This is a genomic window from Micromonospora sp. NPDC092111 (assembly GCF_044755745.1).
Taxonomy (GTDB): Bacteria; Actinomycetota; Actinomycetes; order Mycobacteriales; family Micromonosporaceae; genus Micromonospora.
Window position 1 is genome coordinate 369,511 of sequence record NZ_JBIVRQ010000001.1, and the last position, 57,671, is coordinate 427,181.

The 57,671-nt window shown below is 74.4% G+C and carries 39 protein-coding genes (1 of these 39 running past the window's edge); 26 read left to right on the top strand and 13 right to left on the bottom strand.

The genetic code is table 11. The features are described from left to right. Window positions 1–203: 203 nt before the first annotated feature. Together ACIQG9_RS01620 and efeU are read left to right on the top strand one after the other, a co-directional pair. Complete coding sequence (locus tag ACIQG9_RS01620; RefSeq protein ID WP_400397243.1) at window positions 204–908, top strand: polysaccharide deacetylase family protein; 705 nt, start codon at window positions 204–206, stop codon at window positions 906–908. A gap of 241 nt (window positions 909–1,149) precedes the next feature. After that, window positions 1,150–2,022, top strand: coding sequence for an iron uptake transporter permease EfeU (gene efeU / locus ACIQG9_RS01625; RefSeq protein WP_400397246.1), 873 nt, complete (start codon window positions 1,150–1,152; stop codon window positions 2,020–2,022). Window positions 2,023–2,155: 133 nt separating this feature from the next. Here efeU and ACIQG9_RS01630 read toward each other — a convergent pair whose 3' ends face one another. After that, window positions 2,156–2,875, bottom strand: coding sequence for a phosphatase PAP2 family protein (locus tag ACIQG9_RS01630; protein ID WP_400397249.1), 720 nt, complete (start codon window positions 2,873–2,875; stop codon window positions 2,156–2,158). 145 nt (window positions 2,876–3,020) lie between these two features. Here ACIQG9_RS01630 and ACIQG9_RS01635 point away from each other — a divergent pair, with 145 nt between their 5' ends. The 5 genes from ACIQG9_RS01635 to ACIQG9_RS01655 all read left to right on the top strand — a co-directional run bounded on the left by ACIQG9_RS01635 (window position 3,021) and on the right by ACIQG9_RS01655 (window position 6,388). Further along, window positions 3,021–3,401 (top strand): BlaI/MecI/CopY family transcriptional regulator, encoded by a 381-nt coding sequence (locus tag ACIQG9_RS01635; RefSeq protein WP_400397252.1) that lies wholly within the window; start codon window positions 3,021–3,023, stop codon window positions 3,399–3,401. Further along, entirely contained in the window at window positions 3,398–4,279 is an 882-nt protein-coding gene (locus tag ACIQG9_RS01640; RefSeq protein WP_400397255.1) for a M48 family metalloprotease, read from the top strand. The genes ACIQG9_RS01635 and ACIQG9_RS01640 overlap by 4 nt, the downstream gene beginning before the upstream one ends. A gap of 117 nt (window positions 4,280–4,396) precedes the next feature. Then, the gene (locus ACIQG9_RS01645) at window positions 4,397–5,089 is read left to right on the top strand and encodes an ArsR/SmtB family transcription factor (RefSeq protein ID WP_400397258.1); all 693 of its coding nucleotides are present in this window, start codon (window positions 4,397–4,399) and stop codon (window positions 5,087–5,089) included. 1 nt (window position 5,090) lies between these two features. Continuing rightward, on the top strand, window positions 5,091–5,831 hold the full coding sequence (locus ACIQG9_RS01650) for an SRPBCC domain-containing protein (RefSeq protein ID WP_400397261.1): 741 nt from the start codon (window positions 5,091–5,093) through the stop codon (window positions 5,829–5,831). 20 nt (window positions 5,832–5,851) lie between these two features. After that, a complete protein-coding gene (locus ACIQG9_RS01655; protein ID WP_400397264.1) occupies window positions 5,852–6,388 on the top strand; it encodes a dihydrofolate reductase family protein in 537 nt (178 codons plus the stop codon). 173 nt (window positions 6,389–6,561) lie between these two features. Here ACIQG9_RS01655 and ACIQG9_RS01660 read toward each other — a convergent pair whose 3' ends face one another. The 8 genes from ACIQG9_RS01660 to ACIQG9_RS01695 all read right to left on the bottom strand — a co-directional run bounded on the left by ACIQG9_RS01660 (window position 6,562) and on the right by ACIQG9_RS01695 (window position 22,860). Then, window positions 6,562–7,695 (bottom strand): ABC transporter ATP-binding protein, encoded by a 1,134-nt coding sequence (locus tag ACIQG9_RS01660; RefSeq protein WP_400397267.1) that lies wholly within the window; start codon window positions 7,693–7,695, stop codon window positions 6,562–6,564. Continuing rightward, a complete protein-coding gene (gene modB / locus ACIQG9_RS01665; RefSeq protein ID WP_400397270.1) occupies window positions 7,692–8,537 on the bottom strand; it encodes a molybdate ABC transporter permease subunit in 846 nt (281 codons plus the stop codon). Before modB ends, ACIQG9_RS01660 begins: the two co-directional genes overlap by 4 nt. Window positions 8,538–8,552: 15 nt before the next feature. Continuing rightward, the gene (gene modA, locus ACIQG9_RS01670; protein WP_400398757.1) at window positions 8,553–9,329 is read right to left on the bottom strand and encodes a molybdate ABC transporter substrate-binding protein; all 777 of its coding nucleotides are present in this window, start codon (window positions 9,327–9,329) and stop codon (window positions 8,553–8,555) included. An 11-nt stretch (window positions 9,330–9,340) separates the two neighbouring features. Continuing rightward, a complete protein-coding gene (locus ACIQG9_RS01675; protein ID WP_400397273.1) occupies window positions 9,341–9,763 on the bottom strand; it encodes a molybdopterin-binding protein in 423 nt (140 codons plus the stop codon). Between the two features lie 206 nt (window positions 9,764–9,969). After that, on the bottom strand, window positions 9,970–11,457 hold the full coding sequence (locus ACIQG9_RS01680) for a hypothetical protein (protein WP_400397276.1): 1,488 nt from the start codon (window positions 11,455–11,457) through the stop codon (window positions 9,970–9,972). A gap of 4 nt (window positions 11,458–11,461) precedes the next feature. Further along, window positions 11,462–11,905, bottom strand: a complete 444-nt coding sequence (locus tag ACIQG9_RS01685; protein ID WP_400397279.1) for a hypothetical protein — start codon at window positions 11,903–11,905, stop codon at window positions 11,462–11,464. A gap of 58 nt (window positions 11,906–11,963) precedes the next feature. Continuing rightward, entirely contained in the window at window positions 11,964–21,701 is a 9,738-nt protein-coding gene (locus tag ACIQG9_RS01690; protein ID WP_400397282.1) for a pre-peptidase C-terminal domain-containing protein, read from the bottom strand. 262 nt (window positions 21,702–21,963) lie between these two features. Further along, window positions 21,964–22,860, bottom strand: coding sequence for a LysR family transcriptional regulator (locus ACIQG9_RS01695; protein ID WP_400397284.1), 897 nt, complete (start codon window positions 22,858–22,860; stop codon window positions 21,964–21,966). 88 nt (window positions 22,861–22,948) lie between these two features. Here ACIQG9_RS01695 and ACIQG9_RS01700 point away from each other — a divergent pair, with 88 nt between their 5' ends. Both ACIQG9_RS01700 and ACIQG9_RS01705 read left to right on the top strand, forming a co-directional pair. Continuing rightward, window positions 22,949–23,800 carry an NAD(P)-dependent oxidoreductase gene (locus tag ACIQG9_RS01700; protein WP_400397287.1) on the top strand — a complete coding sequence of 284 codons (852 nt, stop codon included), beginning with the start codon at window positions 22,949–22,951 and terminating at the stop codon, window positions 23,798–23,800. Continuing rightward, entirely contained in the window at window positions 23,797–24,204 is a 408-nt protein-coding gene (locus tag ACIQG9_RS01705) for a RidA family protein (protein ID WP_400397290.1), read from the top strand. The genes ACIQG9_RS01700 and ACIQG9_RS01705 overlap by 4 nt, the downstream gene beginning before the upstream one ends. A 92-nt stretch (window positions 24,205–24,296) precedes the next feature. On the opposite strand, the gene ACIQG9_RS01710 is transcribed toward ACIQG9_RS01705, so the two are convergent. Beyond that, on the bottom strand, window positions 24,297–24,566 hold the full coding sequence (locus ACIQG9_RS01710; protein WP_400398758.1) for a GlsB/YeaQ/YmgE family stress response membrane protein: 270 nt from the start codon (window positions 24,564–24,566) through the stop codon (window positions 24,297–24,299). A gap of 287 nt (window positions 24,567–24,853) precedes the next feature. After that, window positions 24,854–25,420, bottom strand: coding sequence for a snapalysin family zinc-dependent metalloprotease (locus ACIQG9_RS01715; RefSeq protein WP_400397292.1), 567 nt, complete (start codon window positions 25,418–25,420; stop codon window positions 24,854–24,856). Between the two features lie 216 nt (window positions 25,421–25,636). Between ACIQG9_RS01715 and ACIQG9_RS01720 the strand changes: the two genes are divergently transcribed. The 3 genes from ACIQG9_RS01720 to ACIQG9_RS01730 all read left to right on the top strand — a co-directional run bounded on the left by ACIQG9_RS01720 (window position 25,637) and on the right by ACIQG9_RS01730 (window position 31,265). Then, window positions 25,637–26,533 carry a calcium-binding protein gene (locus ACIQG9_RS01720; RefSeq protein ID WP_400397295.1) on the top strand — a complete coding sequence of 299 codons (897 nt, stop codon included), beginning with the start codon at window positions 25,637–25,639 and terminating at the stop codon, window positions 26,531–26,533. Between the two features lie 93 nt (window positions 26,534–26,626). Further along, window positions 26,627–29,710 carry an AfsR/SARP family transcriptional regulator gene (locus ACIQG9_RS01725; protein WP_400397298.1) on the top strand — a complete coding sequence of 1,028 codons (3,084 nt, stop codon included), beginning with the start codon at window positions 26,627–26,629 and terminating at the stop codon, window positions 29,708–29,710. 160 nt (window positions 29,711–29,870) lie between these two features. Next, on the top strand, window positions 29,871–31,265 hold the full coding sequence (locus ACIQG9_RS01730) for a PLP-dependent aminotransferase family protein (protein WP_400397300.1): 1,395 nt from the start codon (window positions 29,871–29,873) through the stop codon (window positions 31,263–31,265). A gap of 61 nt (window positions 31,266–31,326) precedes the next feature. On the opposite strand, the gene ACIQG9_RS01735 is transcribed toward ACIQG9_RS01730, so the two are convergent. Continuing rightward, entirely contained in the window at window positions 31,327–32,508 is a 1,182-nt protein-coding gene (locus ACIQG9_RS01735) for a DUF3103 family protein (RefSeq protein WP_400397303.1), read from the bottom strand. A gap of 788 nt (window positions 32,509–33,296) precedes the next feature. Here ACIQG9_RS01735 and ACIQG9_RS01740 point away from each other — a divergent pair. The 10 genes from ACIQG9_RS01740 to ACIQG9_RS01785 all read left to right on the top strand — a co-directional run bounded on the left by ACIQG9_RS01740 (window position 33,297) and on the right by ACIQG9_RS01785 (window position 44,433). Continuing rightward, window positions 33,297–34,295 carry a glycosyltransferase family 2 protein gene (locus ACIQG9_RS01740; RefSeq protein WP_400397305.1) on the top strand — a complete coding sequence of 333 codons (999 nt, stop codon included), beginning with the start codon at window positions 33,297–33,299 and terminating at the stop codon, window positions 34,293–34,295. Continuing rightward, complete coding sequence (locus ACIQG9_RS01745; RefSeq protein ID WP_400397308.1) at window positions 34,292–35,548, top strand: glycosyltransferase 87 family protein; 1,257 nt, start codon at window positions 34,292–34,294, stop codon at window positions 35,546–35,548. Before ACIQG9_RS01740 ends, ACIQG9_RS01745 begins: the two co-directional genes overlap by 4 nt. Beyond that, a complete protein-coding gene (locus ACIQG9_RS01750; protein ID WP_400397310.1) occupies window positions 35,548–36,552 on the top strand; it encodes a glycosyltransferase family 2 protein in 1,005 nt (334 codons plus the stop codon). The genes ACIQG9_RS01745 and ACIQG9_RS01750 overlap by 1 nt, the downstream gene beginning before the upstream one ends. Further along, window positions 36,549–37,625 carry a glycosyltransferase family 2 protein gene (locus tag ACIQG9_RS01755; protein WP_400397313.1) on the top strand — a complete coding sequence of 359 codons (1,077 nt, stop codon included), beginning with the start codon at window positions 36,549–36,551 and terminating at the stop codon, window positions 37,623–37,625. The genes ACIQG9_RS01750 and ACIQG9_RS01755 overlap by 4 nt, the downstream gene beginning before the upstream one ends. After that, the gene (locus ACIQG9_RS01760; protein WP_400397316.1) at window positions 37,622–38,656 is read left to right on the top strand and encodes a lysylphosphatidylglycerol synthase domain-containing protein; all 1,035 of its coding nucleotides are present in this window, start codon (window positions 37,622–37,624) and stop codon (window positions 38,654–38,656) included. The genes ACIQG9_RS01755 and ACIQG9_RS01760 overlap by 4 nt, the downstream gene beginning before the upstream one ends. Before the next feature lie 76 nt (window positions 38,657–38,732). Further along, window positions 38,733–40,055 (top strand): aspartate aminotransferase family protein, encoded by a 1,323-nt coding sequence (locus ACIQG9_RS01765; protein ID WP_400398759.1) that lies wholly within the window; start codon window positions 38,733–38,735, stop codon window positions 40,053–40,055. Further along, a complete protein-coding gene (locus tag ACIQG9_RS01770; RefSeq protein WP_400397319.1) occupies window positions 40,049–41,092 on the top strand; it encodes an NAD-dependent epimerase/dehydratase family protein in 1,044 nt (347 codons plus the stop codon). Before ACIQG9_RS01765 ends, ACIQG9_RS01770 begins: the two co-directional genes overlap by 7 nt. Beyond that, a complete protein-coding gene (locus tag ACIQG9_RS01775) occupies window positions 41,092–42,042 on the top strand; it encodes a UbiA prenyltransferase family protein (protein WP_400397322.1) in 951 nt (316 codons plus the stop codon). The genes ACIQG9_RS01770 and ACIQG9_RS01775 overlap by 1 nt, the downstream gene beginning before the upstream one ends. Further along, window positions 42,039–43,262, top strand: a complete 1,224-nt coding sequence (locus ACIQG9_RS01780; RefSeq protein ID WP_400397324.1) for an endonuclease/exonuclease/phosphatase family protein — start codon at window positions 42,039–42,041, stop codon at window positions 43,260–43,262. The genes ACIQG9_RS01775 and ACIQG9_RS01780 overlap by 4 nt, the downstream gene beginning before the upstream one ends. 22 nt (window positions 43,263–43,284) lie before the next feature. After that, window positions 43,285–44,433, top strand: coding sequence for a glycosyltransferase family 4 protein (locus ACIQG9_RS01785; RefSeq protein ID WP_400397327.1), 1,149 nt, complete (start codon window positions 43,285–43,287; stop codon window positions 44,431–44,433). Here the strand turns inward: ACIQG9_RS01785 and ACIQG9_RS01790 are convergent. Next, window positions 44,393–47,287 carry a condensation domain-containing protein gene (locus ACIQG9_RS01790; RefSeq protein ID WP_400397330.1) on the bottom strand — a complete coding sequence of 965 codons (2,895 nt, stop codon included), beginning with the start codon at window positions 47,285–47,287 and terminating at the stop codon, window positions 44,393–44,395. The two genes, ACIQG9_RS01785 and ACIQG9_RS01790, sit on opposite strands and share 41 nt — an antisense overlap. Before the next feature lie 139 nt (window positions 47,288–47,426). Here ACIQG9_RS01790 and ACIQG9_RS01795 point away from each other — a divergent pair, with 139 nt between their 5' ends. The 4 genes in view from ACIQG9_RS01795 to ACIQG9_RS01810 are tightly spaced (at most 23 nt apart) and all read left to right on the top strand, a layout consistent with a single transcriptional unit that may run on beyond the window. Next, on the top strand, window positions 47,427–52,952 hold the full coding sequence (locus ACIQG9_RS01795; RefSeq protein WP_400397333.1) for an amino acid adenylation domain-containing protein: 5,526 nt from the start codon (window positions 47,427–47,429) through the stop codon (window positions 52,950–52,952). A 1-nt stretch (window position 52,953) separates the two neighbouring features. Further along, complete coding sequence (locus ACIQG9_RS01800; RefSeq protein ID WP_400397336.1) at window positions 52,954–54,465, top strand: AMP-binding protein; 1,512 nt, start codon at window positions 52,954–52,956, stop codon at window positions 54,463–54,465. A gap of 23 nt (window positions 54,466–54,488) precedes the next feature. Next, the gene (locus tag ACIQG9_RS01805; RefSeq protein WP_400397339.1) at window positions 54,489–57,605 is read left to right on the top strand and encodes an amino acid adenylation domain-containing protein; all 3,117 of its coding nucleotides are present in this window, start codon (window positions 54,489–54,491) and stop codon (window positions 57,603–57,605) included. Continuing rightward, a protein-coding gene (locus ACIQG9_RS01810) for an acyl carrier protein (RefSeq protein WP_400397342.1) crosses the window boundary here: on the top strand, window positions 57,605–57,671 show its 5' end (the start). 215 nt of this gene lie beyond the right edge of the window; 67 of the gene's 282 nt are visible here — the first part of the coding sequence; the start codon lies at window positions 57,605–57,607; its stop codon lies beyond the right edge, outside the window. Before ACIQG9_RS01805 ends, ACIQG9_RS01810 begins: the two co-directional genes overlap by 1 nt.

Genomic DNA, 57,671 nt, shown 5'->3' on the forward strand with positions numbered 1-57,671 from the left:
CGCGCGGGGGGGGGGGGGGGGGGGGGGGGGGGGGGGGGGGGCGGCGCCGCGGGGCGCGGGGGGGGGGGGGGGGCGGCGGGCCCCCCCCCCCCCCCCCACGGCCCCGGGTGCCGGGCCACGTCGGTATTCGGCCCACCAGACCGTTCGTCCCGCCTGGTCGCGGCCGGCCCGCCCGGTCCGTCCCGCACAGACAAGGACCTCCGATGGCACCTCCCCGCGTCACCCGCCGGATGCCGCAGCTGGCGGTCGCACTCGGCCTGGCGCTGACGGCCACGAGCCCGGCGGCGGCCCACCCCGGGGTGAGCGCCGACATCGTCGACACGGCCCGGGGCGGTGGCCGCGCGGCCAGCCTCACCTTCGACGACGGGCCGAACCCCACCGACACGCTGCGGCTGCTCGCCGTCCTGCGCCGGCACCGGATCGCCGCCGTCTTCTGCCTGTGGGGCGAGCACGTGGCGGCGCACCCCGAGGTGGTACGCCGGATCGTGGCCGACGGTCACAGCCTGGGCAACCACGGCATGCGGCACGACGACATGAGTTCCTGGCCGCCCGAGCGGATCGCGGCGGACCTGCGGGAGACCAACGAGACCATCCGTCGCGCCGTACCGCAGGCCCGGATCCGGTACTTCCGCGCGCCGTACGGCGCGTGGGGAGCCACCCCCGCCGTGGCCGCCTCGCTGGGCATGCAGCCGCTCGGTTGGCGGCTGGCGGTCGGCGACTGGGAACCACCGGGCACCGACGAACTCGTCCGCCGCCTGCTCGACGGCGTCACGCCCGGTGCGGTGGTGCTGATGCACGACGGCGGCGGGGACCGCAGCCAGACCGTCGACGCGGTCGATCGGGTCGCGCCCATCCTGAAGGCGGAGCGCTGGCGGTTCACCCTGCCCCGCAAGTACGCCCGACAGTGAGGCCGCCCGGCGGATCCCGCGCCTGGCCAGCTCCAGCCGACGGCGAGCCACCCAGAGCATCGAAAGTTTCGGATCCGTCGACAAGCCGAGAACCGCACATAGCTGCTGGTGGCACACGCCGGGAGGCGGCTGTCCCGTAGTTGACCATGGGGTTCGTCCGGTCGCCGAGCGGGTTTGACTTCCCCGACAAGATGTAGGAGGTTATGGAGGTTAGGTAAGGCTACGCATGCCGAGGGGTCCCATGAGTTCTGTCTTCTTCGCCAGCTACCTGATCGGGCTGCGCGACGGCCTTGAGGCGGCGCTGGTGGTCACCATCCTGCTGACCGTGCTGGCCCGCTCACAGCGCCGCGACGGACTCGCCCCACTCTGGGCCGGCGTCGGGCTGGCCGTCGTGGTCGCCGCCACCCTCGGGGCAGTCCTGACGTACGTGGCCACCGCCCTGCTCAGCGGCGTACGCCTTGAGTTCTTCGAAGCCGTCACGTCGCTGCTCGCCGTCGCCATGGTCACCTGGATGATCTTCTGGATGCGGCACAGCGCCCGCACCCTCAGGGCGGAGCTGACCGGCAGGCTCACCAACGCGCTCGGGATGGGCCCGGTCGCCATCGGCGCGTTGGCCTTCGTCGCCGTGATCCGCGAGGGCGTCGAGATGGTGCTGCTGGTCTTCTCCGCCGCCCAGGCAGCCGCCCAGACGATCGCGCCGCTGGCCGGAATGCTCGCCGGGATCGGCTCGGCCGTGCTGCTGGGCTGGCTGATGTACGCGGCGGTCGCCCGGGTCAACCTCGGTCGCCTGTTCACCTGGACCGCGGTGCTGCTCATCCTCGTGGCGGCCGGGATCGCCAAGTACGCCGTCCACGGGTTCCAGACCGCAGGTGCGCTACCGGTCGGGGCGGGCGTCGCCTACGACCTGTCCGACGTCGTCGCACCGACCTCGTGGTACGCCACGCTGCTGACCGCGACGGTCAACCTCACACCGAGCGCCACGGTGCTGGAGATCAGCGTCTGGATCGCGTACGCCGCCGGGATCCTGCTGCTCTTCTTCCGGCCTCATCGCCCCGCGCCGGCCACCGCCGGCCCGGCTGGCGCGTCCGCCGTGGCCGACCGGTCCGCCGCCTGAGGTGTCGCCCGTCGCACCCGTCCACCGCCGCCTGGTCGAAGGCGGGGACGGGCTCGGGCCGGCCGCACGGTGACCCGAGGCGGTCGCGGAGCGTTTCGCCGGACCCCGGTCGGCGCATCGGCGTCCGGCCCGGTCAGCGCCCGCTGACCGGGACGGACGGCAGTGCCTCCGCCGGCCCGAGTACGGCCCGCAGCAGCACCCCGACCGTCGGCACCACCACCACGGTCAGCAGCCAGGCGCCGACGACGTCGCTGGGCCAGTGCACGACCAGCGCCACTCGGGAGACCCCCACCGCGACCGCCCAGGCGCCGGCGAGGCCCGCCAGCACGGCACGCCCCCGACCAGGCGCCAGCAGCTGCCAGCAGACGAGCACCGCGACCAGCGCGGCGCTCGCCGAGGCGGTGGTGTGCCCGGACGGGAACGACCAACCCGCCGAGGGTGCGAGCTGGTCGACCGGACGCGGCCGGTCGACGCCGGTGAGGATCACCAGGCGGACGCCGGTGGTGGCCGCCATCGCGGCGACGACGAAACATGCCTGCCGCCACCGGCCGCGCCACACCAGCAGCAGCGCCGCCGCCGCGACGATCGGCGTGAGGGTGCTGGCGTTCGCGGTCCGGGTCACCGCGTACATGACCGTCCGCCAGGCCGGATAATCGATCGCCGCCCGGTAGGCGGCGGCGCTGACCCAGGCGTCGGCCCGCGCCAGCGGGTGGAAGCCCAGGACCACCGCCAGGGTGAGCAACCCGAAGCCGAGGGCCGCCGCCAGCACCCAACCGGACGCCTGGCGCGGGCGACGGGCGGACAGGTCGGCCCCCCGCGCGGCGGACGACCGGACGGACTGCTGTCGGTGCACGGCGGTCTCTTCCTGTAGGTGGCGCCCACCCTACCCCTACAAGCTGTAGGACCGAATGTCGCCGGACGTCGACGAGCGCCGCGCCACCGCGCCGGAACCGGGCCGGCGCGGTGATGCGGGTACCCTGGCCCGGGAGGTCGGGCCGATGACGGAGAAGGACAAACGCCGGGCGCCGGGAACCCTGGAATCAGAGGTGATGGGCGTGCTCTGGGCGCGCGGCGAGCCGCTGACCACCAGTGAGGTGCAGAGCGCGGTCGGCGGCGATCTCGCCTACAACACCGTCCAGACCATCCTGACCCGGCTGCACGACAAGGGCCTGGTGCTGCGGGACAAGCCCGGACGCGGGCACGTCTACTGGCCGGCGCAGGACGCCGCCAGCGCGGCGGCCGCCCGGATGCGCGCGGCCCTGGTCGATCGACCCGACCGGCACCTGGTGCTACGCCAGTTCGCCGCGTCGCTCGACGACGCCGACGCGACGACCCTGCGGCAACTGCTCGCCGCCGCCGAGAAGCGCCGACGGGCATGACCGTCGCGGTGTACCTGCCGCTGCTGCTCGCGCCGCTGCTCGCGCTCACGGCACGGCGGCTGTCCACCCGTGGCGCCCCGTCGCCGGCCGCCCGGGGGCTGGCCGTCGCCGCGGTTGTCGCGGCGGCGTGCTCCACCTGGTCGCTGTGCCTGCTCGCGCTGACCCTGCTCGACGACCTGCCGCCGCTGGCCGCGCTGGACAACCACCCCGGCATCGAGCTGCCCGAACCGGTGCCGGGCCCGGTGGCCCTGCTCGCCGCCCTCGCCCTGGCGTGGGGCCTGGTCCGCCTGCTGGGCGACCTGCGGCGACGATTCGACACGCACCGGCAGTTACGGGCGGTGGCCACCCCGCACGCCGGCTTCGTCGTCGCGGACTGGGCGGCGCCGCTGGCCGTCGCGGTGCCCGGCCGACCCGGGCATCTGCTCGTCACCACCGGCATGCTGCGGCTGCTCGACGACAGCGAACGACGGGCGGTCTTCGCGCACGAACACGCGCACCTGGCCCACCGCCACCACCGCATCGTCGCCTGGACCGCCGCCGCGGCGGCCCTCAACCCGTTGCTCGCCGGAGTCCGGGAGGCAGTCGAGTTCCTGGTCGAGCGCTGGGCCGACGAGGACGCCGCGGCGACCGTCGACGACCGGACCCTGGTGGCGCGGGCGGTGGCCCGCGCCGCCCTGGCAACCACGGGATCAGGGTCGGCACGGGTGCTGGGCATCCACGGCGGGGTGGCCGTGCACCGGGTACGGGCACTGACCGAGCCGGCACCGCCGGCACAGCGCCGTCGCCTGCTCGGGCCGCTCCTGCTCAGCGGGGCCTTCCTGGCGACCAGCGCCGTGGCGACCGTCGAGTTCGTGGCCCTCGCCCGCGCCTGGCTCTGAGTGACGGGCCGCGGCGGCGGCACCGCGGTCGCCGCGTGAACGGCGTCGGCCCGCCCGCACCGCGGAACGCCACCCGGCACCGAACGTCACCGGCCATCACCGACAAAATGTTTCGTCTTGACAAGACTGACTTTCGGCGACATGCTCTTCGGCATGTGGGAAGTGACGGTGATCGAGGACCCGGCCACGGCGGGCGCCGCGCTGGATCCGATCCGGTCGCGGCTGCTCGCCGAGCTGGTCCGGCCGGGCTCGGCGAGCAGCCTGGCGGCCCGGCTCGGGCAGCCCCGGCAGAAGGTGAACTACCACCTCCGGGAGTTGGAGCGGCACGGCCTGCTCGAACTGGTCGAGGAGCGCCGCAAGGGCAACATGACCGAGCGGGTGCTCCAGGCGACGGCGTCGTCGTACGTCATCTCACCGGCGGCACTGGCCGCGGTGGAGCCGGACCCGATGCGGTCGCCGGACCGGCTCTCGGCGCGCTGGCTGCTGGCGGTGGGCGCCCGGCTGGTGCGCGACGTCGGCGCGCTCATCACCGGAGCGACCAGGGCCGGCAAGCGGGTCGCGACCTACGCGCTCGACGGGGAGGTGCGGTTCGCCACGGCGCAGGACCGGGCCGCCTTCGCGGCGGAGCTCACCGACGCGGTGACCGCGTTGGTCGCCAGGTACCACGACGAGAAGGCGCCCGGCGGGCGGACGTACCGGGTCATCCTGGCCGTCCACCCGTCGATCCCGCAGACCACCGGCGACGATCTGACGACCACCGGGACAGCGGCCGGCGAGGCACCGGCCGACGAGCCGAGAGAGGGGTCCTGACGTGGGCCGCCACTGGGAGCAGCGCGACGAGGCAACGGTCGGAGCCAGCGTCGAGGAGGTGTGGGACGCCATCGCCACCGGCCCGGGGATCGACTCGTGGTTCATGGGTCGCAACGAGGTGGAGTCCGGCCCGGACGGCGCGGTCCGCACGTCGATGGGGTCGTTCACCATGAACTCGGCCATCACCGAGTGGGACCCGCCGCACCGCTTCGCGCACCGCGGCGGCGACGGCCCGGACGGCCGGTTCATCGCGTACGAGTACCTCGTCGAGGGGCGCGACCAGGGCAGCACCGTGCTGCGCCTGGTGACCAACGGCTTCCTGCCCGGCGACGACTGGGAGGGCGAGTTCGAGGCCATGAAGCTCGGCGGCGCGATGTACTTCGCGACGCTCGTCGCGTACCTCGACCACTTCGCCGGCCGGACCGGGCAGCCGGTCACCGTGTCGGGGCCGCCCGTCACCGACTGGCCGACCGCCTGGGCCGAGCTGCACCGGGCCCTGGGGCTCTCCGCCTCGCCCAGGGTGGGCGACCCGGTCCGGGCCACCGTACCCGGGCTGCCGGCCGTCGAGGGCGTCGTCGACTTCGTCAACTCCCACGCCGTCGGCATCCGGACCCCGGATGCGCTCTACCGCTTCATCCGGGGCTACTTCGGCTCGATCGTCCTGGGGCACCACCTGTTCGACAGGGACCACACCGACACCACCCAGGCGTGGCGGAGCTGGCTCGACGGCCTGCCCGCCTGACACTGTTAAGGAGAACTGACGTGGGAAGCATCAAATCCGGCCTGTTCATCTCGCTCGACGGGGTGACCGAGGCCCCGGACACCTGGCACTTCGGCTACTTCAACGAGGAGATGGGCAACGCGGTCGGCTCGCTGATGGCGGGCAACGACGCCATGCTGCTCGGCCGCCGCACGTACGACGAGTTCGCGGGCTACTGGCCGAACGCGGACACGAACGACCCGATGACCAAGCAGATGAACGGCACCCCGAAGTACGTGGTGTCGAACACGCTGACCCAGGCCGACTGGGAGAACACCACCGTGGTCGGTGGCGACGACGCGTACGACCGGTTGCGCGCGCTGAGGGCCGAGCAGAACCTGGGCGTGACCGGCAGCGCGACGCTGGTGCGATCGCTGCTGGCGGAGGGGCTGCTCGACGAGCTGCACCTGTTGGTGCACCCCGTCGTGCTCGGTACCGGCAAGCGGCTGTTCGAGGGCTCGGCCAAGGTCCCGTTGAAGCTGCTGAGCGCGACGACGTTCAGCACGGGCGTGCTGCACCTGGTCTACGCCAACGAGTAACGGCACCGGGTCGCCCGGCACCTCGCCGCAGGCGGGGTGCCGGGCGAACCCCGGCGCACGGGACGAGCGGGGGCCGGCTGCTGCCGGCCCCCGCTCGCGAGCGGGAGTCCTCGGTGCAGCGGCGCACCATGCTCTCAAGGGGTGACGCCAGATGGGGCTGGACAATGCAGACGTCATGGCTCGGCACCGGCGTCTACCCGCCGGACGGGGTGGTGCGCGACCACGGGGGCGCTGACCGGGTAGGCGCGGGTTTCGGCGGGGCTGACCGTGGCCCACACGGTCTGCCCGGGAGTGAGGTGCAGGTGCGCGGCGGCGGCCGGGGTGAGGTCGGCGGCGGCGCTGACGGGTCCGTCGAGTTGGACCCGGAGGTTGTCGCCGTGGCGTTGCACGCCGGTGATGACGGCGGGCCAGGTGTTGCCGGCACTGCCGTCGGGTCGGGTCGGGCGCACCGCGACGGCCGACGGCCGGAAGGCGACGAAGGCGTCGCCGTCGACCCGGTCGGCGGTGCCGAGGGCGAGGTCACCGACCCGGACGGTGTGCCCGTCGCCGTGGCCCCGGTGCAGGTTGAGCCCGACCAGCCGGGCGACGTAGTCGGTGCGGGGCTGGGCGGTGATGGTGGCGGCGTCCCCCTGTTGGACCACGCGGCCGTGTTCGACGATGACGAGCCGGTCGGCCAGGACCAGGGCGTCGAGCGGGTCGTGGGTGACCAGCAACGTCGCGCCACGGTGGTCCCGCAGGTGGCGGTGCAGCTCGGCGCGGGTGTCGAGCCGGGTACCGGCGTCCAACGCGGCGAGGGGTTCGTCGAGCAGCAACAGCGTCGGGTCGACGGCGAGGGCGCGGGCCAGGGCGACCCGTTGGGCCTGCCCACCGGAGAGTTGCCGGGGCTTGCGGCGGGTGTGCTCGGCGAGGCCGACGCGGGCGAGCCAGGTCTGGGCCTCCGCGCGGGCGGTACGCCGGTCGGCGCCGCGCCGCCGGAGTCCGAAGGCGACGTTGTCGAGGGTGCTGAGGTGCGGGAAGAGCAGATAGTCCTGGAACACGACGCCGATCGGGCGTCGTTCCGGCGGGGTGCGGCGGCGCCGGTCGGGTCGGTCGAGGTCGACGCCGGCGAGGGTGAGGTGCCCGGCCGTGAGTGGTTGCAGGCCGGACAGGGCGCGCAGGGCGGTGGTCTTGCCGGCGCCGTTGGGCCCGAGCAGCGCGACCACCTCCCCCGCCGCGATGTGCACGTCGATGTCGAGGCGGAAGGCCCCTCGGTCGACCACCAGGTGCGCGTCCAGCAGCGGGCCGTCGGCCACGTCGGTGGTGGTCATGGGCTGGTGATCCAGCGGTCGCGCAGCCCGGCGAGGATGGCGACGGAGACGGTGAGCAGGATGAGGCTGAGCACGATCGCGGCGTCCAGGTCGGTCTCCAGGGCGAGGTAGACCGCGAGCGGCATGGTCTGGGTGGTGCCCGGGTAGTTGCCGGCGAAGGTGATGGTGGCGCCGAACTCGCCCAGCGCGCGGGCCCAGCACAGCACCGCGCCGGCGGCGACGCCGGGGGCGACGAGCGGCAGGGTGACGTGGGTGAAGGTGGTCCACCGGCCGGCGCCGAGGGTGGCGGCGGCCTCCTCGTAGCGGGTGTCCGCCCCCCGTAGTGCGCCCTCGACGGCGATGATGAGGAACGGCATCGCCACGAACGCCTCGGCGAGCACGACTCCGGTGGTGGTGAACGGCAGGGTGAGGCCGAAGGTCTGGTCCAGCCAGCCGCCGAGCAGTCCCCGCCGGCCGAAGACGAGCAGCAGCGCGACGCCGCCGACGACCGGTGGCAGGACGAGCGGGACGGTGACGAGGGCGCGGACCAGTCGCCGGCCGGGGAAGTCCACCCGGGCGAGCAGCCAGGCCAGCGGGATGCCGAGGGTCAGGCACAGCAGGGTCGCCAGGGTCGCGCACTGCAGCGACAGTCGCAGCGCGGTGAGGACGCCCGGCGCGGCGAGCCGCTGCGGGAGCGTCGCCCACGGCGCCCGGACCAGCAGGCCGGCGAGCGGCAGGATCAGGAACAGCAGCCCGAGGCCGGCCGGTACGAGCAGCGGAGCGGGCACCCGTCGGTGGGCGGGACGGCGGGGCGGCGCCACCGGCTTCGGTGGCGCCGCCGTCGGGTCGTCCAGCACGGGCATGCTCCGGGCGGGCCGCTACGGGGCCTGGAAGCCGGCGTTGGTCAGGGCGGTCCTGCCCAGGTCGGACAGCACGTAGGCGACGAACGCCTGCGCGCCGGCCTTGTTGGCGGCGTTCTTCAGCACGATGATCGGGTAGTCGTTGATCGCGCCGGCGGACTCGGGAAATTCGATGCCGTCGACGTCGGCGGCGGCGGCCCTGGCGTCGGTGCGGTACACCAGCGCGGCGTCGACCTCACCGAGCTTCACCTTCGACAGGGCGCCCTTGACGTCCTGTTCCAGGGTGACCGGCGTGAGCGTCACCTTCGCCGTGGCGAGGGCCTTCGCCGCCGCCGCCCCGCAGGGCACCTGCTCGGCGCAGAGCGCCACCTTCACCCCCGGCCCGGTCAGGTCGGCCAGTCCGGCGATCTTCTTCGGGTTTCCCTTCGGCACCGCGATGACGAGCTGGTTCCGCACGAAGGTGGTCGGGGAGCCGTCGCCGTTGCCGGCGTCGGTCACCGTGGCCATGTTCTTCGGCGCGGCGGAGGCGAACACGTCGGCCGGCGCCCCCTGGTTGATCTGGGTGGCCAGGGCCGAGCTGCCGGCGAAGTTGAAGGTGACCTTCGTCCCCGGGTGCGCGGCCTCGAACTCCCTGCCCAGCGTGGTGAACGACTCGGTCAGCGACGCCGCCGCGAACACCGTGACCGGCCCGGTCACCCCCGTGGCACTGCCGGCGGGCTGCGGGTCGGTGTCGTTGCCGCAGGCCGCGACGCCCACGACGGTCAGGGCCGCGAGCGCGGCCACGGTGGTACGGATCCAACGGGCTCTCACGAGCTGGTCCTCCCCCGGACACCGGCCGGGGTGGAGCGTTCCACCACGACCGTGGTCGACTTGATCACTGCGACGGCCACCGACCCGACCTGCAGGTCGAGTTCGTCGACCGCCTCCCGGCTCATCAACGACACCAGCCGGAACGGCCCGGCCTGGATGTCGACCTGCGCCATCACCGTGTCCCGTACCACCGCGGTCACGATCCCGCGCAGCCGGTTACGCGCCGAGGACGTCTCCGACCGGTCGTCCGGCTCGGTGCCCTGGGCGCGGACGAACGCGGCGAGGTCGGCCCCGTCGATCAGCCGATGGCCGTGCTCGTCCCGCCCGGCGAGCAGGCGGCCGGCGTCCACCCACCGCCGCACCGTGTCAGCGCTGACACCCAGCAGCTCGGCCGCCTCACCGATCCGGAACACCGTCACGCCGGTCAGCCTAGTGTCCGCACCTGCCCGAGGAAACATCGGATCAGGCCCGCACATTCGGGCTGTGAACGGCTTTGAGGTCGCATCTGCGCAGCCCCGGCCGGCGGCGGGCACCGAGCCCGGATCGGCTGGTGGCGTGGGCGCGGCCCGCTCCCTGTGCGCCTCGGCGGCCGTAGGCGCGAAGCGCCCGGCACCCAGGTCCCGGGCTAGCCGGCCAGCTCGACGAGCGGGAAGGCCCGGTGCCGCCGGGGCGGGACCAGGAAGTTCTGCCGACGGGTGCAGGTCAGGAAGCGTTCCAGGCCGTTGTCCTGCTCGGCCACCCGATGCTTACGCGCCAGGTCCACCGACGCCTGGCTGCGCCGCATCCGGGTGAAGAAGTCCGCGGTCGGCACGAAGACGCTGAAGTGCAACTTCGGCTGGCTGCTGCCGTCCGGCACGTCCATCGGGTCGAACCCGGGGCCGTCCACCCGCAGGTGCATCGGGGTGCCGTCCGGTGCCCGGGAACTGCGCTGGAGGGTGGACAGGTGACCCATCCGGCGCTCGCCCCGGGGCAGGCCGACCCCCCGGGCGGTCCGCTCGGCGTACGCCGGGCCCCGGTTCTCGGCGGGCAGGAAGGACGGCCCGCCGCCGTCGGTGAGCTGGTCGGGGTTGCCGGGGTGCACCGCCGGGGCGTGGAACATGTACTGCACCCGCTTGGTGAAGTTGCCGTTCTCGCTCGGCGGGGTGTCCGGCCCGGCCATGTCGTAGAACTGGAGCATGTCGAGGATGACGTGCGACAGGTGCTGGATGCCGCCGTTGTCCAGGTAGTCACCGGGGCGGGCGGTGCTCAGCCGGGCCGAGGGATGGCCGGCGAAGGTGCAGATCGCCGGCGGCCCGGAGGCGTTGACCTGCTGGTCGGAGAAGCCCATCCACATCGGCGAGTCGGGCTGGATGAACCGGGCGTACGGCAGCCGGTTCTGCTCGGCCACCGAGCGGGGCAGACCGACCTGGGTGAACATGTGCCGGCTGGAGGTGACGGTGAGCAGCCCGGCGAAGGCCGGCGGGGGCGTCGGCCGGCCGGCCAGCGTGCCGCTGCCGTCGAACCAGGCCAGCACGTCCTGGATCACCGCCGCCCGGTCGCTGCGGAAGGTGAACAGCAGGTCGTTCTGCTCGATCCGGACCGGCACGGTGAACCGTCTCTTGGTCACCCCCGGGTTGTCCGGGTGGACGTCGGTCGGCGCGGGCGCCGCCTCCTCCAGCACGGACCGGGCCGGGTCGGCGAGCAGCCGGGGCAGGTGCGCGCCGACCAGGTCGCCGGTGAGACCGCCGGGTAGCCGCCGGAAGTAGGGCAGGCCGTAGGAGACGAAGGTCATCAGGTCGGCCGCGCCGAACGGGTAGCGCGACTCCAGGGCGGCGAGCACCCGGGTCAGCTCCCGCTGGTCGTCGCCGCCGGGTGTGCGGGACAGCGCGGCGGTCAGGTAGACGGTGTGCACCGGCGGCATGACGAACGGGCCGCCGGTGGGCGAGGACTGCTCGGGCGCGCTGAACCGGGCCACGTCGAACTGGATGTCGGGCAGCCCCGCCGCCGGGTCGGGGGCGGCCGGGCGGGCCGGGGTACGCACGCCGGCCGAGCAGGCGGCGAGGGCCGACGCGGCCATGGCCAGCGCGCCGCCGGCCAGCATCGTCCGGCGGCTGAGCCGCGACTCGTCGCCCACCCCGTCAGCTCGACCGGTCGAGCGCGGCGCGCAGCGCCCCGCCCAACTCCTCGTCGCCGGGGGCGGTCAGCCGCACCGTGTGCCCGGTGAGCCCGACAAAGCCCTCCCGGGCCCCGCCGTTGCGGGTCGGACTGACCAGCACCACGTCGGCGTCCCCCTCGACGTCGACGTGCCGGGTGCCCTTGGCGTAGCTGGCGAAGGAGCGCAGGCCGAGGGCGTCGAGGACCGGCGCGAACGTCGACGGCCCGCCCCGCAGGTCGGGGGTGGGCACCCCGGTGCGCGAGGCGTCGAGCATCCGGCGCACCGCCGCGCCCAACTCCCGGTCGTCGGCCGGCTCGTCGAGGAGCACGAAGGCCCCGTTGGCGATCCACATGCCGCCGCCGGTCAGCGAGGAGGAGTGCGCGACGTACCGACCTCTGCGCAGGTCGAGTGCGGCGAGTCTGGTCATGGGTGTCCTCGGTGGAGAGGGGGACGCCCCAGGCTACCCGTGGGACGTCCCCGGTGGGCTATCTCATCGGGATGATCCGGACGGTCACCCCCTTCTGGGCACCGTACTGGACGATCTGGTTGAGCGCGTTCTGCTGGGCGCTGGTGGCCGCGCCGCGCTGCACGGCGATCTCCAGCTCCCGGGCGGCGACCTGGCCCGGCCTGATGGTGACACCGTCCCATTTGACCGGGTTGCTCTTGGCGAAGCCGGCCGCCTTGTCCACGTAGCCCTGCAACCGGCTGGTGAGCTGGCCGGCGCTCTGGTAGCTCTTCGCGGTCAGGTCGACGCTCTTGATGCTGGTGGCGGTGCCGTTGGCAAACCGGTCGATGGTCGGGAAGCTGCGCGGCAGGTTGCCGCCGAGTTTGGCCTCGATGGCCAGGCCGCGCTCGAACTGGTTGAGCTTCCAGACCGAGCTGCCGGCCTTCAGGTACGCCCCGAGTCCGCCGGTGAGCGCCCCCAGCGCGCCGCCGATGGCGAAGTCCTTCAGGGCGTCGCCCATGCTGTACTTGCGCCCGGTCAGCGCGGCCAGGCCCGCCCCGATGCCGACCGAGGAGGCGCCGCCGATCAGCGCCCCGATCAGGATCGGCACGCAGATCGGGCAGTCGCCGTTGGGGTCGGAGAGGTTGACCGGGTCGTTGAGGGCGTACGTGTAGAGGTTGGCGCTGCCGCCGCCGAAGCCGGCCGGGTCCTGGCTGAGGAACCGGCCCGTCTCCGGGCTGTACCAGCGGGCCCGGTTATAGGACAGCCCGGTGTCGGCGTCGCGTTCCCGGCCGGTGAACCCCTGGGTGTTGCCGCTGGTCGCGCCGCTGGCGGTGACCGCGCCGAACGGGTCGTAGGCGTACTGGGTGGTCAGCGTGCCGGCGGAGTCGGCCAGGCCGAGCACGCTGCCGAGCGCGTCGGTGACCGGCACCCGGGCGCCGGCGGCGTCGGTGCGGACCAGCGTCTGGTCCAACCCGGCGGTGAGCCGGTCGGCCACCGCCGTGCCGGTCTGCTCCCGGACCAGGTTCGGACCGTCGTAGCCGAAGGTGGTGGTGGCCCCGCCGGCGGTACGGCTGGCCAGCCGCCCGGCGGCGTCGTAGCCGTACGAGGTGGCCAGGCCCGGCCCGGTCACCCCGGTCAGCTCACCCCGGGCGTTCCAGGTGTAGCCGCGCACGCCGTCGCCGGTCAGGTTGCCCTCGTCGTCGTAGCCGAACGTCTGCGCACCTCGGCTGTTCAGCCGGTTCGCCGCGTCGTAGCTGGCCGCCGGCCCGGTGGCGGGGACGGTGACCTGGGCGAGGCTGCCGGTCAGGCTCGCCACCCGGCCCGTGCCGTCGTAGCCGTAGCCGAGATCGCCGATCGGCACCCCGCCGGTGGTCTCGTAGGACAGCCGGGTGAGCTGGGAGGCGGCGTCGTAGGCGTACCGGGTGGTGACGCCGGCCTGCTCGACGCGGGCGGTGCGGCCGGCGGCGTCCCGGTGCCAGGTGGCGGTGGTGCCGCCCTGGGTGATCCGCTCGATCAGCCCGGTCTGGTCGTAGCCGTAGGTGATCGCCGGCTGACCGGGCACGGTCATCCCGGAGCGCCGGCCGGCCGCGTCGTAGCTGTAGCCGACGGTGCCGGTCGGGCTGGTGACGCTGACCACCTGGTCGAGGTCGTTCCAGCCGAGGGTGAGCGGCCCGCCGGCCGAGTCGTCGATGGTGGCGAGCCGGTCCAGGCTGTCGTAGCCGAACCGCTTGGTGCTCTCGTAGGTCGGGCCGGCGGTGGCGCCGTACCCGATGAAGGTGGTCCGGCCGAGGCCGTCGTACTCGGTGACGGTGGTCTTGCCGCGCCGGTCGGTGGCGGAGACCACCCGGCCGAGCACGTCGTACGTCTGGCGGGCCTGCTTGCCGAGCGGGTCGGTGACGGTGACGGGGCGGTCGGAGCTGTCGTAGTCGACGCTGGTGCTGTTGCCCCGGGCGTCGGTGACCCTGGTCAGGTTGCCGTTGCCGTCGTACTCGAAGGTGGTCGCCCGGCCGAGGCCGTCGGTGCTGGTGACGACCTGGTTGTCCGGGTCGTAGCGGACCCGCTCCAGCACCCCGTTCGGGTCGGTGACCGCCACCGGGCGGCCGACGGCGTCGACGAAGCTGCGAGTGGTCCGGCCCAGCGGATCGGTGACCGCGACCAGGTCGCCCTGCTCGTAGCGGTAGCGGGTGGTGTTGCCGAGCGGGTCGGTGAACGAGGTGACCTGGCCGTCGGCGTTGTAGGCGTAGCGCCGGGTCCGGCCGGCGGCGTCGGTCGCCGTGGTCAGGTTGCCCCGGTCGTCGTACCCCATCCGGGTGGTCCGGCCCTGGTCGTCGGTGACCGAGGTGAGCTGCCGGTACGGGCCGCCGGAGGTGACCGTGGCGGACTGGGCGGCGGCGGTGCCGGCGAGCGCGGTGAGCGAGGTGAGCTGCCCGTTCGGGCCGTACCCGAGGGTGGTCCGCCGCCCGTACGGGTCGACCAGCGCGGTCGGCAGGTGGGTGGCCGGGTCCCGGGCGGTGGTCGAGGTGCGCGCCTGGGCGGTACCGGCGGCGGTGGTCTCGGCGGTCACCCGGTGGTCGCCGTCGAAGCTGGTCTCCCGGACGCTGCCGTCCGGTTCGGTGACCGCCGTCTTCACCACCTGGCCGGCGGCGTCGGTGGTGTAGGCGAACCCGTAGCTGACGCCGCCGGGCATGGTCTGGGCGGCCACCCGGCCGGCGGCGTCGTAGCTGTTGGTCAGGTAGGTGACGCCCCGGGCGTCGGTGACCGTGGTCATCCGGTGCGCGGTGTCGTAGGTGTAGGTGGTGGTCCGGCCACCCGGCGAGGTGACCGTGGTCAGCCGGCCGGCGGAGTCGTAGCCGTACTGCACGGCCCGACCCAGGTTGTCCTGCGCCCGGGTGACCCGGCCGCCGGTGTAGCTGAGCTTGATCCAGCGCCCGTTGGGCGAGGTGACCTGGGTGATGTCACCGGACTGCCCGCCGGTGGACCGGGTCAGGGTGATCTGGTTGCCGTGCCGGTCCCGGATGGACTGCAACGGGGCGTTCTCGCCGAAGACGTAGACCAGGCCGTCGGTGCGGACCAGGTCCCAGCCGTTGCCGTTCCAGCTCATCACCGCGTCCCGGAACGGGCCGGTGGTGTCGACGGCCTTGAACACCGCGTCGGTCCAGCCGGTGCCGGGGCTGGTCCGGACGAGGTGGACCTTCCCGCTGTCCGGGAAGATCAGGTCGGCCTCGACGTACTCCTGCTTGGAGTTGATGAAGATGCCGTAGGTGAAGTTCGCGCCGATACCGAACTCGCGGTCCTGGGTGTCGTTCTGCCGGTAGGTGCGGGTGATCGAGATCGGCAGCACGTCGTTGACGGTCAGGTCGGTGTGCTCGTCGACGAAGAGGCCGCTGGCCAGGTCGACCGGGTCGCCGCCGGAGTCGCCGTCCTCACCCGGGCCGGTGCCGGCGGGGCGCTTGCCGCTGCCGTTGAACATCGCCCCGGTGAACTCCCAGACCCGCACGTCCGGGTCGGGCACGATCTGCCGGCCGTCCGGGGTGACGGTGCCGTGGCCGTAGATGTACCAGCCGGCCTCCGCGCCAGTCACCGCGCAGACGGCGGGGGCCTTCACCGCCTTGCCGGGCTTCTTCGGGTACGACTTCACCGGCGCCTTGACGCACGGCGTCCGCCCCGGGTCGTAGTCCCAGAAGTCGAGCCGGCTGCCCGGGGCCAGGCCCTGGGTGTTCGGGTAGATGATCTGCGCGCCCTTCGGCAGGATCACCGACCCGCCGGGCTGCACGGTGAAGTAGACCGGGGTGCGCACCCCGGCCGGGAGCGGGAACGGCGGCTGGTCCACCGGCAGCGCGGTGATGGACAGTTCGGTGACCCGCTTGCCGGCCCGGTCGCGGATCACCGAGTCCTTGGGCAGCCGCACCTCGAAGCCGGGGATGGCCGGGGTGGTGATGACGGTCTGCTTGCGGGTGGGCGAGGGGAAGCGGACGCTGTTCGCGGTGTCGAGCCGGGTCATCCAGATCGGGTAGCCCAGCTCGACGGTCTCCCCGGCCCGCAGGTCCACCCCGGTCTCGAAGCGGCCGAACGCCCGGCCGGGGCGGCTCGCCGTCGCCCCGTCGATGACCAGGACGTGGTGACCGGCGGTGAGCCCGGTGAGCAGGAACCGGCCGGTGGCGTCGGTGCGGGTGCTGCGCCGGCCCACCGCCAGGGTGACGTCGGCGAGCGGCTTGCCGTTGAGCAGCAGGGCCTGCCCGGCCAGCGCGGTGGCTCCCCGGTCGGCCCGCAGCGCCGGCTGGAGGTTGCCGTACGCGCCGGTGCGGTGGCTCGCCCAGTCCTCGCCGGCGAGGTTGAACCGGTCCGGGGCCCAGGTCTCGGTCACGTCGCCGGCCGGCCGGACCGGGCTCCTCGACGCGTCCGTGGTCTTCGGCGGCGTCCTCTTCGCGGCGGGCAGCCGTACCTCGCCGGTGATGCCGCCGACGGTGCTGGACGACGGGTCGACGAAGACGGTGTACGTGCCGGCCACCGGCAGGGTGACCGAGCTGAGGGTGCAGGTGTCACCGCAGTAGACGCTGCTGCCGAGGTTCGTCCCGTCCGGCTTGCGGATGACCACGGTGGCGTTGTAGCGGCTGTAGGTGCCGGCGGTCATCGCCACGGTGACCACCTGGCCGGCGCTGCCGGGGAAGGTGAGGGTGGCGTTCTGACCGGGCACGGTGGTGGTCAGGGTGGCCCCCGCGCCGCCCGGGGTGACGGCCGCGGTGGCGTCGGCCGGGACGTCGTGCACCTGGAGGGCGACCGCGCCGGTGTACATCCCGTCCGGGTTCAGCAGGATGGTGTACGTGCCGGCCACCGGCAACGTGGTGACGTCGAAGAAACACGTCGTCCCGCAGTAGGCGCTGCTGCCGAGGTTCGTCCCGTCCGGCTTGCGGATGATCGCCGTCGCGTTGTACGTGCCGTAGCTGCCGGCGCTGCCCTGCACCGAGACGCGCTGCCCGGCGGTGCCGGGGAACGACAGCACCGCGTTCTGGCCGGGGGCGGCGGTGGTCAGGGTGACCGCGCTGCCGCCCGGCGTCGTGCCGGCGGTCGCGTCGGCCGGGACGTCGTACACCCGCAGCGAGACCGAGCCGGTGGACATCCCGTCCGGGTTCAGCAGGATGGTGTACGTGCCGGCCACCGGCAACGTGGTGACGTCGAAGAAACACGTCGCCCCGCAGTACGCGCTGCTGGTCAGGTTCGACCCGTCCGGCTTGCGCACGATCGCCGTCGCGTTGTACGTCCCGTACGTGCCCCCGGTGCCCTGCACCACGATCCGCTGACCCGCCGCACCCGTGAACGACAGCACCGCGTTCTGCCCGGGGACGGTGGTGGTCACCGGCACGGCCGGGCCGCCGACGGTGGCACCGACCGCCGCGTCCGCCGGCACGTCGTAGATCCGCAGGGTCACCGCGCCGGTGTAGGCCAGGTCGGGGTTGAGCAGGATGGTGTACGTGCCGGCCACCGGCAACGTGGTGACGTCGAAGAAACACGTCGCCCCGCAGTACGCGCTGCTGGTCAGGTTCGACCCGTCCGGCTTGCGCACGATCGCCGTCGCGTTGTACGTCCCGTACGTGCCGCCGGTGCCCTGCACCACGATCCGCTGACCCGCCGCGCCCGTGAACGACAGCACCGCGTTCTGCCCGGGGACGGTGGTGGTGAGGGTGACGCCTTCCCCGCCCGGGGCCGTGCCGGCGGTGGCGTCGGCCGGCACGTCGTACACCCGCAGGGTGACCGCGCCGGTGTAGGTGGACGCCGGGTCGACCAGGATGCTGTACGTGCCGGCGACCGGCAGCACCACCGTGTCGAACAGGCACGACGTCCCGCAGTACGCGCTGCTGGTCAGGTTCGACCCGTCCGGCTTGCGCACGATCGCCGTCGCGTTGTACGTCCCGTACGTGCCGCCGGTGCCCTGGACCAGGATCCGCTGCCCGGCCGTGCCGGGGAACGTCACCACGCCGTTCTGCCCGGGGACGCCGGTGGTGACGGTGACCGGGTCGCCGCCGGGGGTGGTGCTGACGGTGGCGTCGACCGGCACGTCGAACACCTGCCCGGTGAGGCTGCCGACGGCCGCCGCGGCCGGGTCGACCAGCACCGTGTAGGTGCCGGCCGTGGCGAGCGACACCGAACTGAACGAGCAGCTCGTCGCGCAGGACGAGGAGCTGACCGTGCTGCCGTTCGGGGCGCGCAGCGTCGCGGTCACGCTGCCGCCGCCGAACGCGCCGGCGGAGAGGCTGACGGTGACGACCTGCCCGGCCGTGCCGGGGAACGACACCACCGCGTTCTGCCCCGGCACGGTGGTGGTCACCGAGACCGCCGCGCCGCCCGGGGTGGTGCTCGCGGTGGCGTCGGCGGGCACCGCGTACACCCGGGCGGTGAGCGCCCCGACGGCGGTCGTCCTCGGGTCGACCACCAGCGTGTACGTGCCGTCGACCGACAGCGTGGCGGTGTCCAGGAAGCAGGACGTCCCGCAGGACGTGTTCGACCCGACCGCGCTGCCGTCCGGACGCCGCAACGTCACCGTCGCCTCGGACGAGCCGTACGTCCCGGCCGAGAGCTGCACCGCCACCCGCTGACCCGACGTCGCCGGGAACGACACCACCGCGTTCTGCCCCGGCACCGTCGTGGTCACCGACACCGCCGCGCCGCCCGGGGTGGTGTTGGTGACCGCGTCGGCGGGCACGTCGTGCACCTTGACCGTGATGCCGCCGACGACCGTGCCCTTCGGGTCGACCAGCACGGTGTACGTGCCGGCCACCGGAAGGGTCGTGGTGTCCAGGAAGCAGGACGTCCCGCAGGACGTGTTCGACCCGACCGCGCTGCCGTCCGGACGCCGCAACGTCACCGTCGCCTCGGACGAGCCGTACGTCCCGGCCGAGAGCTGCACCGCCACCCGCTGACCCGACGTCGCCGGGAACGACACCACCGCGTTCTGCCCCGGCACCGTCGTGGTCACCGACACCGCCGCGCCGCCCGGGGTGGTGTTGGTGACCGCGTCGTTGGGCAGGTCGTAGACCCGGGCGGTGATGGCGCCGAGGGTGGTGCCGGTCGGGTTGACCAGCACGGTGTACGTGCCGGTGGCCGGGAGGGTGATCGCGTTGAACGAACAGCTCGTGCCGCAGTAGCTCTCGCTGACCAGGGTGGAGCCGTCCGGGGCGCGCAGCGTCACGCCGGCGTTGTAGGTGCCGAAGGTGCCGCCGCTCAGGGTCACCGAGACGGCCTGACCGGCGGTGCCGGGGAAGGAGACGACCGCGTTCTGCCCGGGCACGGTGGTGGTCACCGACACCGCCGTGCCGCCGGGGGTGGTGCTCGCCGAGGCGTCCGCCGGCACGTCGTGGACCTGGACGGTGGCCTGGCCGAGGTAGGTGGTGTCCGGGTTGAGCAGGATGGTGTACGTGCCGTCGACCGGCAGCACCACCGCGTCGAAGAAGCACGACGCCCCGCAGTACGCGCTGCCGGTCAGGTTCGAACCGTCCGGCTTACGCACCACCGCCGACGCGTTGTACGTCCCGTACGTCCCACCACTGAACTGCACCGAGACCCGCTGCCCCGCCGTACCGGCGAACGAGACCACGGCGTTCTGCCCCGGCACGGTGGTGCCCACGGTCACCGGCGCGCCGCCCGGGCTGGCGGTCGCCGTGGCGTCCGCCGGCACCAGGTGGACCTGCACCGCGACCTGGCCCACGGTGGCGCCGTCGGGGTTGAGCAGGATGGTGTACGTGCCGTCGACCGGCAGCACCACCGTGTCGAAGAAACACGACGCCCCGCAGTACGCGCTGCCGGTCAGGTTCGACCCGTCCGGCTTACGCACCACCGCCGACGCGTTGTACGTCCCGTACGTCCCACCACTGAACTGCACCGAGACCCGCTGCCCCGCCGTACCGGCGAAGGAGACCACGCCGTTCTGCCCGACGGCGGTGGTCACCGTGACCGCGCCGGCCCCGGGCGTGGCGGTCGCCGTCGCGTCCGCCGGCACGTCGTGGACCTGCGCGGTGACCGCGCCGACGTAGCTGGTGTCGGGGTTGACCAGGATGGTGTACGTGCCGTCGACCGGCAGGACCATGGTGTCGAAGAGGCACGAGCTGCCGCAGTACGCGCTGCCGGTCAGGTTCGACCCGTCCGGCTTACGCACCACCGCGGAGGCGTTGTAGGTGCCGTACGTCCCGCCGGTGAGCTGGACGAGGACCCGCTGGCCGGCCGTGCCGGGGAACGAGACGACGCTGTTCTGGCCGGGCACCGTCGTGGTCGCCGTGACCTGCGGGCCGCCGGGCGTCGCCGCCACCGTGGCGTCGGCCGGCACGTCGTACACCTGGACGGTGATCGCCCCGGTGGAGGTGGACTGCGGGTCGACGAAGAGGGTGTACGTCCCCTCGGTCGGCAGCACCGTGGTGTCGAGGAAGCAGGCGGTGCCGCAGGAGCCGTTGGAGACGACCGTGCCGCCGCCCGGCTTGCGCAGCGTCACGGCGGCGTTGTAGGTGCCGTAGGTGCCGCCGCTGAGCTTGACCGAGACCCGCTGGCCGGTGCTGCCGGGAAAGGTGACCGCGCCGTTCTGCCCCGGCACGGTGGTGGTGACGGTGACCGGGTCCCCGCCCGCCGTGGTGCTCGCCGCGGCGTCGGCCGGCACCTCCCGCACGGTCGCGGAGACCGAGCCGGTGGCCGTGCTCGACGCCGCCAGCAGCAGCGTGTACGTGCCCGCCGTGCGGGCCGTCACCGTGTCGATGAAGCCGGTGGCGCCCACGCACCCGGCCGACGCCGCGGTACGCCCGAACGGGTCGAGGAGCTTCGCGGTGGAGATGCCACACGAGCCGAAGGTGCCGTCGGCCAGCCCCACGCTCGCCCGCTGCCCCTCGGCCAGGTCGAAGACGACCAGCGCGATGTCGCCCGCGCTCGGGATCGACACCGGCGTGCTGGTGCCGAGCGCGACCCGGGCGGTGTGCGCCACGTCGGCGACGGTGTACGGGGCGGGCGCGACGAACACGTCGGCCGCGCCGTCGGCGCTGCCGTGGGCGGTGCGGACGCCGATCCGGCCGGAGGCGGCACCGGCGGGCACCTCGACGGTCAGGCTGCCGGCGGTGACCGTCGAGGCGAGGGCCCGGGTGCGGTTGAGGGTGACGGCGTTGTCGGCGGCCTGGGTGGCGAAGCCGGTGCCGGTGACGGTGACCGTGCCGCCGGGCGCGACGACGGTCGGGGCGACGGCGGTGACGGTGGGCGCGGACTCGTCCGGCCCGGTGACCACGAAGGACTGCGGGCTGGTCGCGGTGGCCCCGCCGACGGTGACGGTGACCAGGCCGGTGGTCGCCCCGGCGGGGACCCGGGCGACCAGGCGCCGGCCGCCGGCGGCGGTGACGGGGGCCGGGACGCCGTTGAACGCGACGGTGTTCTCGGCCGCCACGTCGGAGAAGCAGCCGCCCTCCAGGGTCACCTCGGCGCCGACGGCGGCGCGGGCCGGCACCACCGACAGCAGGGCCAGGGCGGGGGCGGGGCTGCCGTCGTTGCTGACCGAGGTGATGTTGCCGGTGGGGTCGTACCGGTAGCGGGCGGTCCGTCCGGCCTGGTCCTGCACCCCGGCCAGTTGCCCGGCGGCGTCGTAGGCGTAGCCGACGGAGTCGCAGGAGACCGAGGCCGGGACGATGTCCGGCAGGTCCGCCCGGACGGCGAAGGCCAGCAGCAGGACGAGGGTGGCGAGGGTCGCGGTCAACCGCAGCCGGGCACCTGCCCAGACCCTCGATCGGATGGTGCGGCGGCCGAGCGATCCCGACATGCTGCCTCCCCAGACGCAACTTCTGGGTGGCAAGATAGGCGAGATCCATCAACGGGAATAGATGGTCGGGTGAACAGCGGATTCCCCGCACCGGTCACCCACGGTGACCGCGTCTTCTACCGGCTGAAACGGCAGTCGGTGCCGGCAGCGGTGTCAACTATTGGACAGTTGATTGTGTAGTCCGATCACGGGCAAAAGTGGGCAGGTCAGCGCACCGTACGCGACCGGGACGTAATCCCGGGTCGGCAGGGAGCCCGACGGCTCACCCCAGCCCGGTCGTCGCCCGGTCGAGGTGGGTGAGGAACCGTCGCACCGTCGGCGGTCGGCGGCGACCGGCGAGGGTGGCGGCGAAGACCCGCCGGACGGCGGCGTCGTCGGGGTGCAGGCGGAGCAGGGCGAGGTCGGACGGGGCGGCCCGGACGGCCAGGGCGGGCACCAGCGCCACGCCCAGCCCGGCGGCGACGCAGCCCAGCTTGCCGGTCCACTCGGCGGCGACGATGTCGATCCGGGGTCGGAAACCCGCCGGCAGGGTGGCCCGCAGCAGGCTCTCCTCGGCGGTGGCCGACCCGGCGATGAACGCGTCGTCGGCCAGTTCACGCAGCCGGACGGTGCGTCGGCGGGCGAGCCGGTGGGTCCGGGGCACCGCCACCAGCAGGACCTCGTCCACCAGGTGGTGCAGGTCGAATCGCTCGCCGTCGAGGGACCGGTCGGCCGCCGCGCTCACCACGACGACGTCCGCGTCCCCGGCGAGGAGCCGGTCCAGCAGGCCGGGCGTCAGCCCCTCGACCAGGGACAGCGCCACCTCGGGGTGGGCGGACCGGAACGCGGACAGGGCCCGTGGAACCAGCGCGGCGACCGCCGTCGGGAACGCGCCGACCCGCAGCCGGCCGGCGGTCAGGTCGCGCAGCGCGGCCAGGTCCCGGCGGGCCACGTCGAGCCGGTCGAGCACCGCCTCGGCGTGGCCGAGCAGGCAGCGGCCCGGTTCGGTCAGGACCACGCCGCGCGGCAGCCGGTCGAACAGCGCCGACCCGGCCTCGGCCTCCAGCGCGGCGATCTGCCGCGACACCGCGGACTGGGTGTAGCGCAGGGTCCGGGCCGCCGCCGTGATGGAGCCGTGTTCGGCGACGGTGCGGAAGACGTGCAGGGTGTCCGGTTGCATGCGGCAAGCCTGCCATGCCACTGGTGCATGGCAGCGATGCGAAACATTCGCTGGTGGCATGGGAGGACACCACCTAGCGTTCCGGATCATGGACGTCATCGCACTGCTGGGCACCGGCACGATGGGCACCGCGATCGGCCGCCGGTTGCTGGCCACGGGGCAGCGACTCACGGTCTGGAACCGCACCCCCGCCCGGGCCGGGCCGCTCGTCGCGGCGGGCGCGCGGGCCGCCGCCACCCCGGCCGAGGCGGTCCGGGACGCCGACGTGGTGATCACCATGCTCAGCGACGCGCACGCCGTCCGGCGGGTGCTGTTCGGCACCGACCCGGCCGCGACCCCGCTGCGGCCCGGCACCCACCTGGTCGAGATGTCCACGATCGGCCCGCCGGCCGTACGCGAGCTGGCCGAGCTGCTGCCGGCGGGCGTACGGCTGGTGGACGCGCCGGTCGCCGGCGGTGCCGGCGCGGCCGAGCAGGGTCGACTCCTGGTGCTGGCCGGCGGCCCGGAGGCGGCCGTCGACCGGGTCGCCCCGTTGCTGGAACTGCTCGGCACGGTCCGCCGCTGCGGGCCTGCCGGCAGCGGCGCGGCCCTGAAGCTGGTGCTCAACGTCGCCCTGGTCACCGCCGTCACGGCCGTCGCCGACACGCTGGCGGTCGCGGAGGCGGTCGGCGTGGACCGGCGGACGACGGTCGAGGCGCTCGCCACCGGCCCGCTGGGCGGCGCGGTCGCCCGGGCGACCGCCACGGACGCCACGTTCGCCGCCGCGCTGGCCGCCAAGGACGCCCGGCTCGCCCTCGACGCGCTCGGCGACACGGCCGCGCCCGTGCTGCGCGCCGCCGCGTCGGTGCTGGCGGCCGTACCCCGTCCGGACGACGACATCGCCACGGTGACCGGCGTTCGCCGCCCGGCCGCCACCACCCACGACAAGGAGCGACCATGACCGTGACCCTGGACAACCCCACCACCGTCGCCGCGCCGTTCGGTGACCGGTTCGCCCACGTCGCCCGCCTCGACCTGCCGGGCGGTGCCCTGCTCGTGCTCTCCGGCCAGGTCGGCGTCGACGACGACGGCGCGGTGGTGGCGCCCGGTGACGTCCGGGCGCAGTCCGAACGGATCTTCGAGCTGATCGGCGGCCTGCTCGCCGCCCACGGCGCCACGTTCGCCGACGTCATGCACGTCCGGACGTTCATGACCGACCTCGGGGACCTGGCCGGCTACGCGGCGGTCCGCGACCAGTACTTCCGGCACCCCAGGCCGGCCAGCACCACGGTGGAGGTGAGCCGGCTCTTCCTGGCGGGGGCGGTGCTGGAGGTGGAGGTGACCGCCGCCACGACCACCTCCTAGTCGCCGGCGGGCACGGGTTGCCCCGGGTGCCCGGCCGACGGACGCCGGTGCCGGCCCGCCCGGATCCGGGCGGGCCGGCGACCGCCGGAGCGTCAGTGCCGGCGGCGGCCGTAGGCGCCCGCGGCGAGGGACACGCCGATCGCGGCGAAGACGACCTGGATGAACAGCTCGATCCAGTCGATCCCGGCGGTGTCGGCCACCCCGAACGCGGCGGCCACGACAGTGCCGAGGACCGCCGCGACGACACCGATCACCAGGGTGAGCCAGATCGGGATGTCCTGCTTTCCCGGTACGACCAGCCGACCCAACGCGCCGATGATCAGGCCGATGACGATGGCGGTGAAGAACCCGGTTACTTCCACGATGGCCGTTCCCTTCCAGGGGTTGTCGCCTGCGTCCTCCACGGTGCCCCCTCCCGGCGGGTGGCGAAACCGGCGACGCCCGCCCGGCGGTTTTCTTCACCGGACTGTCATGGCTCCGCGCGGCAACCGTCATTCCGCCGGCCGGACGCCGTCCCGAGAGGTCGGGGCCGGGGTGGCGGGGCGCGCCGGAGGTCGGGTCAGGTCGTCGAGCCGGGCCCACGCACGAGCCCCGGCCGGGACCGGCGTGGTCGCCGGCCCCGGCCGGGGCGGTGGTCGGTCGGTGGACGTCAGCGCTGGGCGCCGACCGTCGCGGGTGCCGGCCAGCTACCGGTGAAGACGCCGGGGCCGGTCGCGCTGCGGGCGGCAAAGCCGAAGTAGGCGTCGACCTGGGCGGCCTCGCTGGTGCTCGGGTACGGGTTGGTGCAGCCGGTGCCGGCGCTGCCGCCGGACATCAGGATCGCGCAGTTGCCGTTGTAGTTGTCCGGCAGGCCGAGGATGTGCCCGATCTCGTGGGTCATGATCCGCAGCGGGCTGTACTGCTGGGCCTGGTAGTAGTCGATGACCACGCGACCGTTGCCGAGGCTGGTGCGCTGGGCGTACGAGCCACCGCCGTAGGTGTAGTAGATCATCAGGTTCGAGCCGCACTGTGCCATGTTGATGTTGTTGGTGTAGTTGTTCCAGATCGTGGCGGCCTGATTGGCGTAGCTGGCGAACGGGCCGGCCTGGCTGGTGTTGTAGCAGACGTTACGGACGGCGGCCGAGGCCGGCGCGGCCTGCACGGCGGTGAGGCCGAGCGCCGCCATCGCCAGGGCGGCGAGGGTGGCGAAGGTACGGGACACCTTGGACAGACGCATTGCTCACGCTCCACTTGGGGGATGGGTCGAGCGGGGACCCCGACAGCCTATTAATCGACTGAGATCGATGCAACCTCTCGCCCGCCGTGGTCGCCGCAAGCGGATCGCAACCACACCCTGGTCCACTTCGCGCGGTACGGGCGACGAAGCGCCCGAACGGACCCGTGGGAGGCTGCTGTGTCGGCAAGATTCCGTAAGGCCGCGATCGGTGCGTGCGTGACCCTGGTGGCGACCGTCGCGCTGCCGTACGGCGCCGTCCCGGCGTACGCCTCGGCGGGCGGATCCGCCTACGTCGTCGGCTCGACGCTGTATTTCGTCGCCCTCCCGGGCCAGCTCAACAACGTCATGATCAAGCTGAACGAGGACGACGGCCGGTACCACGTCGTCGACTGGGCCACGCCGATCGAGCCGAGCCCGACCTGCCACCCGGTCACCGGCAACGAGGTGTCCTGCGACTCGGCCGGCCTGACCACCGTCCGGGCCGACACCGGCGACCTCGCCGACACGCTCGGCGTACGCGGGACGTTGGTCTCGGTGCTCTCCGGCGGGTCCGGCGACGACCTGCTCCTGGCGGGCGACCTGGGCGGCACGCTCGACGGCGGCCCCGGCGACGACACGCTCGTCGGCGGAACCGGCGCGGACAAGCTGTACGGCGGCCCCGGCGACGACGAACTCACCGGCAACGACGGCGACGACCTGCTGGCCGGCGGACCGGGCGCCGACGTCACCTCCGGCGGGGCCGGCCTGGACACCAGCAGCTACGCCGACCACTCCCAGCCGGTGGTGGTGGACGCCGACGGCGTGGTCGGTGACGACGGCTCCTCCGGTGAACGGGACACCACCGCGAAGGACGTGGAGCAGATCATCGGCGGCCCGGCTGACGACACGCTGACCGGTGGGCCCGGCGACGACACCCTGGTCGGCGGCGGGGGCAGCGACCGGCTCTCCGGCGAGGCCGGCTACGACTGGCTGTACGGTGACGACCTGCCCGCCCGGACGGCCACCCGCACCGCCGATCGGGCCACCACCGCCGACCGGGCCACCGCCGACCGGGACGTCTGCCTCGTCGGCCCCGGCGGCGGCGCGGCGTCCGACTGCGAGATCGTCCGGTGAGCTGAGCCCGGACGGTAATCCTCCCGACAGTCCGGGCGTCGTACTGGCTCAACCCCGACGCGTCGTGCTCTCCTCCTTCCGAGGAGGAGAGCGATGACGGCGATCGGTACGTCCCCCGCCACCCTGGACATCCGGTTGCTCGGACCGCTGGAGGTCGGCGGCGGCGACGCCCGCGGCGGCGCACCGCCGCCGTTGGGTGGTCCGCGGCAACGGACGCTGCTCGGGCTGCTGGCCCTGCGGGCCCCACGGGTCGTCTCGGTCTCCCACCTCATCGACGGGATCTGGGGCGACGACCCGCCCGGCTCGGCGACCAAGACCCTGCACGCCCACGTCGCGTACCTGCGGAGATCGCTCGCCGCCGCCGGCCTGGACCGGGCGATCGTCACCAGGGCGCCGGGCTACCTGCTGGCCGCCACGGCCGAGCAGGTGGACGCCCGCCGATTCGAGGACCTGGTCCGCCGGGGGCGCGCCGCCCTCGGCTCCGGCGCCACCGTCGCCGGGGTCGGCTGCCTGCGGGAGGCGCTGCGGTTGTGGCGGGGCGAAGTGCTCGCCGACTGCCCGCTCGGCGAGTGGGCCCGCGCCGAGGCCGCCGCGCTGCGCGAGGCCCGGTGGTACGCGCAGGAGGAGTTGACCGCCGCCGAACTGGTGCTCGGCCAGCACACCCGGGTGGCCGCCGAACTGGAGACGCTGGTCGCCGCCGAGCCGCTGCGGGAACGACTCTGGCAGCTACTGGTCACCGCCCTGTACCGCAGCGGACGACGCGGCGACGCGTTGGGCGCCTACCGGCGGGCCCGGGCCGTACTCGTCGAGGAGCTCGGCCTCGAACCCGGGCCGGCGTTGCGCCGGCTGGAGACGGCGATCCTGGCCGGCGAGCCGGTCGACGCCACGGGCGGTGTCGACGGCGCTGCCGCCGTCGTCCTCGCCGACCCGGCCACCGGGCTGCCCGAGTCGCCGGAGTCGGCCCTGCCGGTGCCGCTGACCAGCCTGATCGGTCGGCGGACGGAGACCGAGGAGGTCGCCGGAGTGCTCGCCGGCCGGCGACTGGTCACCCTCACCGGTGTCGGCGGGTGTGGCAAGACCCGACTGGCGATCGCCGTCGCGGCCCGGATCGCCGACCGGCACGAGTCCGACGCCAGGTTCGTCGATCTCTCCGCCACGACCGACCCGGAACTGCTGGCAACCATGGTGGCGACCACGCTCGGCCTGCCACAGCGCCCCGATCTCAGCCCGATCGACCTGCTGACCCGGCAGTTGCGTCCGCACCGGCTGCTGCTGGTCCTCGACAACTGCGAGCACCTCGTCGAACCCACCGCCGCGCTGGTCGGCTCGCTGCTGACCGGCTGCCCCGGGCTGCGGGTGCTCACCACCAGCCGGGAACCGCTCGGGGTGCCGGGCGAGTTGGCCTGGCCCGTGCCACCGCTGACCGTCCCGGCCGTCGCGGGCGACGGCAGCCGCCGGGGCCCCGGCAGCCTCGCCGAGCTACGCGGCTACGGCGCGGTGGAACTCTTCCTCGACCGCGCGGTGCTGCCGGCCGTCCGCGAGATGCACGACGACGACGCTCCCGCGCTGGCCGCGATCTGCGCGGGCCTCGACGGGCTGCCCCTCGCGCTCGAACTCGCCGCCGCCCGGACCACCGTGCTGACGCTGCGGGAGATCGCCGACCGGATCCACGACCCCGGCCTGCTGCGGACCACCCGGCCGGGCGGCCGAGGCCACCATCACGCCCTCGACGCCACCATCGCGTGGAGCTACCGGCTGCTCGATCCGGAGCTGCGGTCGGTGTTCCGGCACCTGGCGGTGTTCCACGGCGGCTTCACCCTGGACGCGGTCGAGGCGGTGGCACCACGGACCCGGGGCCGGGCCGTCGACGTCGTGGCCGACCTGGTCGGCAAGTCGCTGGTGGTGGTGGACCGCCGCCGGGCGGGCGCCCGGTACCGCCTGCTGGAGACGATCCGCCACTACGCCGCCGAGCGGCTGGCCGAGGGACCGCACGAGCTGGCGGAGGCACGTCGCCGGCACGCCGACCACTACCGGTCGCTGGCCGAGGACATCGACCGGAATCTGCACGGCCCGGAGCTGGACCGGCTGCTGGGCCGGCTGACGCTGGAGCACGACAACCTGGTGGCCGTCCTGGCCTGGTCCGCCGGGAACGGCTCCGGCCTCGACGAACTGCGGCTCGCGGCGGCCCTGGCCCGCTACTGCCACCTGCGGGGCCGGTACCGGGAGGGACGCCGGTGGTTGGAGGACGCGCTGACCCGGTCGGACGACGACGCCTCGCCCGAGTTGGCCCGAGCCCTGCTGGGCGTCGCCCACCTCGCCTTCTTCGAGTGCGACTACGCCGGCGCGACCGACCACGGCGAGCGGGCGCTGACCGTCCACCGGGCGCTCGCCAACCTGCCGGGCACCGCCCGGTCGCTGAGCCTGCTCGCCTCGGTGGACCGCGAGCGCGGCCGGTACGCCCGGTCCGGCCTGCGGTACCAGGAGGCGGTCGCCCTCTACCGCGAGGTCGACGACGACCGGGGCGTCGCCGACACCCTCCAGTTGCTCGGTTTCACCACCTGGCTGGCCGGCGACCTCGACCAGGCCGGCCGGCTCATCGACGACGCGCTGGCCCGGTTCCACCTGCTCGATGATCCGGAGGGCATCGCATCGGCCCGGGTACACCTCGCGGCGGTCGCCTGCCACCAGGGCCACCACGCACGGGCCCGCTGGCTGGCCGAGGACGCCCTGGCCCGCTTCCGCAAGCTCGGCTTTCAGGAGGGCGTCGCCTGGGCCCTGAACATCTGTGGCCTGGTCGCGCAGCACGACGGCGAGCCCGAACGCGCCGTCGGCCTGCTGCGCTCCAGTCTGGAGATCCACTGCGCGGTGGGTGACCGCTGGCGCGCGGCGAGCCTGCTGGAGGCGTTGTCCGGGGTACTCGCCGGCGGCGGCGACCCGGAGACCGCGGCCGAACTGCTCGGCGCGGCCTCGGCGATCCGCGACACGATCGGCGCGCCGGTACCGCCACAGGAACACGCCGCCCGGGACGAGGCCGAGGCCGCCGTGCACCGCGCGCTCACCGACCGGGAGTTCTCCGCCGCCCACGCACGCGGCGAGACGCTGCGGCTCGACGACCTGCCGGCCCGGCTCGCCGGGCTGACGCCGGCCGAGATCCGCCGGTTGCTGCCGCACGCCTGACCGCCCGGATCCGTCCGTCCGCGACCCGACGCGGGGCGGCCCAGCCGGGTCGCAAGGGTCACCGCAGCCACGGGTCAGCCGGGACGCAACCCTCCTCGCGTACCCAGGTGTCGGCAGCCGGGCTGGGCCGGAGCCGGACCGCGTGGGGGGACGTACGCGCATGCGCCATCGGGAGGATCTGACCATCGCCATCAACCTGGACCGCCGGGCCGGGCGGCCGTTACCCGAACAGTTGGCCGACCAGCTCCGCGCGGCCATCGACGCGGGAATGCTCGCCCGCCACACCCGGATGCCGTCGACCCGCACCCTCGGCACCCGCCTACAGGTGTCGCGGGGCGTGACCGTCGCCGCCTACGACCTGCTGTGCGGCCGGGGCTACGTCGAAGGGCGCCACGGCTCGGGCACGTACGTCGCCGCGGGGCCGGTCCCCGCCCCGCGACCCGGGCCGGCCCCGATGCCGGACGAACGACCGGATGACCTGGTCGACCTCACCCCGGGGCAGCCCTGTGCGGAGGCGTTCCCGCTGCCGGCCTGGCGGGCGGCCTGGCGCCGGGCGAGCTACCAGCGACCCCCGACGGGCCGCCTGCCGGCACACGGGCTGCCGCAGCTCCGGCACGCCATCGCCGCGCACCTCGCGGGCACCCGCCGCGCCGTGCCGGCGGGTCACCAGGTCGTGGTCACCACCGGGGCCGCGCACTCGCTGCGGATCGTGCTGGCGGCGCTCGGCCACCGGGGCGCGGCGGTGGCGATCGAGGATCCGGTGCCCCCCGAGCTGCGCCGTGCCGCCACCCACGGGACGGCCGGTCCGCTGCCGCTCCCGGTCGACGGGCAGGGCGCCCGGCTCGACGCCGTCCGGCCGGGCTGCGCCGTGGTGGTGCTCTCCGCCGAGGCGCACGTGCCGCTCGGGCATGTGCTGTCCACCCCGCGCCGGCGGGCGGTGGCCGACTGGGCCGGTCGTACCGGCGGCCACGTCGTGGAGATCGCCGCCGAGACGGTGCCCCGGCCGACCGGCCCCGACCCGCTGTCCCGGCTGCTGGACGCCGCCGGCCGGGCCCGGTTCGTGCTCGTCGGCGGCTTCGGCGCGCTGCTCACGCCCAGCCTGCACCTGGGCTACGCGGTCGTCCCCCGGGACCTGGCCGGGCAGCTCGCGGTGGACCTGGCGGACAGCCCGGAGCAGCCCTCCTACCTGACCCAGCTCGCCGTCGCGGACCTGCTCGCCGGCGGTGTCCTGCGCCGGCTGACGCGGCGGCTGGCGGGCATCGACGCCCGCAAACGCCAGCTCGTACGGGCGGTGCTGGAGCCGCTGCGCGGGCGGGTGGAGCTGGTCGCGCTCGACGCCGTGGGCACCGTCGGGTTGCGCCTGCCGCACGGCCCGTCCGCCGGCCGGGCCGCCGGGGAACTGGCCCGGCGCGGGCTCCTCGTGCACACGCTGGGCCGCTACTGCGGCCCGGCCGGCCCGGCGGCCGACGCGCTGCTGCTGGGCTACCCGCAGCTTCCGGATCCGGCGCTGCGCGGCGCGTTGACGAGACTGACCGACGTCCTGACCCACCTGTGACGGCGGTGGCGCAGGGGTGGACCCCGGCGGAGTCCACCCCTGCGCCGTCCGCGCGGAGCGGTCAGCTCGTCACGACCAGCGGCACGACCGTGATGATCGCGTTCGCGGAGACACCGAGGAAGGTCCCGGACTGTTCCCGGCTCATCATGTAGAACGCGTCGACGTAGTCGTCCTCGTCGGGCGGCAGCACGCTGAGCACGAGGTTGACCAGTGGCAGGTAGGCCGCCGCGCCGAGCACACCGAGGATGGCCCCGACCACGGCCTTGGCGACCGACTTGTAGTTCGTGCCGTCGTCCTCCTCCATGAGCAGCAGGTCGACGGCGTTCCACGTGAAGTTCGACCAGTTGATGAGCTGCTGGTGCGGGTAGTACGTCTTCCCGTCGTAGTCCAGGTACGTCATGTCGACGACGTCGGTGCGGCCCTTGCCGTTCTTGCCCTGCCCCATGACCAGCCCGTAGATCTCCGCGCGGCCCTTCACCCACGGCTCCTGGTCGTCGTGCAGGAAGATCCGGTCCAGCCGGGTCGCCGGGTACTGGGCCCCGCCGGCCGTCCGCTGGGAGGCACCGGCCGCCTTCCGCGCACCGCCCTCGGTCTCCCGCACGTCCCCGCTACTCACCACCAGGTCGCTGGCCATGCCGAGGGCGTTCAGCTCCGCGCTGAGCACGCGCATCCCCACCGGGCTGATCGCCTCGTCGTCGAGTTCCACCAGGACCACCGGCACGTCCGCCGGCCTGACGAGGTCCAGGTCGACCTGCCGGCCGCCGAGGTCGTACGCGGGGAAGGTGCCCTCCCTGGCCGAGTCCCCGGGCCCGGCGGCCAGCAGCGGCGGCACGCCGGCCTCGAGCTGCCGGGCCATCGCCGGGTCGCCCAACCGGGCCCGCAGCGCCGAGCCGCGCATTCCGTCCAGCCCCTTCAGGTCGATCACCCGGTCGTTGGCCTCGGTCGCGTACCGGCTGAACTCGACGCCCGCCGGGGACCCGGCGTCGGCCAGCACGGTCAACAGGTCCGCCTGCCCGTCGCGGACCATCCGGCCGAGGAACACCCGGAGCGCGACCTCGTCCTGGAGCGCGCGCAGCAGGTGCTGGTTCAGGTCGTCCTTGATCTGCTGCACCGGGGACACCGTGGGCGCCGCCGCCACCCGGGCCGGAACGGGTGCGGCCGTGGCGGCGGCGCTCAGGCCGGTGGCGGCCAGAGCGCCGACCACGGCCACCACCAGCAGACGTGAACCTCGTGGCTGTTTCATGGGTTGCTGCCCCTCTGTCGTTGGTGCCGGGTTCCGGTGCCAAGTCAACCGGCCGGCGCGCACCACCCCCAGGTCCACTGAGGTCCGCAGTTCGGGGGGACCACTTCTCCCGCCGAACGCAACGGAATCGGGTCCCGAAACCGTTTCCGATACCACCACAACGGGCCGATAAAGGGGCGCAAGCGGCCCAACGGAAGGAAATTGCAGCCACCTTCGGATGTCGCCAGCCCCGCTGGTTCACACTGCCGACACTTTTGTTTCGACCCTGATTCATTCGAGCCGGCCGGCCGCCGGCCACTGAGGATCGACCGGCCGACGCCGGCCGACGACACGCTCCACGCCGCAGCCTCATCCCGCTCCGACGCCCATCGGCACGCTCCCGATCGCGGCGCGACCCGCCGGAGCGGCGGAGAAACCCCCACCATCGACGCAATGCCCGAATATTGGCGGTTATCAAAGTTATTGATGATCATCCTGCCGCACAAACAATCTTTCGGGCATTCCGCCCAGGGAGATCGACCACGCATCCACCAAACGTGAGCCGATCTCCCGTCAAGTCCTTGACTGAGTCACCACGCAGCCGCAATATATAGGCGGCTATCGCTTGATCGACGTCGCGGTGACTATCGATTCGCCGACCTACGAGCGCGCGAAGACAGAGGCAAGGACGCCTCTTGGAATCTCGCCACCGAATGCTTCCGACAACACCGGACGCAATTGTTCACGGGGAAACGAACTGCCCTTCGGCGGCCGACACGTCGGCCGACTGACCGTGAAGGAGAGACGTCGTGGACCCGCTGGTCTCAGTCGTCATACCGTGCTACAACCGGGCGCGCACCGTCGAGTTGTGCGTCCGGTCGGCGCGGCAGCAGACGTACCCGTCCGTCGAGATCATCGTGGTCGACGACGCCAGCGACGACGGCTCCGCCGCGGTGGCCGAGGCGGCCGGCGCCACCGTCCTGCGGTTGGCGACCAACAGCGGCCCCGGAGCCGCCCGGAACGTGGGCGCCGAGCGGGCCCGCGGCGAGATCCTGTTCTTCCTCGACGCCGACGTCGCACTCGAACCCGGCAGTGTCGCCGCGGCCGTCGCGGCGCTGCGCTCCGCGCCCCGGCTGGGCGCGATCTGCGGGGTGCTGCGGCCGGAGTCGCTGCTGTCGCACAACCTCATCGCCGAGTACCGGGCCCTGCAGATGTACCACTGGTGGCTGGCCCAGGAGGGCCCCATGGAGGGGTTGCACACGGCCCTGTGCGCGATGCGCACGGAGGTGTTCCGCGAGATCGGACCGTTCGACCCCGACCTGCGGCACACCGAGGCACCGGAGTACGGGCACCGGATCCGCCAACGGTACGACGTGCGCAGCACCGCCGCGATCGCCGGCGTGCACGACCACGACACCACGCTGCGGGTGCTGCTGCCGAAGGTGTTCCTCCGGGCCCGCGCCAGCGCCGCCGACGTACGACCCGGGGAGGTGCTCGGCGGGGCCACCTCGCGGGTGCTGGCCAGTGCCCTGGTGCTCGCCGCCGTGCTCACGGTGCCGGTGCCGCTGGTCGCCGGCGCCGGCGCCGGGGCGGTGCCGCTGGCGCTGCTGGCCGGCGCCGTCGCGCTGGACGCCGGCACCTACCGCCGGGTGGCGGCCGACCGGGGCATCGCCTTCGGCCTCCGGTTCGCCTCGGTCCACCTGCTCTACCAGCTCACCTCGGCGGCCGGCGCGGTGCTCGGAACGGCACAGCGGGTGCTGCGCCGCGTCACCTGGCGGGCCACCCCCTCGGTCGGGGTCCCCCGGTGACCGTCCTGCCCCGGGACCGGACGCGCGGCGCGGTCGCCGGCACCGTACTCCTGGCCACCGTCGGCACCACGATCGCCGCGATCGCGGCCGTGCACTGGGTCGCGGCGCGCACCGGGAGCACCTGGTCCCCCGGTGGCGACCTGGCGGTCTACCGGGAGGCCGCCGGGGCGGTCGTCGCGGACGGCTCGCCGTACGGGGTCAGCCGCGACGGGTACGGCTTCGTCTACCCACCGTTCGCCGCGCTGGCGCTGACCCCGCTGGCGTGGCTCGGCCCGACGGCCGGGTTCTGGGGATGGACCGTGGTCTCGGCGCTCGCCGTACCGGCCGTGGTGTGGCTGCTGGTCGACCACCTCACCCCCGCCGGGGACCGGCGCCGCCCGACCCTGCTGGCCGCCGGCACCCTGGCCGTGCTGCCGCTGTCCCCGATCGCCGGGACGCTGCTGCTGGGCAACGTGAACATCCTCCTGCTGGCGCTGGTCCTGCTCGACCTGCTGCTGGTCACCGGGCGGCAGCGGGGGATCCTGGTCGGCGTCGCCGCCGGGATCAAACTGACCCCGCTGGTCTTCGTGGGATACCTCCTGCTGACCGGCCGGACCAGGGCCGGCATCACCGCCCTGCTGAGCTTCCTCGGCACGGTGGGGATCGGTTTCCTGCTCCTGCCCGGCGCCTCGGCGGCCTTCTGGGGCGGGACCTTCCTGGACAGCTCGCGGACCAGGCCGCCCGGCGAGGAGGCGTTCGGCAGCTCCATCCGGGGTGCCGTGCTGAACCTCCTGCCGGGCCCCGGCCAGCTCGCGTGGCTGCCGGCGAGCCTGCTGGCCGGCGTGCTGGGGTTGACCGTCGCGGTGTGGGCGAGCCGCCGGGGCGAGGAGCTGGCGGGGATCCTGGCGTGCGCGGTGACCGGGCTGCTCGTCTCCCCGGTCACCTGGTACGCGCACTGGGTCTGGTGCGTACCGCTGCTGGCGCTCGTCGTCGCGCGCACCCGACACCGGCCCGGCCACGCCCGGCTGCTCGTCGGCGGCCTGTGGCTGGTCTTCGCCCTGCCGCTGCCGTGGTGGGTCGCCTACGTCGTCGGCTGGGTGCCGGTCACCGAGCGGGCCTGGGTCATGCCGGTCGAGGTGCTCTACACCGTCACCGGCGCGGCGTTGCTGGCGCTGGCGGCGGTCTGGCTGGGCCGCGCCGGCCCAGCCGGGCGGTCCTGGGACACCCCGGCGGAGCAACCGTCGGGCCACGCGACGGCCGGCGGGTGGCTCTGATGGGCGCGTCCGACGCGGTGGCGGTGGTGGTGCCCAACTACAACAAGGCCAAAACCCTGCACGCCTGCCTCCAATCCATCTACGCCCAAACCCACCAACCCACCGAAGTCATCGTCGTCGACGACCACAGCACCGACCACTCCCCCGACATCGCCCGCCAATACCCCTGCACCCTCATCCACACCCCCACCAACTCCGGACCCGCCACCGCCCGCAACACCGGAGCCACCCACACCACCGCACCCCTGCTCTTCTTCGTCGACTCCGACACCGCCCTCGCCCCCGACGCCATCGAAAACGCCCTCCACACCCTCCACCACACCCCCCACGCCGGCATGGTCCAAGGCATCTACGACCCCCACCCCCTCTACGACGACGGACCCGTCGAGCAATACCGCGTCGCCTTCGAACACTTCTGGCGCACACGCAGCGTCGGACGACCACGCGCGGCGACGCTGTTCGCGGCGAGCCTGATCCCCCGGGCGGTGTTCGACGAGGTCGGCGGGTTCGACGAGGGACTGCGCACCGGCGAGGACGCCGAGTTCGGCACCCGGATGCCCGCCCGGTACCGCCTCGTGGTGACCGACCGGGTGCGCACCCGGCACGACGACGTCGACCGGTTCCTGCCGTTCGTCCGGGAGCAGTTCGGGTTCGCGACCGCCACGCCGATGGTGATGCTGCGGGCCCGGGGGCGGCGCAACGCCGGCACCGGGATGCGGGTGAACGCGATCTCGCCGACCGGGCTGGTGCTGTCCGGGCTGGGCCTGCTGACGCTGCCGTTCGTGCCCGTCCTGCCGTGGCTGCTGGCGCTGTGGCTCGTCCTGCTCGCCGGGTCGGCCGCGACGAGCCACGAGTTCCTCCGCTTCACCTACCGGTTCCGGGGCGCCGGCTTCGCCGCCTACGCGACGGGCATGCACCTGCTGCTCTACGCGCTGGCGGTGGTCGGCACCGGAGTGGGCGCCCTGCGGGTGGCCTACGCGCTGGCCCGGGGGGAGACGCGGTGACCGGGCCCGACGCGGTGGCGGTGGTGGTGCCCAACTACAACAAGGCCAAAACCCTGCACGCCTGCCTCCAATCCATCTACGCCCAAACCCACCAACCCACCGAAGTCATCGTCGTCGACGACCACAGCACCGACCACTCCCCCGACATCGCCCGCCAATACCCCTGCACCCTCATCCACACCCCCACCAACTCCGGACCCGCCACCGCCCGCAACACCGGAGCCACCCACACCACCGCACCCCTGCTCTTCTTCGTCGACTCCGACACCGCCCTCGCCCCCGACGCCATCGAAAACGCCCTCCACACCCTCCACCACACCCCCCACGCCGGCATGGTCCAAGGCATCTACGACCCCCACCCCCTCTACGACGACGGACCCGTCGAGCAATACCGCGTCGCCTTCGAACACTTCTGGCGCACACGCAGCGTCGGACGGGACACCGGCGCGCTGCTGGCCGCCGCCCTCGTGCCCCGGACGGTGTTCGACGAGGCGGGCGGGTTCGACGAGCGGCTGCGCGACGGTGAGGACGACGAGTTCGGCACCCGGCTGCCGGCCCGGTACCGGATCGTCGCCACCGACCGGGTACGCACCCGGCACGACGACGTCGACCGGCTGCTGCCGATGCTGCGCGAGCAGTTCACGCGGGCCCGGACGAAGCCCCTGCTCATGGTGCGGACGTGGCGGCGGCAGCGCGACGGCGCGGCGGGCGCCCGGGTCGGCATGATGTCGCCGGACCGCTTCCGGCACCTCGAATGGTCCGCCCGGCTGACCCTGGTGGCGTCGGGGCTGATCCTGCTGACCGTGCCGCTGACCGTGGTCCTGCCGTGGCTGCCGCTGACCTGGCCCCTGCTCGGCGGCGTGGTGGCGACCGCCAACCACGCCTTCCTGCGGTTCACCCACCGGCTGCGGGGGCCGGGGTTCGCCCTGTTCGCGGCCGGGCTGCACGTGCTGGCCCAGGTCACGCTCGTGGCCGGGCTCGGCGCGGGACTGCCACCGGCCGGGTACGCGCTGCTGCGGGAGCGGGCCGGCCGGGCCGCGACGCCCCCGGCGCGGGCGGAGGCACGGCGATGAGCCTGGACGTCTCGCTCGGCCCGGACCGGGCCGCCGGACGACCCGCGCCGCGCTGGCGCCGCCGGCTGTGGCGGCTGGTCACGGTGGTGTTCGGGCTGGTCGTGGCCGCCGCCGTCGGGCGGGCCCTCGCCGGCCAGGACTGGTCGGTGGTGGCCGTGCTGGTCGGGCGACGCGACGGCGTCGAGATCGGACTGCTGCTGGCCGGCGCCCTGCTGGCGGCGACCGTCGGCCCGCTGCTGGGGATGCTGTCCTGGCGGGCGATCCTGCTGGAACTCGGCCCGCCGGTCAGCCGGATCCGGTTGCTGCGCGTCTTCTTCGTCGGCTTCCTCGCCAAGTACGTGCCCGGCAAGGTGCCGGGCGTGGTCGCCGCCCTCAAGGTGGCCACGGCCAACGGGGTGACGCTGCCCCGGATGCTGGTCTCGGGCACGCTCAGCACGCTGCTGGTCCACCTGACCGGGCTGACCGTCGGCCTGCTCACCGGCGCGCAGGTGCTCGGCGGCCGGGCGGTGTGGCTGGCCCTGCCCGCCCTGCCGCTGGTGGTGGCGGTGTGCTGGCCGGCCGTGCTCGGCCGGGTCTCCCACCTGGTGCTGAAGCTGCTGCGCCGCCCCGAACCGGCCCGGCCGGTGTCCGGCCGGGCGGTCCGGGTGGCGGTGGCCTGGCAGACCCTGTCCTGGCTGGTCAGCGGCCTGCACCTGTGGCTGCTGGCGGTGGCCATGGGGGCCGCCCCCGGGCGCTCGCTGCCGCTGTGCGTGGGGGCGTTCGGGCTGGCGACCGTGGTCGGCGTGCTGGCGATCGTGGTCCCGGACGGGTTGGGGGTCCGCGAGGCCGTGCTGTCCGGGGCGCTGGCGCTGGTGCTGCCGGTGCCCTCGGCCGTGGCGGTGGCCGTGGCCAGCCGGCTGGTCACCACCGTCGGCGAGGTGGTGCTCGGCGGGGCGGCGTTGGGAGTGGTGGAGCTCGTCCATCGAAGGTCGTCCGCATCGGATGCGGCGTTGCCGAAGGAGATGAATGGTGCCCAGGTTGATCGGACTTGAGGAGTGCGAGGAGCTGACGGCGCGGGAGGTGCACGACCTCTACCGCCGGTACGTCAGCCGGTCGCAGGTGTCGCTGATGACCACGTTCGGCTTCGGCCGGGAACTGGTGGACCGGGCCGAGGGGGCCTGGGTGCACATGCGCGACGGCAGCCGGGTGCTGGACATGTCCGGCGGGGTCGGGGTGCTCAACCACGGGCACAACCACCCGCGGATCCTCGCGGCGCGGGCCCGGTTCGCCGAGCAGCGGCGGATGGAGGTGCACAAGGCGTTCTTCTCGCCGTACCTGGCGGCGCTGAGCCACAACGTGGCCGAACTGCTGCCCGGCGACCTGTCGATCTCCTACTTCCCGAACTCGGGGGCGGAGGCGAACGAGGGCGCGATCAAGCTGGCGTACAAGTACCACGAGGGCCGCCGGCAGACGATCCTGCGGGCCGACATCAGCTTCCACGGCAAGACCCTCGGCGCGGGCAGCCTGACCGGGTCGGCGGAGAACCACTTCCGGTTCCCGGGGCTGCCCAACGCGGTGGTGTACCCGTACGGCGACGTGGCGGCGGTGCGGGCGGCGGTGGAGGCCACCCGCCGGCCGGACGGCGGCTGCGACGTGTACGCGCTGATGGTCGAGCCGTACAGCGCGTCGAGCATGCGGCACTGGTCGGAGTCGGCGCTGCGGGAACTGCGGAAACTCTGCACCGACGAGGACATCGTGCTGATCTTCGACGAGGTGTACACCGGCTGGGGCAAGACCGGCAGCCTGTTCTACTTCATGCGGCACGAGGGCCTGCTGCCGGACATCCTCGCCTACTCCAAGTCGCTGGGCGGCGGGAAGGCGTCGATCTCCGGTTACACGGTGCGGGAGAAGCTGTTCCGCAAGGCGTACGACCGGCTCTCCGACGTGATCCTGCACAGCACCACCTACTACGGGTTCGGCGAGGAGACCGCCACCGCCATCGAGGCGGTCAACGTGGTGGTGGAGGACGACTTCCCGGGCCGGGCCCGGCAGATCGAGGCGATCCTCGGCCCGGGGCTGGACCGCATCCGCAAGGCCCACCCCGACGCGGTGGACCGGGTCGCGGGCGTGGGGTCGCTGTACGGCGTGTTCCTCGCCGGCGGCCCGAAGCTGCTGGACCTGGCCGGGAAGCTGGTGCCCGGCTTCGCCCACGACCCCCGGTTCGGCACGAAGCTGATCACCCTGTCGGTGATCGCGCACCTGTACCGCGAACACAAGATCATGACCTACTACAGCCCCAACGTGGAGAACCCGCTCATGGTCGCCCCGACCCTCATGGTCGAACCCGCGGACCTGGAGCACTTCCTCCAGGCGCTGGACGCCACCCTCGCGCTCGGGCTACGGCGGCTGCTGACCGGTTTCGTCCGGGAGAAGGTGAGCGCGGCATGGTAGGCGACGGCCGCCGGACCGTGGTGACCGGGGCGAGCGGCATGCTCGGCGGCTTCGTCGTCCGCCGGCTGGCCGACGAGGGCGTGCCCGTGCACGGTGTGGACCTGCGGGCCCCCGCCGACGCCGGGATCCCCGCCACGGTCGCCGACGTACGGGACCGGGCCGCGATGGCCGAGGCGTTCGCCGGGGCCGGCGCGGTCGTGCACTGCGCCGCCGCGCTGCCCAGCTACGCGCCGGACGAGATCCACTCGGTGATCGTCGACGGCACCCGCAGCGTCCTGACCGCCGCCCGCGACGCGGGCGTGCCCCGGGTGGTGCACATCTCCACCACCGCCGTGTACGGCCTGCCCACCCAGGTACCCACCCCGGAGACCCACCCCCGCACGCCGGTGGACGGCTACGGACGCGCCAAGGCCGCCGCCGAGCAGGTCGCCGACGAGTTCCGCGACGCGGGACTGTGCGTGCCGGTGCTGCGGCCGAAGACGTTCCTCGGCCCCGGCCGGATGGGCCTGTTCGCCATGCTCTTCGAGTGGGCGCACGAGGGACGCCACTTCCCCATCCTCGGTCGGGGCGACGTACGCATCCAGATGTGCGCCGTGGAGGACCTCACCGAGTGCGTGCTCGTCGCCCTGCGCGCCGACCCGGCCGACGCCAACGACACCTTCAACGTGGCCGCCGCCCGGTTCGGCACCCTCCGCGAGGACTTCCAGGCGGTGCTCGACGCGGCCGGCCACCACCGGCGCGTCGTCTCCGTCCCCGCCCGCCCCGCCGTGGCCGCCCTCCAGCTCCTCGGCCGCGCCCGGCTCTCCCCGGTGTACGACCGGCTGCTGCACAAACTCCTCGCCGACTCCTACGTCAGCACCGACAAGGCACGCCAACGCCTCGGGTTCGTCCCCCGGCACTCCAACCAGGACGCCCTGCTGTCCACGTTCCGCTGGTGGCAGGCCGAGCGCTCGCGGGGCGAGGCGCACCGGGCCGGCCGTACCAGCCGCGAACCCTGGTCGCAGGGCGCCCTCCGGGCCGCGAAGGTGTTCTTCTGATGAACCCCGTCGTGCACACCCCGGCGGTACCGGCCACCGGACCGCAGACCACCGCCGGCACCCGCACCGCCACCCTGGCCGGCGGCCTGGGCCGGCTGGCCCGCCCGGACCAGTGGCCCAAGAACGTCATCGTCATCTGCGTGCCGCTGCTCGACCCGCTGGCCTGGAACCGCGCCGCGCTGGCCGGCCTGGGCCGGGCGATCGTCGCGTTCACCCTCGCCTCCGTGCTCGTCTACGTCCTCAACGACCTGGTCGACCGGCGGCGCGACGCCGACAACCCGGCCCGGTGGCACCGGCCGATCGCCTCCGGGCAGGTCTCGCCACGGGCCGCGACCCTGTTCGCCGGGGCCGTCGCGGCGCTGCTCGTCACCCTGCTCACCCTCCAGACGGCGGCCACCGGCTGGCCCGTCGCCGCGTACCTGCTGCTCAATCTCGCCTACTCCCTGGGCCTCAAGCACGTACCGCTGCTGGATGTGTTCCTGGTCGCCGCCGGCTTCGTGCTCCGGCTCACCTACGGCTACCTGGCCACCGGCACCACCATCCCCGGCTGGCTGCTCACCGCCGTGTTCACCCTGTGCCTGCTGCTGATCCTCGGCAAGCGCCGGCAGGAGCTGAACGCCACCGGGGGTGTGCACCGGCCGGCTCTGCGTGGCTACACCGTCGCCCTCACCGAACAGCTCATGCAGCTCTCGGCCACCCTCACCGCCGGCAGCTACCTGCTCTACCTGCGCGACGAGGCGCCGCTGGGCGAGTACGCGTCCACGGCCGTGGTCGTGCTCACCCCGATGGCCGTCTTCGGCCTGTTCCGCTACCTGCAACTCGTCCTCGTGCACGACGCCGGCGGGAACCCGGTCCGGACCCTGGTACGCGACCCCGCGCTGGTGACGAACACCGCGCTGTGGGCCGCGCTGTCCGGTGGGCTGCTCATCGCCGCCCGGAGCCAGTGGTGAGAGCCGACGGGGAGGCCGGGTCGACGGGCGCCGCCGGGGCGGCGGGATCGCCGGTGCTGGCGGGCACCGCGCCGACCCGGCCCGCGACCGGGGGCGGCGGGCACCGGCGACCGGCACCGGCACCGGGGCGACGGTGGCCCGGCCGGGTGCTGCTCGCGGCGGCCGGGTCGTGGCTGGCGTTCGTGGTGGCGCACCTGCTGCTGTCCGGGCGGGCCTGGTGGTGGAACCTGCCGGATCTGGCCCCGCCGCTGCTCTTCCTCGCCGTGCCGGTCCTGCTGCTGGCCCTGGCACCGCTGGCGCGACCGGCCCGGGGCGTGGCCGCGGCGCTGGCGGCCGGGTCGCTGGTGCTCGGCTGGTCCTGCGCCGGCGTGAACGCCGCCGCCCTCTGGCACCGACCCGACCCGGCGCCCCCGGACGCGATCCGGGTGTTCTCCTGGAACACCTGGTACTGGGACCAGTTGGTGCGCACCGGGCCGCACGGCGAACCGATCCGCGACCCGGACCGGCTCTACCGCTACCTGCGGGCCCAGGCCGCCGACGTCTACCTGCTCCAGGAGTACCTGTACATCGACGGCGCGGACTGGGACCCGCTGCCGGTGACCGACGTGGACCGGCTGCGCCGGGAGTTCCCCGGCTTCCACGTCGCGGTCTCCGGCGAGCTGGTGACGCTGTCCCGCTTCCCGATCACCCTGGACCGGCCCGTCGACCTGCGCCCGTGGCTGGACCGGCAGTGGGCGGACCTCCCACCGGCCGACTCCCAGCTACCCGCGTACCACACGGTCAAGACGCTGCGCACCGACCTGCTGGTCGCCGGGCGCGAGGTGTCGTTCTACAACTCGCACCTGTACGTGCCGGTCGTCGGGCTGCCGGCCCGCCAACCCGACACCGCCGACGACGGGCTGGCCCGCCACGACCTGCGGCAGGCCAACTACCGGGCGCTCGCCGCCGACGTCGCCGACAACCCGCACCCGGTCGTGCTGGCCGGCGATCTCAACACCTCCCCGGCGATGCGGCTGCTGCACGCGCTGCCGGACCGGCTGGTCGACGCCACCGCCGCGCTGCGCTCCCCCTACCCGACCTCGTGGGCCCGCTACGGCCTGCCGCTGTGGCGGCTCGACTGGGTGTTCACCACCCCCGACGTGGACGTGCACGAGTACCGGATGGTGCCCCCGGACGGCCTGTCGGACCACAGCGGGCAGCTCGTCGTCGTGTCGCTGTGAAAGCTGTCGAGAAAGGACCCCCGTGAACCACCAGGAACCGCAGTACGACCTCACCGTCGCGCTCACCTACTACACCCCGTACATCAGCGGGGTGACCCACACGGCCCGGACCGTCGCCGAGGGCATGGCCGCACGCGGCTGGCGGGTGGCCGTGGTGACCAGCCAGCACGACCGGTCGGTGCCCCGCCGGGAGACCCTCAACGGGGTGGACGTCTACCGGTCCCCGGTGCTCGGCCAGATCACCCGGGCGCAGATCAGCCCCGCCTACCCGGTCGAGGCCGCCCGGGTGGCCCGCCGGTCCTCGCTGCTCTACCTGAACCTGCCGATGGCCGAGGCCGCGCTGCTGGCCCGGCTCGCCCGGCCCACCCCGATCGTGAGCATGCTGCACATCGACCTGTACCTGCCGCCCGGACTGCTCAACCGGATCGCGGTCAACGCCTCCGACGTCACCTCCCGGGCCGCGATCCGCCGCTCCGTGGCGGTGGTGACCAACAGCGAGGACCAGGCCCACGCGTCGAAGTTCTGGCCCCTGGTGCAGCAGCGGGAGTTCCGGCCCATCCCCGCGCCGTGCCTGGACCGCCGGGGCGGCCGGCCGCGCTACCGGCGCACCGGCGGGCTGCACGTCGGCTTCCTCGGCCGCATCGTCGAGGACAAGGGCATCCCGTATCTCGTCCGGGCGTTCAAGCGGATCGCCGATCCCGACGCCCGGCTGCTGATCGGCGGCAACTACCGGACGGTGATGGGCGGCGACAACCTGGCCGACATCCGCGCGGAGATCGGCGCGGACAGCCGCATCCAGGTGCTCGGGGAACTGCGGGGCCAGGAGATCGACGACTTCTACGCCTCGATCGACGTGTTCGCGCTGCCCTCGGTGGCGGAGTCGTTCGGCATCGTGCAGGCCGAGGCGATGATGTGCGGCGTGCCGTCGGTGACCACCGACCTGCCCGGCGGGCGGTACCCGGTGCTGGCGACGCAGTTCGGCACGCTGGTGCCGCCCCGGGACCCGGAGGCGCTGCACCAGGCGATCCGCGAGCTGGCAGCGGCACCGGCGGACTGGCGGGAGGCCAAGGCCCGGGAGGCGCGGAAGCTGTTCGCGGCCGAACGCAGCCTGGACGAGCACGAGGAGCTGTTCACGCTGGTCCGGGAGCGGGCCGGCCGGCGGGTGCACTGACCGACCCGACGGGCCGGCCGGCCGGCACGCGCCCGGTGGCCGGGGACCACGGCCAGGGCACGTCACCGAAGGCCGCCTCCACCAGCAGCGCCTCGACGCCGCGCAGGAACCGCTCGACCCCGTCCGCCGGGAGGTACCGGGTGTCGGCGGTGACCACCAGCTCCACCGCGCCGGGGGCGTCGAGCACCTGCACCCGGCAACGCCACGGGAACCGGTCCAGCCCCGCCAGCCAGCGGAACGCGCCGTCGGCCACCATCGCCCGCAGCGCCGTCCCGTCCGGGGCCGCCGGGCCGGGATCGACGTCGTGCGACAGCCGGGTGTCGTTGAGGTAGCAGAACGGGGCCAGCACCGTCCGGTGGTCGTGGCCCAGGTCGGTGAAGGCGCGCTCGAACGCCGCCGGGTCGTAGTAGGCGTGCCGGTAGGCGTCCAGCGCCGCCCGCCGGGCCCGGGACAGCAACTCGGCGAAGTCGGGCCGGTCGGCCAGGTCGAGCCGGCACAGCCCGATCTGGTTGAGGGTGCCGACCGCCCGGTCGTAGCCGGGCTGGAAGCGGTTGTTCGCCATCACGACGATCCCGCAGCCGTCCCGCCCGCTGTCCCCGGTCAGCACGGCGGCGGTCGCCGCCAGCAGGGCGGTGGAGGTGCTGATGCCGTGCCGGGCCGCCACCAGCCGGGCCGCGTGGTGGACCGCCGGGGAGACCAGCGAACCCCGCCGGTGGCGGGGGGTCGCCCCGGGGCCGACCGGGTCGGCCAGGCTCGCCGCCAGACCGGCGTACTGCCGGACCCAGTACGCCACCGCCCGCTCCGAGCGACGCGGCTCGACCCGGCGCTCCCGCTCGGCCAGGTCCAGCGACTGGAGGCCGGGCGGGGTGTCCAGCGACCCGCGTAGCAGCAGCACCCGCAGGTCACGCAGCACGGTGGTGGCGGCGTGGAAGTCGACCGCGGAGTGGCTGAACACCACCACGACCTGCCGTACCCGGTCGTCCACCGTGACCAGCGCGACCCGCAGCGGGCACTCGGTGACGTGGTCGAAGCGCGGCTCGGCGAGCCGCGCGGCCAGGTCCGCCGCGGCGGACCGGCCGTCGGGGTCGTCCGGCGGCCGGGGCACGGCGTGCACGAGGACGGGCAGCCGCCCGGCCGCTGCCGCCTCCTGGTGCAGTTCCCCGTCCCGGCAGCGGATCCGGGTCCGCAGCGACTCGTGCCGGGCGACCAGCCCGCCGACCGCCCGCAGCGCCCGTGGCACGGCCACGTCGGCCCGCGCGGAGACGGCCAGGGTACGGGGCAGACTCAGCACCCGGTACGCGGCGGGTGACTCGAACTCCTCGACGGTCCGCCACATCGCCCGCTGCCCCCAGGTCAACGGCGCGGTCCCGGCCCGCCCGCCCTGGAACTCCGCGTACGCCACCGGCTCGGCACCCGCGACGCCGGGTGGCACCGGCGCGGCGGCCATCGTGGCCGGGGCACCGCCGGGCGACCAGGGCCACGGCACCTCGGCGAAGGCCGACTCCACCAGCAACTCCTCCAGCCCGCGCAGGAACGGTTCGACGGTGTCCAGCGCGATGTGCCGGGTGTCGACGGTGAGCGTGACGCCCACCCCGGCCGGCTCGTCGACCACGTGGGTCAGCAGGTGCCAGGACGCCTGCTCCAGCCCCGTGGTCCAGGAGAACGTGCTGCCCGCCGTGGCGGACCGCAGCTCGTCCCGGGTCACCTCCGGCACCGGATCGACGCCGCCGACCGGCAGCCGGACGTCGTTGAAATAGTAGTGCGGCAGGAAGACCGAGGCGTAGTCGACCCCCCGTTCCTCGAATGCGTGACGCAGCGCCGACGGCTGGTAATAGGCGTGCCGCAGGCCGTCCAGGGAGGCCGCCCAGACGCGGGACAACAGCTCGCCGAAATCGGGGCGTCCCGCCAGGTCCACCACGCAGAAACCGATCTGGCCGAGATTTGCGACGGCATTCGCGTAACCGGCGCGGAACCGATTGTGCGCCATCGGGAAGAGGCCGCACACCTGCCGCCCGGACCCGCCGGCCGCCAGCGCCGTCACCCCGGCCAGCAGCACCGCCGAGACGCTGACCCGGTGCCGGGCGGCGATCAGCCGGGCGGCCGTGTCGACGGCGGAGGAGACCAGCACGCCCCGGCGTAGCGGGGGTTCCAGCCCCGGCCCGGCCGGCTCGAATGGCGGCCCGGACAGCCGTCGGAACTCCCGGAGCCAGTGGGCCACCGCCCGCTCCGAACGGCGGACGTCGGGCCCGTGCTGGAGTCGCGCCACGTCCACCGACTGGGGGCCGGACGGGGTGGACAGGGCCCCGCGCAGCAGGATCAGCCGCAGCTCCCGCAGCACCAGCTCGGCGGCGTGCGCGTCCACGGTGGAGTGGCTGAACACCACCACGACCTGCCGTACCCGGTCGTCCACCGTGACCAGCGCGACCCGCAGCGGCCACTCGGCGGCGTGGTCGAAGGCGACGTCGCCGAGCCGGCCGGCGGCGTCCTGGGCGGCCTGGGCACCGTCGCCCGTGCCGGCGCGGACCAGCACCGGCAGCACCCCGGCCGCCGCCGTCTCCTGCCGTGGCTCGCCGTCGACCACCCCGACCCGGGTGCGCAGCGACCCGTGCCGGCCGACCCACACGCCCACCGCCCGGGTGGCGGCGGCCAGGTCCAGCCCGGCCCTCGCGGACACCGGCACGGTCCGCCGCAGGTTGAGGAAGACGTGGTTGGAGCCGAACCGGGCCATCGAGCGCCACATCACCTGCTGGGCCCAGGTCAGCGGCGCCCAACCGGCCTCCGCGCCCGAGAACTCGGCGTGCACCAGCGTCTCCGAGGCCCATTCGGCGGGCACCACCACGTCAGCGAATCGCATTCCCGACCGTACGACGGTCCGTTCGGCGCCGAATCGATCGATCGTGTTTTCCATAGTGGACCATTCAGCCGATCCGGTACTTCGGGCCCGGCGTGCACACTACTGGCCCCTGCCCGCCATCTCCGTCAGAAGGCACCGCGTGACCAACGTTGACATACCGACGCGGGCCACCCCCATCCCGCCGAATTCGACCTTCCCCCGCACCACCGGAAAACCCCACCTGTCATTCGGTCAGGAACGGATCTGGTTCACCGAACAGCTCACCCCGGGCACCGCCGCGTACGTCGTCTACTCGACCGTACGGCTGCGCGGGCCGCTGGACGTCGACCTGCTGCGCGCCGCCGTCGACGCCACCGCCGCCCGGCACGACAGCCTGCGCATGCGGTTCACCGAGAACGCCGACGGCGAACCGGTCGTGCAGGTGTTGCCCGAGGTACGGGTGCCGGTCACCGTCGCCACCGCGCCGACCGAGGCGGACGCCCGCGAGCTGGTGGCCGCCTCCGTCCGCACCCCGTTCGACCTCGGCGCCGCTCCCCTGCTGCGGGTGCTCGTCGTCCGGCTGGCCGACACCGAGCACGTGCTGCACCTGGCGATGCACCACATCGTCAGCGACGGCTGGTCGCTGGACCTGCTCCTCGGCGAGATCGCCGCCGGCTACGGCGCGCTGCGCGACGGCGGCGACCCGCCCCCGGCCCCGCCGACCGGGTACGTCGACTACGCCGCCTGGCAGCGGGACCGGCTGGACGGGCCGGCGACCGGGGACGGGTTCGCCCACTGGACCACCGCACTGGCCGGCGTGCCGCCGCTGGAGCTGCCCACCGACCGGCCCCGACCGGCCGTGCAGTCGTACGCCGGCGGCACCCACCGTTTCACCATCGACGCCGACCTCACCGACGGGCTGCGCCGGCTGAGCCGCGCCCACCGGGCCACCCTCTACATGACCCTGCTCACCGGTCTACAGGCCGTGCTGTTCCGGTACAGCGGCCAGCGGGACTTCGCGGTCGGCTCCCCGGTCGCCGGCCGGGTGGTCCCGGAGCTGGAGCACCTCGTCGGCCTGTTCGTCAACACCCTCGCCCTGCGCGCCGACCTGTCCCCGGTCGGGGCGACCGCCGACGACCCCGGCGCCGAACCCAGCTTCGCGGCCCTGCTGCGGCGCACCCGGACCACCGTCGTCCGGGCCCTGGCCCACCAGGAGATCCCGTTCGAACGCCTGGTCAAGGAGCTCAACGTCGCCCGGGACGTCAGCCGGGCCCCGGTGTTCCAGGTGCTGTTCACCCTGCAGAACTACGCCCGCGACGGCGGCCGGTGGCCCGACGACCTGCACGCCGAGGGTGTCGGCACCGACGCCGCCACCGCCCGCTTCGACCTGTCGCTGTACGTCGGCGAGACCGCCGACGGCCTGCGCTGCATGTTCGTGCACAACACCGACCTGTTCGACGCCGCCACCGTAGACCGGCTGGCCGCGAGCTTCGCGCACCTGCTGCGCGCCGCGGTCGCCCGGCCGGACCTGCCCGTCGCCGACCTGGACCTGCTCGGCCCCGCCGAACGGGACCGGATGCTGGCCCTCGCCCGACCCGACCGGGACGGCACCGCCGCCGGGGTCACCGGCCCGGCGACCATCCTGGCCGACCTCGTCGACCCGCACGTCGCCGCCACCCCCGACGCCCCGGCCGTGGTCTGCGGCCCGGACGCGGTCAGCTACCGGGAGCTGGACCGGCGGGCCAACCAGCTCGCCCACTGGCTGCGCGCTCGCGGCGTCGGCCCGGACCGGCTGGTCGGGGTGTTGCTGGAACAGTCGGTCGAGCTGGCCGTGACCCTGCTCGGGGTGCTGCGGGCCGGCGGGGCGTACCTGCCGCTGGACCCGGAGCAGCCCGCCGCCCGGCTCGGCCTGATGCTCGCCGACGCCCGCCCGACCGTGGTGCTGACCAGCGCCGAGCTGCGCGACCGGCTGCCCGCCGAGGCGGCGACGGCCGACCTGGACGAGATCGCCGCCGAGGTCACGGCCCGACCCGACACCCCACCGGCCACCGGCACGACCGGCGGGAATCTCGCGTACGTCATCTACACCTCCGGCTCCACCGGCACCCCGAAGGGGGTGGCGGTGGCGCACCGGCAGGTGCTGCGCTACCTCGACGGGGTGGCCGACCGGTTCCCGGTCGTCCCGGCCGCCCGGTACGGGCTGCTCCAGTCGATGTCGTTCGACTTCAGCGTCACCGTCTTCTACCTGGCGCTGGCCACCGGCGGCGCGGTGCACCTGCTGCCCCGCCGGGGCACCGGCGCCGAACTCGCCGAGCGGCTGCGCGCCGAACGCATCGACTACCTGAAGATCACCCCGTCGCACCTGACGGCGCTGACCGCCGACGCCGGGCCGGGCGACCTGCTGCCCGCCCGCGCGCTGGTCCTCGGCGGCGAGGCGTCCGACCTGGAGCGGATCGCCCCGCTCGCGGCGGCCGGCCCGGCCCGGGTGTTCAACCACTACGGTCCCACCGAGGCCACCGTCGGCGTCGCCACGTACGAGGTGACGGCCGGCGGGCCGGGCACCGGCCCGGTGCCGACCGGCCGGCCCCTGCCACACGCCTCGGTGTACGTGCTCGACGAGCGGATGCGCCCGGTGCCGCTCGGGGTGCCCGGCGAGCTGTACCTCGGCGGGGACCGGCTCGCCCGCGGCTACCTGAACCGGCCCGGCCTGACCGCCGAGCGGTTCGTGCCCGACCCGTACGGGCCGCCGGGCGCCCGCCTCTACCGCACCGGCGACCTGGGCCGCTGGCGCCCGGACGGGCAGCTCGTCTTCCTCGGCCGCCGCGACCACCAGGTGAAGATCCGCGGCTACCGGGTCGAGCTGGGCGAGGTCGAGGCCGCCCTGCGGGACTGCCCCGGAGTCCGGCAGGCGGCGGTGCTGCTGCGCGACGACCGGCTGGTGGCGTACCTGGAGTCGACGCCCGGCGCGCTCGTGCCGGAGGTGCCGGAGCTGCGCCGCCGGCTCGCCGACCGGCTGCCCGAGCACATGGTGCCCAGCCGCTGGGTGCGCCTGGACCGGCTGCCGTTGCAGGAGCACGGCAAGGTGGACCGGCGGGCCCTGCCGGAGCCGACCGCCGACGACGGGCCGACCGGCGAGCGGGTGACGCCGGTCGGGCCGGTGGAGGACCTGGTGGCCGGGATCTGGCGGGCCGTGCTCGGGGTGGCCGAGGTCGGTGCCACCGACGACTTCTTCGACCTGGGCGGGCACTCCCTGCTGGCCACCCAGGTGGTGGCCCGGCTGCGCCGGGAACTGCCCACCGTCGTCGCGGGCGCCACCCCTGCGGTCAGCGTGATGGACCTGTTCCGCTACCGCACCGTACGCGAGCTGGCCGGCCTCGTCACCGGGGCCGGCGCCGGCCCCGGCGGGCTGCTGCACGAGCTGACCCCACCGGCGCCCGCCACCGACCGGGTCGCCACCCTGGTCTGCGTCCCGTACGGCGGCGGCAGCGCCGTGGTGTACCAGCCGCTGGCCGACGCGCTGCCGGCCGGCTACCGGCTGCTGTCGGTGGCCGTGCCCGGCCACGACATCGGCCTCGCCGACGACCCCGCGCCCATCTCCGACGTCGCCGCCGACGTCGTCGAGGAGATCCTGGCCCGGGTGACGGGCCCGCTGATCCTGTACGGACACTGCGGCCCCGGCGGGGCGCTGGCCGTGGAGGTGGCCCGCCGGCTGGAGGCCGCCGGCCGGGACCTGGTGGCGGTGTACCTGGGCGCGGTCTTCCCGTTCGGCCGGCCCGCCGGCGGCCCGCTCGGGCCGCTGCTGCGGCTGCGGCTGGCCGAACGCCTGCGCAGCGACCGGATCTACCGCACCTGGCTCCAGGCCCAGGGCACCGCCGTCGGGTCGCTCGCGCCCGACGAGGTCCGGTTCCTGGTCCGGGCGATGCGGCACGACGCCCGGGTCTCCGAGGACTACTTCACCGAGCTGATGCGGCAGCGGGTCACCCCGCTGCGCGCGCCGGTCGTCTCCGTGGTCGGCGAGCGGGACCGCAGCACCGACTACCACGAGGAGCGCTACCGGGAATGGCACTTCCTCAGCGACCGCACCGCGCTGGCGGTGATCGACGAGGGTAGCCACTACTTCCTGAAGTACCGGGCCGGTGAACTGGCCGAGATCGTCACCGGCGTGCACCGGCAGCTCGACGCGCCGCCCCCGCCCACGCCGGCCGGGCCGGACGCCACGACACCCGCCTGGCAGCTCGCCGGCGTCTCCCACCGGCCCGCCGACGGGCACCCGACGCCGGACGCGCCGACTCCGGCGGCCACCGCGCCACCGCCGAGCCTGCGCCGCTTCGGCCTGGTCGCGGCCGGCCAGGTGGTCTCCGGGATGGGCACCGCGCTGACCACCTTCGCGGTGCCACTGTGGATCTACACGCAGACCGGGTCGCTCGCCCGGTTCGCCCTCTTCGCCGTGCTCGGCCTGCTGCCCGGCCTGCTCGTCGCGCCGCTGGCCGGGGCGCTGGTCGACCGGACCAGCCGGCGGCGGGTCCTGCTGCTCGCCGGCACCGCCGCCGGGGGCGCCAACGCGGTGATGGCCGGGCTGGTGCTGACCGACCGGGCCGAGGTGTGGCACTTCTACCCGCTGGTCGCCTGGCTGTCGGTGGCGCTGGCCTGCCAACGCCTCGCGTTCGTCTCGGCGGTGCCGCAGCTCGTGCCCAAACACTTCCTCGGTCACGCCAACGGCCTCACCCAGACCGCCGTCGGCCTCACCCAGTTCACCGTGCCGCTGGTCGCCGTGGCGCTGCTGGAGGCCGTCGGGCTGCGCGGCATCCTGCTCATCGACGTGGTGTCGTACCTGTTCGCGATCGGGGTGCTGGCGGTCGTCCGGTTCCCCCGTACCCTCGCCCTGCAACGCCGGGAGAGCATCGGGACGGAGATCGTCGCCGGGCTGCGCTACTCGCTGCGACGCCGGGAGTTCCGGGCCATGCTGGCGTTCTTCGCCGCACTGAACTTCTTCCTGTTCCCCGCGCTGTTCCTGCTCTCCCCGCTGGTGCTCGGCTTCGCCGACCTCACCGACGTGTCGCGCGTCGCGCTGACCGGCGGGGTCGGCGCGGCCACCGGCGGCCTGGTGATGCTGCTCTGGGGCGGGCCCCGCCGACGCCGGATGCGGGCGGTGCTGCTCGGCACCCTCGGTATCGCGGTGGCCGCCGTGCTGACCGGGCTGCGGCCCAACCTGCTGCTGATCGGCGCGGGCGCGTTCGGCATGTACCTGGCGCTGGGCATCGTCAACGGCGTCTACAACACGATCATCCAGACCAAGGTGCCGCCCCGCGTGCACGGCCGGGTGTTCGCGCTCAACCAGATGGTGGCGCAGTCCACCCTGCCGCTGGGCTGGGGCATCGTCGCCCCGTTCGCCGCCCGGGTGGTCGAGCCGATGCTGCTGCCCGACGGCGCGCTGGCCGGCACGGTCGGCGCGGTGCTCGGCGTCGGCCCGGGGCGGGGCCACGGGCTGCTCTACGTGCTGTTCGGGGTGTGCATCGCGCTGACCGCGCTGGTGTCGCTGGCCACGCCCGCCCTCGCCCGGTTCGACGACGAGGTGCCCGACGCGCCACCGGACGACCTCATCGGCATCGAGGAACGGCGGGCCAGGGCCGCCGGCGGCGGGGCACGCCCGGCTCTGGTCGCCACGGCCGGACGGGAGGTGGGCTGAGGTGACCGCGACGACCACCGGCGGCGGGACGCCCCCGCCCCGGACCCTGCCCGGTCTGCTCGACTGGCGCACCGCCCTGCACCCGGACCGGGTGGCGGTCGAGGTGCACGGGGTGGCGGCGCTGACCTTCGCCGAGTGGTCCGCCGGCGCGACCGCCGTCGCCGGCGCGCTGCTGCGTCGGGGCCTGCGCCGGGGCGACCGCGTCGGCCTGGTGTTCGGCGCCCGGGACTGGACCCGGTACGCCGTGGCGTACTGCGGGGTGCTGCGGGCCGGCGGGGTCGCCGTACCGCTGTCCGACCGGCTCGCCGCCGGGCAGCTCGGGCACGCGCTGACGCACTGCGCGGCCACCGCCGTCGTGCACGGCGACGACACCACCGCCCCGCCGGCCCCGCCCGGTCTGCCGGTCTGGACCTGCGGCGACCTGCTCGCCGGACCCGGCGACGACCCCGACCCGGCCGCCGCCCGCCCCGGCGACCACGCGCAGATCCTCTACACCTCCGGCACGACCGGCCGCCCCAAGGGTGTGGCGGCCAGCCACGCCAACCTCACCGCCGGCGCGCCGAACCACCCGCGCCGGCTGGCCCTGGCCCACTCGGAACGGTTCCTGCACGCCTTCGCCATCGGCACCAACGCCGGGCAGACCATGCTGCTCAACGCGCTCACCGCGAAGGCCGCCGCGCTCACCCTGCCCCGGTTCACCCCGGCCCGGTTCGCCCGGCTGGTCGAGGCTCCGGGCACGGGCACCGTGTTCGTGGTCCCGTCGATCGCCGTCGAACTGCTCGACTCCGGGGCGCTGCGCGGCCGGGACACCTCCGGCGTGCAGCTCATCGGCTCCACCGCCGCGCCCCTGGCCCCGGCGGTCGCGGCCCGGCTGGCCGAGGCGTTCCCGCAGGCCACGATCGTCAACTACTACACCTCCACCGAGGCGGCCCCGGCCCAGACCACCATGATCTACGACCCGGCCCGGCGGGACGCGGTCGGCCGGCCGGTCGGCGGCCAGCTCATGGTCGCCGACGCCGACGGCAACCCGCTGCCCGCCGGGACGACCGGCGACGTGTGGCTGCGCGCCCCGTACCCCCGCGCCTACTACCGCGACGACGCGGCCAACCGGGCCACCTTCCGGGACGGCTGGGTACGGATGGGCGACGTCGGCCGCGTCGACGCCGACGGCTACCTGTACCTCACCGACCGGCACCAGGACGTGATCAAGACCGGCGCGTTCAAGGTCTCCACCCTGGAGGTCGAGGCGGCCCTGCACGAGCACCCGCTCGTCGCCGAGGCAGCCGTCGTCGGCGTGCCGCACCCGGTGCTCGGCTCGGCGGTGGCCGCCGCCGTGGTGCCCCGGGCGCAGGCCGGCCCGGACGGGCTGTCCCTGCCGGCGCTGCGCGGCTTCCTCGTCGACCGGCTGGCCGACTACCAGCTACCCGCCCGGCTCCTGCTGCTGGACCGGCTGCCCCGCAACGAGGGCGGCAAGGTGCTCAAACGGCAGCTCACCAGCCTGTTCGACAACTGACCACCAGCACCGAAGGTACGACCATGGGAGATCATGTGGGCACCGCCGAGGCGACATCCGCGCAGCACGCCGTCTGGTTCACCGAGCAGGCCGGGGTCGCCGGCACGGCGTACCACATGGCGCTGGGCGTCCGGTTCGCCGCCGAACTCGACCGGCCGGCGCTCGTCGCGGCGTGCGCCACGGTGACCGACCGGCACCCGGTGCTGGCCGCCCGGGTCGCCACCGACGACGACGGCACGCCCCGGCTGGCGCCGGCCGACACCCGCCCGACGGTCACGTTCGGCGAGCTGACCGACGCCCGGGTCGCCGAGGAGATCGCCCGTCCGCACGACCTGCGGTCCGGGCCGCTGTCCCGGTTCACCCTGCTGACCGGCGTCGACGGGACGCACCTGCTGCTCGTCACCGCCCACCACCTGGCCTTCGACGGCATGTCCAAGGACGTCCTCGCCCGCGACCTGGCCGCCGCGTACGCCGCCGCAACCGGCGGCCCGGCGCAGGGTGCCGACGGGTACGCCGGCCCGGGGCGGGGCGCCGACGACTACGCGGGCCTCGCGGCGGCCGAACAGCAGCGCGTCGCCGTCGACCTGCCCGCCGCCCGCGACTACTGGGCGCGGCACTGGTCCGGCCCCGGCGACGTGGTCCTGCCCGGCCTGCGCCGGCTGCCCACCGGCGCGGAGCCCGGCGCCGCCGTGCCCGTCGACCTGCCCGCCGAGCTGGTCGACGGCGTCGACCGGGCCGCCCGGTCGATCGGGGTGACCCGCTTCGAGCTGCTCCTCGCCGTGCTGCACGCCCTGCTCGCGCGGTACGGCAACCGGGGCACGCCGGTCGGGGTGGCGCTGTCCACCCGCACCCCGGACCAGGCCGACCGGGTCGGGCTGTTCGTCAACGAGCTACCCGTCACCGCCGACCCGGCCGGCGACACGTTCCGCGACCACGCCCGCGCCGTCCGGGCCCGGCTGCGCGAGGTGTACCGGCACCGCGCCGTGCCGCTGGCCCACGCCGTGCCCGGACTGCGGCCCGCGCCGGCGGCGACCCCGGTCAGCATCGGCTACCGGCGGCGCGGCACCGAGCCGGTCTTCCCCCGGGTGACCAGCGAGGTCGACTGGACGCTGTTCTGCGGTGCCGCCCGCAACGCCCTGCACGTGCAGATCGTGGACGCCCCCACCGGCATCACGGTCAGCCTCCAGCACAGCCCGTCGGCCATCGACACCGACGCGGTACGCCGGATCGGCGGGCAGCTACGCACCATGCTGGCCGGGGCGGTCGCCGACCCCGACCGGCCGGTGGCGGACCTGCCGGCGCTGCCCGCCGACGAACTGGACCGGGTCACCCGGGCCTGGAACGACACCGCCCGGGAGTACCCCGCCGGAGCGACCGTGCCCGCCCTGTTCGCCGCCCGGGTCGCCGCCGACCCGGACGCGCCGGCCGTCGTCGACGGCGACCGGACGCTGAGCTACGCCCAGCTCGACGCCGCCGCCACCCGGCTCGCCGCGCTGCTCCGGCAGCGGGGGGTCGAGCCCGGCGCGCTCGTCGCGGTCGCGCTGGACCGGTCCTGGCAGGCGGTGGTCACCCTGCTGGCGGTGCTGCGCTGCCGCGCCGCGTACCTGCCGGTCGACCCGGGCCACCCGCCGGCCCGCCAGCAGCTCGTCCTCGCCGACGCCGAGCCGGCGCTGGTCGTCACGTCCGCCGCGACCGAGCTGGCCCGGCCCACGCTCGCCCTCGACCGGACCGACCTGCTCGACGGCCCCGTCCCGGCGCAGGCCGCCGCCACCGGGACGCCGGCGGCCGACGACCTCGCGTACGTGCTCTACACCTCCGGCTCGACCGGCCACCCGAAGGGCGTGGCGGTGCGGCACGGGGCGCTGGCCAACCTGCTGCTGGGCGTGCGGGACCTGCTGGACAGCGGCCCCGAGCACCGGTGGCTGCACCTGACGTCGCTGTCGTTCGACATCTCCGCCGTGGAGGTCTTCCTGCCGCTGGTCACCGGCGGCCGGGTGGTCGTCGCCTCGGCCGTCAGCGCCCTGGACGGGGCGGGCGTGCTGCGGCTGGTGCGCGCCGCCGGCGTGACCCACGCCCAGGCCACCCCGTCGGGCTGGCGGGTGCTGCTGGAGGCCGGCCTGGGCGCCGCCGGGGACGCCCCGGAGCCGCTGGTCGCGGTCGCCGGCGGCGAGGCGTTGCCGGTCGCCCTGGCCCGGGACCTGCGGGCCCGCACCGCCCGCCTGGTCAACGGGTACGGGCCGACCGAGGCGACCGTGTACGCGACGATGGCCGACATCCCCGCCGACCCGGACGAGGTCACCATCGGACGGCCGCTGCCGAACGTGCGGGCGTATGTGCTGGACGAGGCGCGCCGGCCCGCGCCGGTCGGGGTGCCCGGCGAGCTGTACCTGGCCGGCGCCGGGCTGGCCGCCGGCTACCTGGGGCGGGACGACCGCACCGCCGAGCGGTTCGGACCGGCCCCGTTCGGGCCGGACGGCGAGCGGCTCTACCGCACCGGCGACCGTTGCCGGTGGCTGCCGGACGGGCGGATCGACTTCCTCGGCCGCACCGACGACCAGGTCAAGATCCGGGGGCACCGGATCGAGCTGGGTGAGATCGACGCCCGGCTGCTCGACCATCCCGACGTGACCGGTGCGGCGACGGTGCTGCGGCGGGACGCCGACGAGCCCCGCCTGGTCGCGTACCTGGTGGCCCGGACGGGCACCGCCCCGGAGCCGGCCGAGCTACGCCGGCACCTGGCGGCGAGCCTGCCGCAGGCGGTGCTGCCCACCGACTTCGTGGCGCTCGACCGGCTGCCGCTGAGCCCGAACGGCAAGGTCGACCGGGCCGCCCTGGCGGCCCTGGACGCCCCGGAGGCGACCCGCGAGGCGGCCGTGGACACGTCCCCCACCGACACCGGGACCGGCGACGACCCGGTGGTGGAGCAGCTCCGGCTGATCTGGCAGGAGGTGCTGCGGATCCCCGACATCGGTGTCCACGAGGACCTGTTCGACCTGGGCGGGCACTCGCTGACCATCACCCGGATCAGCGGCCGGATCCAGCAGCGGCTCGGGGTCGAGGTGCCGCTCGACGCCTTCTTCGACACCCCGACCATCGGGGAGATCGCCGAGATCGTCCGGCAGTCCGGAAAGGAGTTCTGATGGGTAGCACCGACCTGCGCGAGCGGATCGCGGAACTGGTCAGCGAGGCCACCGGAGGGGAGGTCC

Bases quoted from the DNA above. Each gene is read 5' to 3' on its own strand.
- ACIQG9_RS01790 (WP_400397330.1), bottom strand. From the start codon at position 47,287: ATGCGATTCGCTGACGTGGTGGTGCCCGCCGAATGGGCCTCGGAGACG.
- ACIQG9_RS01715 (WP_400397292.1), bottom strand. From the start codon at position 25,420: ATGCGTCTGTCCAAGGTGTCCCGTACCTTCGCCACCCTCGCCGCCCTG.
- ACIQG9_RS01660 (WP_400397267.1), bottom strand. From the start codon at position 7,695: ATGACCACCACCGACGTGGCCGACGGCCCGCTGCTGGACGCGCACCTG.
- efeU (WP_400397246.1), top strand. From the start codon at position 1,150: ATGAGTTCTGTCTTCTTCGCCAGCTACCTGATCGGGCTGCGCGACGGC.
- ACIQG9_RS01695 (WP_400397284.1), bottom strand. From the start codon at position 22,860: ATGCAACCGGACACCCTGCACGTCTTCCGCACCGTCGCCGAACACGGC.
- ACIQG9_RS01690 (WP_400397282.1), bottom strand. From the start codon at position 21,701: ATGTCGGGATCGCTCGGCCGCCGCACCATCCGATCGAGGGTCTGGGCA.
- ACIQG9_RS01700 (WP_400397287.1), top strand. From the start codon at position 22,949: ATGGACGTCATCGCACTGCTGGGCACCGGCACGATGGGCACCGCGATC.
- ACIQG9_RS01640 (WP_400397255.1), top strand. From the start codon at position 3,398: ATGACCGTCGCGGTGTACCTGCCGCTGCTGCTCGCGCCGCTGCTCGCG.
- ACIQG9_RS01750 (WP_400397310.1), top strand. From the start codon at position 35,548: ATGGGCGCGTCCGACGCGGTGGCGGTGGTGGTGCCCAACTACAACAAG.
- ACIQG9_RS01705 (WP_400397290.1), top strand. From the start codon at position 23,797: ATGACCGTGACCCTGGACAACCCCACCACCGTCGCCGCGCCGTTCGGT.
- ACIQG9_RS01775 (WP_400397322.1), top strand. From the start codon at position 41,092: ATGAACCCCGTCGTGCACACCCCGGCGGTACCGGCCACCGGACCGCAG.
- ACIQG9_RS01760 (WP_400397316.1), top strand. From the start codon at position 37,622: ATGAGCCTGGACGTCTCGCTCGGCCCGGACCGGGCCGCCGGACGACCC.
- ACIQG9_RS01620 (WP_400397243.1), top strand. From the start codon at position 204: ATGGCACCTCCCCGCGTCACCCGCCGGATGCCGCAGCTGGCGGTCGCA.
- ACIQG9_RS01770 (WP_400397319.1), top strand. From the start codon at position 40,049: ATGGTAGGCGACGGCCGCCGGACCGTGGTGACCGGGGCGAGCGGCATG.
- ACIQG9_RS01735 (WP_400397303.1), bottom strand. From the start codon at position 32,508: ATGAAACAGCCACGAGGTTCACGTCTGCTGGTGGTGGCCGTGGTCGGC.
- ACIQG9_RS01805 (WP_400397339.1), top strand. From the start codon at position 54,489: ATGGGAGATCATGTGGGCACCGCCGAGGCGACATCCGCGCAGCACGCC.
- ACIQG9_RS01725 (WP_400397298.1), top strand. From the start codon at position 26,627: ATGACGGCGATCGGTACGTCCCCCGCCACCCTGGACATCCGGTTGCTC.
- ACIQG9_RS01730 (WP_400397300.1), top strand. From the start codon at position 29,871: ATGCGCCATCGGGAGGATCTGACCATCGCCATCAACCTGGACCGCCGG.
- modB (WP_400397270.1), bottom strand. From the start codon at position 8,537: ATGCCCGTGCTGGACGACCCGACGGCGGCGCCACCGAAGCCGGTGGCG.
- ACIQG9_RS01635 (WP_400397252.1), top strand. From the start codon at position 3,021: ATGACGGAGAAGGACAAACGCCGGGCGCCGGGAACCCTGGAATCAGAG.
- ACIQG9_RS01685 (WP_400397279.1), bottom strand. From the start codon at position 11,905: ATGACCAGACTCGCCGCACTCGACCTGCGCAGAGGTCGGTACGTCGCG.
- ACIQG9_RS01765 (WP_400398759.1), top strand. From the start codon at position 38,733: ATGACCACGTTCGGCTTCGGCCGGGAACTGGTGGACCGGGCCGAGGGG.